The organism is Streptomyces sp. NBC_01525, from assembly GCF_045040405.1.
GTDB classification, from domain to species: Bacteria; Actinomycetota; Actinomycetes; order Streptomycetales; family Streptomycetaceae; genus Streptomyces; species Streptomyces benahoarensis.
The window spans coordinates 57672-115342 of the sequence record NZ_CP109397.1 but is presented as its reverse complement, the minus strand read 5'-3'; the positions used below and the strand labels follow the sequence as shown (position 1 = coordinate 115342).

At 69.5% G+C, this 57671-nt stretch carries 49 protein-coding genes and 5 pseudogenes (2 of these 54 cut by a window edge); 16 read left to right on the top strand and 38 right to left on the bottom strand.

Features of this window, described 5'->3' with window-relative positions; translation table 11 throughout:
* Window positions 1–112, top strand: partial view of a clavaminate synthase family protein gene (locus OG422_RS00470; protein WP_143940526.1) — the 3' end only. The gene continues 872 nt to the left of window position 1, outside the view; the window shows 112 of its 984 coding nt (coding positions 873–984); the start codon falls outside the window, past its left edge; it ends in the stop codon at window positions 110–112.
* Window positions 113–226: 114 nt separating this feature from the next.
* Here the strand turns inward: OG422_RS00470 and OG422_RS00465 are convergent, their stop codons facing one another.
* The 4 genes from OG422_RS00465 to OG422_RS00450 form a co-directional block, all read right to left on the bottom strand.
* A complete protein-coding gene (locus OG422_RS00465; protein WP_405738334.1) occupies window positions 227–823 on the bottom strand; it encodes a sensor domain-containing protein in 597 nt (198 codons plus the stop codon).
* A gap of 39 nt (window positions 824–862) precedes the next feature.
* Window positions 863–2221 (bottom strand): cation:proton antiporter, encoded by a 1359-nt coding sequence (locus OG422_RS00460; protein ID WP_405738332.1) that lies wholly within the window; start codon window positions 2219–2221, stop codon window positions 863–865.
* 5 nt (window positions 2222–2226) lie between these two features.
* On the bottom strand, window positions 2227–2835 hold the full coding sequence (locus OG422_RS00455; protein ID WP_251076470.1) for a flavin reductase family protein: 609 nt from the start codon (window positions 2833–2835) through the stop codon (window positions 2227–2229).
* A 130-nt stretch (window positions 2836–2965) separates the two neighbouring features.
* Window positions 2966–4516, bottom strand: a complete 1551-nt coding sequence (locus tag OG422_RS00450) for a tryptophan halogenase family protein (protein ID WP_405738328.1) — start codon at window positions 4514–4516, stop codon at window positions 2966–2968.
* A gap of 323 nt (window positions 4517–4839) precedes the next feature.
* Between OG422_RS00450 and OG422_RS00445 the strand changes: the two genes are divergently transcribed.
* Window positions 4840–5541, top strand: a complete 702-nt coding sequence (locus OG422_RS00445; protein WP_405738325.1) for a class I SAM-dependent methyltransferase — start codon at window positions 4840–4842, stop codon at window positions 5539–5541.
* A gap of 72 nt (window positions 5542–5613) precedes the next feature.
* On the opposite strand, the gene OG422_RS00440 is transcribed toward OG422_RS00445, so the two are convergent.
* The 9 genes from OG422_RS00440 to OG422_RS00400 form a co-directional block, all read right to left on the bottom strand.
* Window positions 5614–6792, bottom strand: coding sequence for a cytochrome P450 (locus tag OG422_RS00440; RefSeq protein ID WP_405738322.1), 1179 nt, complete (start codon window positions 6790–6792; stop codon window positions 5614–5616).
* A gap of 133 nt (window positions 6793–6925) precedes the next feature.
* Entirely contained in the window at window positions 6926–7801 is an 876-nt protein-coding gene (locus OG422_RS00435; protein WP_405738319.1) for an ABC transporter permease, read from the bottom strand.
* The gene (locus tag OG422_RS00430; protein WP_405738316.1) at window positions 7788–8540 is read right to left on the bottom strand and encodes an ABC transporter ATP-binding protein; all 753 of its coding nucleotides are present in this window, start codon (window positions 8538–8540) and stop codon (window positions 7788–7790) included. The genes OG422_RS00435 and OG422_RS00430 overlap by 14 nt, the downstream gene beginning before the upstream one ends.
* Window positions 8541–8544: 4 nt before the next feature.
* Window positions 8545–9816 carry a sulfate adenylyltransferase subunit 1 gene (locus OG422_RS00425; protein WP_405738313.1) on the bottom strand — a complete coding sequence of 424 codons (1272 nt, stop codon included), beginning with the start codon at window positions 9814–9816 and terminating at the stop codon, window positions 8545–8547.
* 2 nt (window positions 9817–9818) lie between these two features.
* On the bottom strand, window positions 9819–10733 hold the full coding sequence (cysD, locus tag OG422_RS00420; RefSeq protein ID WP_143940536.1) for a sulfate adenylyltransferase subunit CysD: 915 nt from the start codon (window positions 10731–10733) through the stop codon (window positions 9819–9821).
* A complete protein-coding gene (gene cysC, locus OG422_RS00415) occupies window positions 10730–11275 on the bottom strand; it encodes an adenylyl-sulfate kinase (RefSeq protein ID WP_405738310.1) in 546 nt (181 codons plus the stop codon). Before cysC ends, cysD begins: the two co-directional genes overlap by 4 nt.
* A gap of 63 nt (window positions 11276–11338) precedes the next feature.
* Window positions 11339–12040, bottom strand: coding sequence for a sulfotransferase family protein (locus OG422_RS00410; RefSeq protein WP_405738307.1), 702 nt, complete (start codon window positions 12038–12040; stop codon window positions 11339–11341).
* Between the two features lie 26 nt (window positions 12041–12066).
* On the bottom strand, window positions 12067–12978 hold the full coding sequence (locus OG422_RS00405) for a 3'(2'),5'-bisphosphate nucleotidase CysQ (RefSeq protein WP_405738304.1): 912 nt from the start codon (window positions 12976–12978) through the stop codon (window positions 12067–12069).
* Window positions 12979–13155: 177 nt separating this feature from the next.
* On the bottom strand, window positions 13156–16158 hold the full coding sequence (locus OG422_RS00400) for a BTAD domain-containing putative transcriptional regulator (RefSeq protein WP_405747586.1): 3003 nt from the start codon (window positions 16156–16158) through the stop codon (window positions 13156–13158).
* Window positions 16159–16845: 687 nt separating this feature from the next.
* On the opposite strand from OG422_RS00400, the gene OG422_RS00395 reads away from it, so the two are divergent.
* From OG422_RS00395 to OG422_RS00375, 5 genes are all read left to right on the top strand, one after another.
* A complete protein-coding gene (locus tag OG422_RS00395) occupies window positions 16846–17889 on the top strand; it encodes a sensor histidine kinase (protein ID WP_405738301.1) in 1044 nt (347 codons plus the stop codon).
* Window positions 17886–18545, top strand: coding sequence for a response regulator transcription factor (locus OG422_RS00390; RefSeq protein ID WP_143940540.1), 660 nt, complete (start codon window positions 17886–17888; stop codon window positions 18543–18545). The genes OG422_RS00395 and OG422_RS00390 overlap by 4 nt, the downstream gene beginning before the upstream one ends.
* Window positions 18546–18947: 402 nt before the next feature.
* Entirely contained in the window at window positions 18948–19769 is an 822-nt protein-coding gene (locus OG422_RS00385; protein WP_405738297.1) for an alpha/beta hydrolase, read from the top strand.
* On the top strand, window positions 19762–21066 hold the full coding sequence (locus tag OG422_RS00380; protein WP_405738294.1) for an acyltransferase: 1305 nt from the start codon (window positions 19762–19764) through the stop codon (window positions 21064–21066). The genes OG422_RS00385 and OG422_RS00380 overlap by 8 nt, the downstream gene beginning before the upstream one ends.
* Window positions 21067–21921: 855 nt before the next feature.
* Entirely contained in the window at window positions 21922–22362 is a 441-nt protein-coding gene (locus OG422_RS00375) for an SRPBCC family protein (RefSeq protein ID WP_405738291.1), read from the top strand.
* Between the two features lie 121 nt (window positions 22363–22483).
* On the opposite strand, the gene OG422_RS00370 is transcribed toward OG422_RS00375, so the two are convergent.
* The 4 genes and pseudogenes from OG422_RS00370 to OG422_RS00355 form a co-directional block, all read right to left on the bottom strand.
* Window positions 22484–22678, bottom strand: a complete 195-nt coding sequence (locus OG422_RS00370; RefSeq protein ID WP_251076504.1) for a hypothetical protein — start codon at window positions 22676–22678, stop codon at window positions 22484–22486.
* Between the two features lie 404 nt (window positions 22679–23082).
* Complete coding sequence (locus OG422_RS00365) at window positions 23083–23841, bottom strand: amidase family protein (RefSeq protein ID WP_405738288.1); 759 nt, start codon at window positions 23839–23841, stop codon at window positions 23083–23085.
* Window positions 23750–23983, bottom strand: a pseudogene (locus tag OG422_RS00360) (amidase family protein); the annotation flags it as partial. The pseudogene OG422_RS00360 and the gene OG422_RS00365, both read right to left, overlap by 92 nt.
* Window positions 23984–24032: 49 nt before the next feature.
* A complete protein-coding gene (locus OG422_RS00355) occupies window positions 24033–24725 on the bottom strand; it encodes a dioxygenase (protein ID WP_405738285.1) in 693 nt (230 codons plus the stop codon).
* A gap of 230 nt (window positions 24726–24955) precedes the next feature.
* Between OG422_RS00355 and OG422_RS00350 the strand changes: the two genes are divergently transcribed.
* Window positions 24956–25099, top strand: a complete 144-nt coding sequence (locus OG422_RS00350; protein WP_185993834.1) for a hypothetical protein — start codon at window positions 24956–24958, stop codon at window positions 25097–25099.
* Window positions 25100–25105: 6 nt separating this feature from the next.
* Here OG422_RS00350 and OG422_RS00345 read toward each other — a convergent pair whose 3' ends face one another.
* Window positions 25106–25876: an SDR family NAD(P)-dependent oxidoreductase gene (locus tag OG422_RS00345; protein WP_405738282.1), complete on the bottom strand. Its 771-nt coding sequence runs from the start codon at window positions 25874–25876 to the stop codon at window positions 25106–25108.
* 94 nt (window positions 25877–25970) lie between these two features.
* On the opposite strand from OG422_RS00345, the gene OG422_RS00340 reads away from it, so the two are divergent.
* Window positions 25971–26273, top strand: a complete 303-nt coding sequence (locus OG422_RS00340; RefSeq protein WP_405738279.1) for a hypothetical protein — start codon at window positions 25971–25973, stop codon at window positions 26271–26273.
* A 294-nt stretch (window positions 26274–26567) separates the two neighbouring features.
* On the opposite strand, the gene OG422_RS00335 is transcribed toward OG422_RS00340, so the two are convergent.
* Complete coding sequence (locus OG422_RS00335) at window positions 26568–27899, bottom strand: phosphoribosyltransferase family protein (protein ID WP_405738276.1); 1332 nt, start codon at window positions 27897–27899, stop codon at window positions 26568–26570.
* Between the two features lie 224 nt (window positions 27900–28123).
* Window positions 28124–29266 (bottom strand): site-2 protease family protein, encoded by a 1143-nt coding sequence (locus OG422_RS00330; RefSeq protein ID WP_405738273.1) that lies wholly within the window; start codon window positions 29264–29266, stop codon window positions 28124–28126.
* A gap of 351 nt (window positions 29267–29617) precedes the next feature.
* Between OG422_RS00330 and polX the strand changes: the two genes are divergently transcribed.
* The 3 genes and pseudogenes from polX (at window position 29618) to OG422_RS00315 (ending at window position 32527) form a co-directional block, all read left to right on the top strand.
* On the top strand, window positions 29618–31345 hold the full coding sequence (gene polX / locus OG422_RS00325) for a DNA polymerase/3'-5' exonuclease PolX (protein ID WP_405738270.1): 1728 nt from the start codon (window positions 29618–29620) through the stop codon (window positions 31343–31345).
* Between the two features lie 301 nt (window positions 31346–31646).
* Window positions 31647–31913: pseudogene (locus OG422_RS00320) on the top strand (short-chain dehydrogenase/reductase); the annotation flags it as partial.
* On the top strand, window positions 31913–32527 hold the full coding sequence (locus tag OG422_RS00315; RefSeq protein ID WP_405738267.1) for a TetR/AcrR family transcriptional regulator: 615 nt from the start codon (window positions 31913–31915) through the stop codon (window positions 32525–32527). The pseudogene OG422_RS00320 and the gene OG422_RS00315, both read left to right, overlap by 1 nt.
* Window positions 32528–32731: 204 nt before the next feature.
* Here the strand turns inward: OG422_RS00315 and OG422_RS00310 are convergent.
* The 8 genes and pseudogenes from OG422_RS00310 to OG422_RS00275 all read right to left on the bottom strand — a co-directional run.
* Window positions 32732–32905: pseudogene (locus tag OG422_RS00310) on the bottom strand (DNA cytosine methyltransferase); the annotation flags it as partial.
* The gene (locus OG422_RS00305) at window positions 32899–33072 is read right to left on the bottom strand and encodes a hypothetical protein (protein ID WP_405748072.1); all 174 of its coding nucleotides are present in this window, start codon (window positions 33070–33072) and stop codon (window positions 32899–32901) included. The pseudogene OG422_RS00310 and the gene OG422_RS00305, both read right to left, overlap by 7 nt.
* A gap of 295 nt (window positions 33073–33367) precedes the next feature.
* A complete protein-coding gene (locus OG422_RS00300; RefSeq protein WP_405738264.1) occupies window positions 33368–34252 on the bottom strand; it encodes a hypothetical protein in 885 nt (294 codons plus the stop codon).
* Between the two features lie 59 nt (window positions 34253–34311).
* Window positions 34312–35646: a Dyp-type peroxidase gene (locus OG422_RS00295; protein ID WP_405738261.1), complete on the bottom strand. Its 1335-nt coding sequence runs from the start codon at window positions 35644–35646 to the stop codon at window positions 34312–34314.
* A 19-nt stretch (window positions 35647–35665) separates the two neighbouring features.
* On the bottom strand, window positions 35666–36679 hold the full coding sequence (locus OG422_RS00290) for a hypothetical protein (protein WP_405738258.1): 1014 nt from the start codon (window positions 36677–36679) through the stop codon (window positions 35666–35668).
* Between the two features lie 44 nt (window positions 36680–36723).
* Window positions 36724–37257 (bottom strand): hypothetical protein, encoded by a 534-nt coding sequence (locus tag OG422_RS00285; protein ID WP_405738255.1) that lies wholly within the window; start codon window positions 37255–37257, stop codon window positions 36724–36726.
* A 372-nt stretch (window positions 37258–37629) separates the two neighbouring features.
* A protein-coding gene (locus tag OG422_RS00280) for an IS5 family transposase (protein WP_405738252.1) occupies window positions 37630–38437 on the bottom strand; the annotation gives its coding sequence in 2 pieces (ribosomal slippage) (window positions 37630–38112 and window positions 38114–38437; 807 coding nt in all).
* A gap of 155 nt (window positions 38438–38592) precedes the next feature.
* Window positions 38593–39573 (bottom strand): annotated as a pseudogene (locus OG422_RS00275) (IS1380 family transposase); the annotation flags it as partial.
* Window positions 39574–39879: 306 nt separating this feature from the next.
* Here OG422_RS00275 and OG422_RS00270 point away from each other — a divergent pair.
* Complete coding sequence (locus tag OG422_RS00270) at window positions 39880–40011, top strand: hypothetical protein (protein ID WP_405738249.1); 132 nt, start codon at window positions 39880–39882, stop codon at window positions 40009–40011.
* A 192-nt stretch (window positions 40012–40203) separates the two neighbouring features.
* On the opposite strand, the gene OG422_RS00265 is transcribed toward OG422_RS00270, so the two are convergent.
* The 9 genes and pseudogenes from OG422_RS00265 to OG422_RS00225 form a co-directional block, all read right to left on the bottom strand.
* Window positions 40204–42117: a collagenase gene (locus OG422_RS00265; RefSeq protein WP_405738246.1), complete on the bottom strand. Its 1914-nt coding sequence runs from the start codon at window positions 42115–42117 to the stop codon at window positions 40204–40206.
* Between the two features lie 371 nt (window positions 42118–42488).
* On the bottom strand, window positions 42489–43205 hold the full coding sequence (locus OG422_RS00260; protein WP_405747584.1) for a GntR family transcriptional regulator: 717 nt from the start codon (window positions 43203–43205) through the stop codon (window positions 42489–42491).
* Window positions 43206–43332: 127 nt separating this feature from the next.
* Window positions 43333–44337, bottom strand: coding sequence for a proline racemase family protein (locus OG422_RS00255; protein ID WP_405738243.1), 1005 nt, complete (start codon window positions 44335–44337; stop codon window positions 43333–43335).
* Between the two features lie 35 nt (window positions 44338–44372).
* Window positions 44373–45284, bottom strand: a complete 912-nt coding sequence (locus OG422_RS00250; protein ID WP_405738240.1) for a dihydrodipicolinate synthase family protein — start codon at window positions 45282–45284, stop codon at window positions 44373–44375.
* 109 nt (window positions 45285–45393) lie between these two features.
* On the bottom strand, window positions 45394–46851 hold the full coding sequence (locus OG422_RS00245; protein ID WP_405747582.1) for an FAD-dependent oxidoreductase: 1458 nt from the start codon (window positions 46849–46851) through the stop codon (window positions 45394–45396).
* An 88-nt stretch (window positions 46852–46939) separates the two neighbouring features.
* A complete protein-coding gene (locus tag OG422_RS00240; RefSeq protein WP_405738237.1) occupies window positions 46940–47233 on the bottom strand; it encodes a (2Fe-2S)-binding protein in 294 nt (97 codons plus the stop codon).
* Between the two features lie 115 nt (window positions 47234–47348).
* Window positions 47349–48542, bottom strand: a complete 1194-nt coding sequence (locus OG422_RS00235) for an NAD(P)/FAD-dependent oxidoreductase (RefSeq protein WP_405738234.1) — start codon at window positions 48540–48542, stop codon at window positions 47349–47351.
* A gap of 78 nt (window positions 48543–48620) precedes the next feature.
* On the bottom strand, window positions 48621–50009 hold the full coding sequence (locus OG422_RS00230) for an aminopeptidase P family protein (RefSeq protein ID WP_405738231.1): 1389 nt from the start codon (window positions 50007–50009) through the stop codon (window positions 48621–48623).
* Between the two features lie 563 nt (window positions 50010–50572).
* Window positions 50573–50698 (bottom strand): annotated as a pseudogene (locus tag OG422_RS00225) (IS5/IS1182 family transposase); the annotation flags it as partial.
* A 44-nt stretch (window positions 50699–50742) separates the two neighbouring features.
* On the opposite strand from OG422_RS00225, the gene OG422_RS00220 reads away from it, so the two are divergent.
* Window positions 50743–51759 (top strand): reverse transcriptase domain-containing protein, encoded by a 1017-nt coding sequence (locus OG422_RS00220; RefSeq protein ID WP_405747580.1) that lies wholly within the window; start codon window positions 50743–50745, stop codon window positions 51757–51759.
* Window positions 51760–51839: 80 nt separating this feature from the next.
* Here OG422_RS00220 and OG422_RS00215 read toward each other — a convergent pair whose 3' ends face one another.
* On the bottom strand, window positions 51840–52757 hold the full coding sequence (locus tag OG422_RS00215) for an aminoglycoside phosphotransferase family protein (RefSeq protein ID WP_405738228.1): 918 nt from the start codon (window positions 52755–52757) through the stop codon (window positions 51840–51842).
* Window positions 52758–53990: 1233 nt separating this feature from the next.
* Here OG422_RS00215 and OG422_RS00210 point away from each other — a divergent pair.
* Together OG422_RS00210 and OG422_RS00205 are read left to right on the top strand one after the other, a co-directional pair.
* Window positions 53991–55157, top strand: a complete 1167-nt coding sequence (locus tag OG422_RS00210) for an exonuclease SbcCD subunit D (protein ID WP_405738225.1) — start codon at window positions 53991–53993, stop codon at window positions 55155–55157.
* Window positions 55154–57671, top strand: partial view of an AAA family ATPase gene (locus OG422_RS00205; RefSeq protein ID WP_405738223.1) — the 5' portion only. The gene runs 590 nt beyond the window's last position; 2518 of the gene's 3108 nt are visible here — the first part of the coding sequence; the start codon lies at window positions 55154–55156; its stop codon lies off the right edge, out of view. Before OG422_RS00210 ends, OG422_RS00205 begins: the two co-directional genes overlap by 4 nt.

Sequence of the window (57671 nt, the reverse complement as noted above, 5' to 3'; positions counted from 1 at the left end):
CTTCACCCCCCGCTACGACGGCCGCGACCGCTGGCTGCAGCGCAGCTTCATCCTCACGGACCTGCGCCGCTCCCGTGGCTGCCGGGACGCGGACGGCTACGTGCTCGACTGACGCTGCGCACCGGCGCACCCATGAGACTGCCTCGACGGTTCTTCGACCGTCGAGGCAGTTTCCGTTGTGCCGTCTGCGGGAGCCGCGGGGCCGGCTCCACCGGCGGACCGATGGTCAGCCGGAACCCACGAGGCGGCGTGCGACGTATACCTGGAGCCGGTTCAGCCGGATGACGAGCCACGGCGCCCCGAAGAAGGTCACCACACCGGCCGCGAAGTGCAGCGACACCGCGCCGAGCGGAGAGGGTCCGCCCCATGCGGGATCGGGATAGGGCACCCACCCCCAGAAGGGGTAGCTCACGTTCCGTACAGAGACGATCACCCAGCCGATGACCACGGTGAACGAGGCGCTCCCCAGCAGCAGGTTGGCGAAGAAGAAGGCCGTCCCGCGCTTGAGACGGCCGTCGCGCTCAGCGCGGCCGACCTCCTCACCGAGCCAGACACGAGCCCTGAACCGCTCGAAGGACGGTCCGCAGAGGGCGACCACGGCGACGGCCGCCAGCAGGGCCAACGGGCCGACGCCGCCCCCGGCGCTGCCCCGTTGGCCCTTCATGACATGGAAGACTCCGGCGATCAGGGCGAGCCCCAAGGGCAGGAGGAGCGCGAATCCCAGGTGCTGCCAGGTCCGGCGTTGCAACGGCAGTCCCAGCAAGGTGCGCAGGCCGGGCAGGAGCCGCTGCGCGCCAGGCAGGGAGTGGCGAGAGTCGTCCATGGAGCCATCATGTCAGCCGGCGGTGCCCGGGCCTTGGACCTACGGGCCGACGGAGGCCCCCGATGCACCGGATGCGCCCGTCGTGGCGGAGGCGGCAGCGGCATGTGCCGTCTCACGCGGCCGCGGTGCGGGGCGGTCGGCTGAAGGGGCCCGCACGCCGAGGGCCTTGAGCAGCGGCCCGGTCATGGCGGTGGTGATCAGCGCCATCAGGACGAGTACGGTCAGGCCGGTCGTGCTGATGAGGTGGAATTGCCAGCCGATGCCCGCCACCACCAGTTCCGTCACGCCACGGCAGTTCATCAGCACGCCGAAGCGCAGCGACTCGTTGCGCGGAGTGCCGATGAGCCGGGCGGCGCCGCCCGCGCCGATGATCTTGCTCAGGATCGCCGCGAGAACGAGTCCCGCGAACGCCAGCCAGGTCCAGGGGTTCAGGCCGAGGGCGCTGACCGAGACGTGGAGTCCCACACCGGCGAAGAAGAGCGGCAGCAGTACGGCCAGGGTGAAGCCCTGGAGCTGCTGGTTCATCCAGGTCGTGACGGCGGAGTCGCGCGGTACGGCCGTACCGAACAGGAAAGCGCCGATCACGGGATGCAGCCCCAGAAGGTGGGTGAGGGCGGCGTACCCGATGGCGCCGACGAGCAGCAGGGGAAGCAGCCGCTCGGCACCGGGACGCTGCTCGGCCCTGCGCACGAGGGCCGCGAGGAGCGGGCGCACCACCAGCGCGGTGAGCGCGACCAGGGCCAGGGTCATGCCGATGGTGGCCGCGATGTGCAAGGTCCCGCCGGAACCGGTCACGGCGAGAATGACGGTGAGGGCCAGCCAGGCGACGCCGTCTCCCACGGCGGCGCCGGCCAGCGCGAGCGACCCCAGCGGTGAACGGTCCATGCGCAGATCGACCAGGATCCTGGCGAGTACCGGCAGGGCGGTCACCGACATGGTGAGCCCGATGAAGAACACGTAACCAGCCTGGGAAGGGGTGGAGCCCTTCAGCAGGGCGGGCGCCGCGGCCGCGACACCGACACCGACGAGGAACGGCAGGCCCATCCCGCCGAGTATGGTCGCGCCCACCGCCCTGTTCCCCAGACGGCCCGTCCGCTCCACATGCAGTTCGCACCCGAGCAGGAACATGAAGGTCACCAGGCCGAGTTGGGCCGCCATGTCGAGGGTGGAGACGACCTCGGAGGGCAACAGCCAGGCCTGGGCGGAGGGCCAGACCCATCCCAGCGCGGAGGGGCCGAGCAGCAGTCCGCCGAGGATCTCGCCGACCACCAGCGGCTGGCCGATGCGGCCGAGCAGAGCTCCCAGCAGATGGCTCAGCAGCACGATCACCGCGACGGCGAGCAGGAACCGCGCAATCGGATCGACCGCCGCACCGCCGCTCGCGGCGGCCAGTCGCACGGTGTTCAGCATGGCGAGCCCGGGAGGGACGAGGGCAGCGGCGTCACGGCGGGGACGGAGGGCGGCTGTGGTACTTCGCCGTCCGGCCAGACGGCGAATCGGCGCCCCCCGTACAGCAGTGGTGTGGCGGGCGTCTGCGTCACCCCGGTCACCATGCCCAGGACCATGGTGTGGTCGCCGACTTCGAGCACACGGGTCACCTGGCACTCGGCCGTGGCGAATGCGTCTTCCGCCAGCCGCGGCAGGCCCGCGTTCGGCGAGGGCTGCCAGACGACTTCGGCGAACCGGTCCGCCACCGGCTTGGCGAAGACCTCGGCGGCGTGCTGTCCCTGCTCGTGCAGCAGATTCACCGCGAACGCTCCGCAGTCCAGCAGCGCGCGAAGAGTCTCGCCCTGGGTCGTCAGGCACACCGCGAGTATGGGAGGACTGGCCGTGACGCTGGAGAGGGACGTACAGGTGAGGCCGTACGGGCAACCGTCGGGCCCGAGTGTGGTGACCACCGCGACCCCTGTGGCGAAGCCGCTCATCAACGAGCGGAATTCGCCGAGCGGCACCGGCGCACGGGGCGGTGTCTCCGACGGCAGCTCGGGGTGGGGGACAGGTCGGAATGGCACACGGGTAGCCATGCGCGGTCGCCCTTCAGGAGGGAACAGATGGGTGGTGGGGTGATGGGCAGCAGTGCCGATGCCCGTACCTGACGGTGGAATCGGTACGGGCATCGGAAACTGCGGCGGTGAGGTGCGCTCAGCGAGCCGAGTTGATCGAGGCGAGGTACTCGTAGCAGCTGGGCAGTGTCGCCACCTGGCGCTCCGCATCGGCCCTGAGCTTCGCCCACTCCGCGCGCGCTCCGGCGGGGTCGATATGGGCGAGCGTCGGGCGCGGCCGGGCGGGCTCATGGCCGAGCCCGAGCATCATCGTGATCCACGAGTACTGCTCGAAGCCGTGGTAGTAGGGGTAGATGGTCTCCTCGTCCAGGAGGTGCGAGGCCCCGATCTCCAGGCGGGCGGCGAGCGCGTCCGGGATGGGGCGGACCTTGGCTTCCTTCCAGTACGGCGTGTCATCGCGCTGTGCCGCGCGGTAGTGCAGGACCAGGAACTCCTTCACGCCGTCCAGGACGTGCGCGACCCGGTCGTTGTAGCTCTTGGCCAGCGTCTGGTCCCAGCGCTCGTCGGGAAAGTGCTTCACCAGCTGCTCGATGCCGTGCTGGATGAAGAAGATCCCGGTGGACTCCAGCGGCTCGACGAAGGCGCTGGACAGGCCGATGGCCACACAATTCTTCACCCAGGAACGGCGGTTGCGCCCGATGCGCATACGGATGTGGTTGGCCTCCAGGCCGTCCTGCCCGGGGGCGGCGAACTCGCGCAGGGTGCGCTCCGCCTCCTCCGGGGTGCAGAACTCGTCGGAGTACACGTAGCCGTTGCCGTTGCGTCCGAAGAGCGGGATGGTCCAGATCCAGCCCGCCTCCATCGCGGTCGCGGTGGTGTACGGCCGCATCCCGGTGGTGGCCTGGTCGGGCTGCGGTACGCGCAGTGCGACGGCGCGATTGTTCGGCAGCACGTCCTGGAAGGACTCGAAGGGCTCCTCCATGGTCTGGTTGATCAGCAGACCGCGGAAGCCGGTGCAGTCGATGAACAGGTCACCGGCGAGCTCACCGTGCTCGCGCGTGCTCACATGCGAGAGCCAGCCGCGCTCGTCGCGGCCCACCTCGACCACGTCGTCGACGATGTGCCGTACACCGCGGTCGGTCCCGTACTTCGTCAGGTACTGCGCCAGCAGACCGGCATCGAAGTGGTACGCGTAGGGGAACTGGGCGCGCTGCTCCTCAAGCGTCGAGCGCCCCAGCGAGCCGTCGAGGCCGCTCGCGAACAGTGAGCCGTCGAGCATGCGCGGGGAACGCTGCGCCTCGCACAGGGCCGGCGTGATGAAACAGGAGCGGTCGAAGGGCTGGCTGCGGTCGCCCTTGAGCAACCACCAGTCGGCGAGGGAGAAACCGTCGGAGGCCCCCAGCCGCTCGAACGGGTGGTAGAAGTGCTGGCCGGACTTTCGCCAGTTCTCGAACCGGATGCCCAGTTTGTACGAGCCGGCGCACTCCGGCATCCACTCGCGCTCGTCCAGGCCGAGATAGTCGAAGAAATGCCGGACGGTGCTGAACGTTGCCTCTCCGACGCCGATGCTGGAGACCCGGTCCGATTCCACCAGGGTCACGTTTATGCGGTCTCCGAATGCGGCCTTCAGGTACGAGGCGCTCATCCACCCCGCAGTGCCGCCGCCGACAATGACAACCGAGTTGATCACTCTGGAACTCCTGCGTCGAAGGATCTGGAACAACTGATCAGGGCGAGAGCCTATGTACACCTGTCGCCCCTGAGCGGGGCTGGCCGGATTGCCCGCAGTGAAGCTATCCCGGAGTCCTTTCCTCTCGTTATCTCGGCTTCACGGTTTCGATTCATGGCAGGCCCGGCAATGCTTCGGCCGAGTCGCCGACAATTCCGCGAAAGCGAGACGATATCGAGACGATACCGGGGTCGCATAGCCTGAACAACCGTGCATATCACCTGTCCGGGACGCGGTCCGTGCAGGTGATCAAAAAGTTTTTTTGCAAGGTCAATGGAGGGCCAATGGATGTCGTCTCGGTCGATTCTCTGAGCAAGCTCTATCAGAAATATGAGAACGATCTCCGAGCGGTACGTGACAGCCAGCGCGCCTTTCTGGAGCAGCGCGGGAAGTCCATGAAGGCGCAATTGGACGATCTCGAAGCCGAGATAACCTACCTGCTGCTGCGCGACCATCGGCCGGAGCGCGTGGTGGAGATCGGCACCTTTTACGGGTGGTCCACCATGTGGATCCTGAGCGCGCTGCGCGACAACGGCACCGGTCACCTGTACTCGTTCGACATCGTCGACAAGGTTGTCCGCAATGTTCCCGCCGAACTGTCCGCCGACCGGTGGACGTTCACGATGGGTGACGTTCGCGAGCACCTCGGCAAGATCCCGGACGACACCGACTATCTCTTCATCGATGCCGACCACGGTGCGCGATTCGCGCGCTGGTACACCGAGAACCTCTTCCCGGCCGTCCCCGCCGGAATTCCCACGAGCGTCCACGATGTGTACCACGGCCGCCGGCCGAAGCCGCTGAGCGAGGGGTCGGTCGTCATCAAGTGGCTGGCCGAACACCACGTTCCGTACTTCACGCCCTCGCTCGCCAAGGCCCCCGAGGTCATGGAGCAGCTCACCGAGGTCAAGCGTGATCTCGGGCTCGCGGAGCCGGTGCGGAACAGCACCGACAACCCCATGATTTTCTTCCATCTCCCTCGCTGAGCATCCCCCCGAAGGCGGGCAGTGCGACCGGCTCCGGTCACCTGCCCGCCTTGCTGTTTCGCTCCCCGCCCGTCAGGCCCGCCGGGCCACCACGGGCAGATTCTTGGCGCCGTACATCCCGCGCGCGTGGTAGGCGATGTCGGCATCACGGTCGACCCGCAGCTCGGTGAAGGTGTCCAGCAGGGCGTTGAGCGCCACCCGGGCCTCCAGCCTGGCGAGGGGCGCTCCGACGCAGAAGTGCCCGCCACGGCCGAACGCGACGTGCCGGTTGGGGGTGCGCCGGATCACGAACCGGCCCGCGTCCGGGAAGTGGGCATCGTCGTGGTTGGCGGAGATGACCCACGGCGTGACCATGCGGTTGGCGGGGATCAGCCGCCCGCCGACCTCGACGTCGGTCACCGTTACCCGGCTCACGGTCGTGAACGGCGACCGGAAGCGCAGCACTTCCTCGACCGCGGACGGAATGAGGGAGCGGTCGGCGCGGAGCTCGGCATATGTCTCCGGATTGTCGTCGAGGCACTGCACGGCATTGCCGATCAGTAGCGTCGTGGTGAGATGCCCGGTCAGGAAGAGAATGCCGGCGAACTTGACCACCTCGTCATCGGTGAGCCGTTCGCCTTCCACCTCCGCGGTCGCCAGCTTGCTGATCAGATCGTTCTTCGGGTCCCCCCGGCGCTGCCGGCAGTGTGCGAGCAGATATTCGTCCATCTCCCGGGTGGCCGCCTGGAAATTGGCCACGATATCCTTCTCGGACCTGGGTCTACTGAGATTCATGAACCGGTCGGCCCACTTGCGGAACAGGTCCCGGTCCGATGCCGGAATTCCCAGCAGTTCGCTGATGACGATCACCGGCAGTGGATAGGTGAGCGCATCGATCAGGTCGAACCGCTCGCTGCCGATCTCGGCAAGCAGCTCGTTCGTCACGGCCGTGATGCGCGTCTCCAGTTTGTCCACGGTTTGGGGCGTGAATGCCTGGTTGACCAGCCGGCGGAGCTTCCCGTGCTCCGGCGGGTCCATCGCGTTGATATGTCCCTCGGTCAGCGGCTTCACATGCGGCATGACGCGGCTGGTGTCGTTCGAAAATACCTTGGGGTCGGAAATCACCTGCTGCACGTCGTCATAGCGGAATACGTGGTAGGGGCCATTTCCCTCCTGCCATACCGGATTCTCGGCCCGCATGCCGGTCAGCCAGTCGAAAAGATTGTTGCTGCCGTCGGCATGCGGGACGGATATGGGATCCTGCTCGGTCATCGGGTCTCCGTTCTGTGTGCGTCGTTACCGAACTGCTTTTCGTCGCCGAACATGCGTGGGTGAGAACCGGGCGTACCGGGACTCGCTGCCGCAGGCGGGCCCCGGATGCCGTAGGACCGTCGGACGGGCTCGTTCAGACGAGCAGGCCGCGGTGGTACAGCACCCGTTTCTCCACAGGCCGGAACACCATGGCCTCGACCAGCACGCCGATGGCGAGGATCAGCGCCACCGACGCCATCACCAGGGCGAAACTGTCCGCCTGCTTCCCGGTGTCGAGGATCCGCCCGACACCGGGAAGTGGCGTCGAGGTGATCAGCTCGGCGGTCATCAGGGCCCGCCACCCGAAGGTCCAGCCCTGGCGCAGCGTCGCGATCAGTCCGGGCAGCGCGGCCGGCACCAGCACATGGCGGAACGCCCGCAGACCAGTGGCGCCCATGGCCCGACCGGCACGCCGCAGCAGCACGGGAACCTGGTCGAGCGCGCCGACCACGCCCAGGGAGAGGGACGGCACGGCACCCAGCAGGACGACCGAGTACACCGACCGCTCCGACTCCCCGAACGCCACCACCGCCAGCGGAACGAGGGCCGCTGCGGGCAGCGACTGGAATGCCGCGAGGACCGGCGTGAGGACGGTCCGTACCGCGCCGTACCGGTACACCAGCAGGCCGAGCGGGACACCCAGCAGCACCGCAGCGGCGAATCCGGTCACGGCCCGGCCCAGACTCTGCCCGAGAGCCGGCAGCAGGATGCCGTCCCGTAGCAGCTTGGCCAGTTCGTCCAGGACCGCGACGGGTGACGGCAGCCTCGGGAACAGGCCCGAGAGGGCGGCCAGTTGCCACACCGACAGGACGAAGACGGCCGCGAGAACCGGAGCCGTCGCCCTCTTCACGGACCGGCGGAACAGGGTGGGCACGGCCGGAGCGGCCGGGGAATCCAGCACGTCCGCACCTGACGAGAAGTCCGGCGGGACGTCCTCCCCGCGGACGGGGCTGAGGTCAGTCACGGGCATGTCGGCAGACCTCCTCACGCAGGTCTCGGGAGATCTCCAGGGCCAGGCCGAGGAGGTTGGCGTCCTCGGCACGGCGCGGGTGAGGGATGCCGATCCGCCACTCGCGGGCGATCCGGCCCGGCCGGGAGGACAGCAGTACCACACGGGTACCCAGCCGCACCGCCTCCCGAATGTCGTGCGTGACGAAGACGACGCTCGGCCGCCGGCGCTCCCAGACGCCGATCAGTACCTCGTGCAGCACATCCCTGGTCAACGCGTCGAGTGCCGTGAACGGTTCGTCCATCAGGAGGAGGTCGCTGCCCTGGGCCAGGGCGCGAGCGAGGGCGACACGCTGCCGCATGCCGCCCGACAACGTGTGCACCCGCTTGCCGTAGGCGTCCCCGAGCCGTACGAGTCCGAGGAGCCGCGCGGCCTCGGCGCGGCGCTCGGCCCTGTCGGCCGTCCCGGCCAGTTGCAGTGCGAGTTCGACGTTGCGACCGGCCGTCAGCCAGGGAAAGAGCGCATGGTCCTGGAACATCAGGGCCGGGCGCCCGGCGCCCGAGGACACCTGGCCGGACGACGGCCGGTCCAGACCGGCCAGCAAGTTCAGGAGGGTGGATTTCCCGCAGCCGGACGCGCCCAGCAGGCAGAGGAACTCGCCCGGCGCCACTTCCAGGTCGATGCCGTCAAGGACGAGCGCATCGCCGAAGGTCTTCGTCGCACCGGTCAGCCGCACGGCCGCAGTGGTGGCGGGGGACATCGGCTCAGTGGGCCATGCCGGCGCTGAGCGTGGCGCCGTCGGCCGGAGCGATCAGGAGGAAGGCGCCGGTGGGACGCGACCGGGCGTACGAGTCGAGCGCCAGCGGCTCTGCGGTACGCACCCGGACCGTGCCGATGTCGTTGGCGACCAGCTCGCCCGGCGCAGGGTGCCGGGCGAGGTCGTCGAGGGCCAGCCGGGACGGGATGTCCTTGACGATCGCCTTGACGGTGCGGGTGGTGTGCTTGAGCAGCACCCGGTCACCGGGCCTCAGCGGGCGGTCATGGAGGTGGCAGACGGTCGCCTCGATGTCCTGGGTGAGGGTGGGCGCGGCGGCGACCGGGGCGATCAGGTCGCCGCGGGAGACGTCGAGGTCGTCGGCGAGACGCACGGTCACCGACTGCGGTGCCCAGGCCGACTCCGCGGGCTCGCCGAGGATGTCGATGGCCGCGATGACGCTGGTGCGGCCGGAGGGCAGCACGGTGACCTCGTCACTGACGCGCAGCATCCCGGCGGTCAGCCGCCCCGCGTAGCCGCGGTAGTCGGGGTGTTCGGGCGTCTGCGGCCGGATGACGTACTGGACCGGGAAGCGGGCCGGCGCATCGGTGGGCGCGGCGACGACCGGGACGGTCTCCAGGTGCTCCAGCACCGTCGGGCCGGCGTACCAGTCCATGGTGGCGGACGGCGTGACGACGTTGTCGCCGGCCAGGGCGGAGATCGGGATGGCGGTGACCTCCGGGACGCCCAGTGAGGCGGCGTAGGCGGTGAACTCCTCGGCGATGGCGGCGAAGACCGGCTCGGCGTAGTCGACCAGGTCCATCTTGTTGACGGCCAGGACGACGTGCGGGACGCGCAGCAGGGCGGCGACCGCGGCGTGCCGGCGGGTCTGCTCGACCACGCCGTTGCGGGCGTCGACGAGGACCACGGCCAGTTCGGCGGTGGAGGCTCCGGTGACCATGTTGCGGGTGTACTGCACATGGCCGGGGGTGTCGGCCAGGATGAACCGGCGCCGCGGGGTGGCGAAGTAGCGGTAGGCGACATCGATGGTGATGCCCTGCTCGCGCTCCGCGCGCAGCCCGTCGGTCAGCAACGCCAGGTCCGGGGCGTCCTGACCGCGGCCCAGCGACGCCCGCTCCACCGCCTCCAGCTGGTCGGTCAGGACCGACTTGGAGTCGTGCAGCAGCCGGCCCACCAGGGTGGACTTGCCGTCGTCGACGGAACCCGCGGTGGCGAACCGCAGCAGCGAGGTCGCGCTCGTTTCGAGGTCGGCGGTCGGCATGGCTAGAAGTACCCCTCACGTTTGCGGTCTTCCATGGCTGTCTCGGACAGCTTGTCGTCGGCGCGGGTGGCGCCGCGCTCGGTGCGCCGACTGACGGTGATCTCGCTGATGACGGACTCGACGGTGACCGCGTCGGAGTCGACGGCGCCGGTGCAGGACATGTCGCCGACGGTGCGGTAGCGCACCCGCCGCTTCTCGACTCGTTCGTCCTCCTTCGGGCCGCCCCACTCGCCCGGCGCAAGCCACATGCCGTTGCGGGCGAAGACCTCGCGCTCGTGCGCGTAGTAGATCGTGGGCAGCTCGATGTGCTCGCGGGCGATGTACTGCCAGACGTCCAGCTCGGTCCAGTTGGAGATGGGGAAGACCCGGACGTGTTCGCCGGGCGCGTGCCGGCCGTTGTAAAGGTCCCAGAGCTCGGGCCGCTGCCGGCGCGGGTTCCAGCCGCCGAACTCGTCACGCAGGCTGAAGATCCGCTCCTTGGCGCGGGCCTTCTCCTCATCGCGGCGGCCACCGCCGAAGACCGCGTCGAAGCCGTGTTTCTCGATGGCGTCGTTGAGCGGGACGGTCTGTAGCGGGTTGCGGGTGCCGTCCGGGCGCTCGCGAAGCTCGCCACGGTCGATGAAGTCCTGCACCGAGGCGACGTGCAGCCGCAGCCCGTGCGCGGTCACCAGTCGGTCCCGGTGAGCCAGCACCTCGGGGAAGTTGTGCCCGGTGTCCACGTGCAGCAGGGAGAAAGGCACCGGCGCGGGCGCGAACGCCTTCAGCGCCAGGTGCAGCATGACGATGGAGTCCTTGCCGCCGGAGAAGAGGATCACCGGCCGCTCGAACTCGCCCGCCACCTCGCGGAAGATGTGCACCGCCTCCGATTCCAGCGCGTCCAGGTGGCTGAGGACGCGTGCCTGGGTCACCGCGGTCATATCAGTCCCTCCGCCGCCAGCAGCGTCTGCACGGCGTGCGCCGACTGCCCTGGGGACTGCAACTGCGTATCGAGGTACAAGTCCGGTTCCTTGGGTGGCTCATAGGGGGCGTCGACCCCGGTCAGCCCGGTAAGCCGGCCGGACGCCTGCTTCGCGTAGAGGCCCTTCACATCGCGCTCGGCGCACACCTCCATCGGGGTGGCCACATGGACTTCCACGTACCGCGTGCCCGAGCCCTCGTGACGCGCGCGGACAGCAGCGCGGCTGTCCGCGTACGGGGCGATGACAGGAACCAGCACCATGACGCCGTTACGCGCGAGCAGCTCGGCCACCAGGCCGACCCGCTGGACGTTGGTGTCGCGGTCCGCACGGGAGAAACCCAGACCGGCCGAGAGGAAGGTGCGGATCTCGTCCCCGTCCAGGACCTCCACCCGGTGGCCGGCGGAGCGCAGTCGCTTCGCCAGCGTGCCGGCGATGGTGGTCTTTCCCGAGCTCGGCAGCCCGGTCAGCCAGACCGTCGCGCCGGGGTGATGGCGATTCATTTCGGTTCCTTCGAGTGCGGCGCCCATGTGCCCGGTTCGTTCGTTGCGTCCGCTCGGGGGCGCTCAGCCCCTCGCGCCGGGCACGGAGAGCCCCATCCGCTCCGCGAACGCTCCCTCGAAGGTGCGGCGGAACGTACCGGAGTCGTTGACGTGGGGGAATGCCTCGGCCGGGACCGGCACGTCCAGGAACTCGCACAGCGGCCCCCAGCCCTCGGTGACCCGGTGGACCAGCAGACGGTCGGCCGGGACGACACGCTGGACCTCTTCGTTGTGCCGGAGGAACGTCTCGATGGCTCGCTCCTCGTCGGCCTGGTCCAGCCGGCCGCCCTGCCCGTCGTCCATGATCCGCGGCAGCAGTTCATTGCCCATGAAGCCGGCGAACTCCATGGCCTCGGGGGAGAGACCGTTCGGCGGCAGCGTGGGGCCTTCGGTGTCCTCGCCGGTAGCGAAGATGGTCTTCTTGACGCTCGCGTACCAGCTTTCCGGGTCCCGTACCGTCAGAACGACCTTGGCCTCGGGAAAGGTCTCGACGAGCTCGCGCCAGAATGCGCAGCCGGGCCAGTCGACCGAGGACTTGTAACCGTCGAAAACGCGGTCCCATTCGACCTTGTCGGCGCTCAACGCATGGCGCCACCGAGGAAGGTGATCGGCATGTCGAATCACTTCGAGCATGTGATAACAGGGGCCGAATCCCAGCTTTTCCAAGGCCAGCTGGAGGGAATTGGTGCCGGTTCGGCCGAACCCCACACCAATGACGTTGAGCATGTCAGTTCCTTTCGCATGGAAAAATATCAACGACCGGCATGCGACGTGAGCGCGTCCAGGGCGTCCCAGAGTTCTTCAGCGGCTGACGGCCGGCAGATCGCCAGGTCGGGCAACGAGGGATCGGGCTGGTTGTAACGGGGCGCCGACCCGTCCAGTCGCCGCACCCGCAGGCCGTGGGCCAGCGCCACGGCAACGGGGGCGGCTGAGTCCCATTCGTACTGACCGCCCGCATGCACATAGGCGGAGCCGGTGCCGCTCAGTACCGCCATGGCTTTGGCCCCCGCGGACCCCATGGGCTGGATCCGGGCGCTCAGCCGCTCGGCGAGGTCGCCGACCAGCGCAGGCGGGCGGCTCCGGCTCGCCAGGAGCGTCAGTTGTTCGGGATCGGGGCAAGGGGGAGCGGTCTGCCAGGTCGAGAACGTCTGACCGGCCGCGGGCAGGGCCACTGCGCCGGCGGCCAGCGAGCCCTCGATCCACAACGCGACGTGCACCGCCCAGTCGGTACGCCCCGCTTCGCCGAACTCACGGCTGCCGTCCAGCGGATCGATGATCCATACGCGCCGTGCGTCCAGCCGGGACCGGTCGTCCGCGGATTCCTCCGAAAGAACCGCGTCGCCGGGCCGATCCGCCGCGAGCCGGGCGAGCAGGAATTCATCGGATCGGCGGTCGCCCTCCGCGCTCGGATTCGTGTGACCGGGTTCCGATCGCAGAGCGAGCAGCAAAGCGCCGGCGGTCTCCGCGAGCCGGTGTGCCAACTGATGGTCTGCGGGGTCCTGCGTCGGAATGTAGACCGGGGCCCTGTCATCGGTCGGGCTCATGCCCGATGGCGGGACCGCATCGGCTTGCGAAGTGGACAACAGGATCTCCTGGGCGCAAGTGACGACTCCGTGGCGGAACGGTCGTTTCGACCAGATCTCGCTGATCAGGAAAGTAGCCAAACGACCTATTGTTTGGTTATCAAACAGTTTCAGGGAACCCGAACTCGCCGTTATTCACGAATAACGGCGAATGAAGCTTTCTGTAGTTCTTCTCGGTACGGCGAACACTCCTCAAGGCGTTCGGCCGCCTGCGAGCGGCACGAGCGCTCGCAGGCGGCCGGTCGGTGACAGCTGGTCTCACCTCTTGTGCAAACTCGCCGGTGCCCGCTGTCCGGGCACCGAAATACGGTGCCCCGGCCCGCTCTGTACGACGGGCTCGGAGTCCAGCGCGTCCAGCTCCAGCAGAGCCCGTTCCTGCCAGGGCGGGGAGCCTACGCTGGTGAAGATCTGCTGGGCGGCGAGCAGATGTGTCCGCGAAGCCGAGTACCGGCCCTGCCGGCGGCAGGATTCCCCGAGAGCCAGGTTGATCTGGCCCTCCACCAGCGGACTGTCGATCCGTCGGCTGATCTCCAGCGCCTCGTTCAGCACGGCATCGGCCTGCTGCGGGGCATTGGCGGCCAGGCTGGTCTCACCGACGCCGAGCAGGGCATAGGCGAGTCCGACCTGGTCGGACTTCTCCTTGACGATCCGTACGACCTCCAGGAAGGTCTCCTCCGCCAGCACCAGCTGCCCCTGCGCAAGATAGGCACGGGCCAGCCGATGAGATCCCTGCGCGAGGCCCCGTTCCCCGCCCGCACCGATCGACTGCGAGATGCGGATGGACTCCAGGGCGAGCCGGACCGCGGAGTCCGGCTGGCCGCGGTCGAGCGCGATCTGCGCCATGTTGTTCAGCGCATGGGCCTCCGAAGAATGGTCACCCACGGTACGGAACGTGGCCCGAGCCGTTTCCAGGCCTGTCATCGCGCTGTCCAGGTCACCCCGGATCCGGTCGGTTATCGCGATGTTCCGCCGGGTCAGCGCCTGGCCGTGTTCGTCGTCGGTCGCCTCGTAGAGCCGCAGCGCGTCGTGGAAGCGGTCGGCTGCCATGTCGATCCTGCGCAACCGCAGTTCGACCGCGCCCAAGTCGTGCAGCATGGCTGCCTGGCCGCGTGTGTTGCCGGCCTCGCGGGCGGCGGCCAGGGCGCGTTCGCAGCAGACCCGCCAGTTCTCGACGTAGTTGCGGGTCTCGAAGAGCGTCACCATGGACGCGGTCAGGTCCCAGGCAAGGTCGTCCATGCCCGCGCGAGCCGCCTGCTCGATCACCGCGAGGAGGTTGAGCCGCTCGGCCTCGAACCAGTCCAACGACACGGCGAGGAGATCGTCCAGGAACGCGGGATCGACCGTACGGCGCGGTACATCGCTGTGGATGACGGTGAAATCCCCGCCGTAATCCCGCCGGTGCGCCTCCTCGGTGATGGTCAGGAAGGTGCGGAAGACGCGGTCCAGGGCCGCCCGGTGTTCGTCGCACGGCGTTTCGTCATGAGCGCGCTCACGTGCGTAGAGACGCAGCAGATTCTGGAAGCGATAGCGCAGGCAGCCGGTCGCGTCGGTGCCGAGCGCCACGAGGAGCTGGGCATCGACGAGGTACTCGATGAGCCCTTCCGCGTCGAGTACGTCGGTGTCCAGCAGCGCCGCGCCGACCCAGGCAGTGAAGTCCGGGATGTCCAGGAGGCCGAGGAGACGGTAGAGGCGGGCTGCGTCGTCGGGCAGGTGCCGGTAGCTGAGCTCGAAGCTGACCCGTACCTGCGATTCGCCTTGGCTGAGTTCGTCCAGCCGCCGCCGTTCGTCGTCCAGCCGGTTGGCCAGATGCCGTACGGTCCAGTGCGGTTTGGAGGCGAGCCGGGCGGCTGCGATCCGCAGCGCCAGTGGCAGCTTGTCGCAGAGCTCGACCAGGCGCGCGGATTCGGCCGGCGCGGCGGAGATCCTGGCCGTGCCGACGATCTTCCCGAGCAGTTCCATCGCATCAGGGCCGGGGAGCGGGCCCAAGTGCACCCGGGCCTCCGCGGGCCAGGCCACCAGCCCTTCCAGCTGTTCACGGCTGGTGACGAGCACGCAGCTCTCACCGGCGCTCGGCAGCAGCGGCTGCATCTGTGCATACGTCCGCACGTTGTCCAGGACCAGCAACACGCGCCGGTCGGCGAGTATGTTGCGATAGAGGAAGCAGCGTTCCTCCAGCTCGGTGGGGATCTGCTGGCTCGACACACCGAGCGAGCGCAGAAAACGGCTCAGGACATCGCTGATGGGCAGCGTGTCGCCGCTCTCGTAACCCTGCAGATCCGCGAAGAGGCGTCCGTCCGGGAACTGGTCGCCGACGCGGTGGGCCCAGTGGAGGGCCAACCCCGTCTTGCCGACGCCGGCTGCCCCGGTGATCAGGCTCACGCTGACCGCCTGCCGTGTGCCCTCGCCCGCCACGAGGGTGCTCAGCGCGGCGAGTTCGTGCACCCTCCCGACGAATCCAGGGATGTCGGGCGGCAGGCTGGAGTGGACGGCCGTTGTCCGGGGTTGGTGTTTCGGGGCGACGAAGGAGATACGGGCGGCCGGGGTCAGCGCGGGATCGTCCCGCAGAATTGCATCGTGCAATTCCTGTAGATCCGGGCCCGGTTCCAGGCCGAGCTCCTCGACGAGCTGGCGGCGTGCGTCGCGGAAGGTCGCCATGGCATCGGCGCGGCGGCCGGAACGGTATTCCGCAAGCATGAGGTGGTAGCGCGTGCGCTCCCGCAGCGGTTGTTCGCGCACCACTGCGGCTAACTCCGGAATGGTCGCCTGGTGATTCCCGAGTTCCAACTGGACGGCTGTGTGGTCGTCGTAGGCATTGAGCCGCAGCTCCTCCAGCCGGCGTGCCTCCTCCTCGACCAGTTGGCCGGTCACTCCGTCAAGAGCGGGCCCCCGCCACAGATCCAGTGCGGACTGGTAGAACTGCGCAGCTTCATCGAGCCGCTGCTCTTTTGCGGCCTGTTGCGCCGCGCCTACCAGCTTGGTGAATTCCACCGAATCCACTTCGTGTCCTTCGGTGTTGAGCAAGTAACCGGGGTGGGCCGTGATGACGATGTCCTCGGCAACACCTTCAGCTTTGAACTTCTTGCGCAGGGCGGCTATGCAGATTGCCACCTGAGTGCGTGCAGTTGTTGGCGGCCTGCCATTCCAGACCACCTCGACCAACGTGTCCATCGGGACGATTCGGCCGGGGTTGAGGATCAAGAGTGAAAGGATCGTGCGCTGCCGCGCGCCGCCAACTGTCGTACTTCTTCCCCCTACGATCATGGACAGCGGGCCAAGGATCTTGAAGCTCAGCCGTTCTCTCATCATTCCTCCCCATCACTACGTCCCCCGAGGGGTGGTTATGGACCGAACAGTAGCCAGCAGCGAGAGGGTCGGATGTAGCGCGCATCAGAATCGTGACGAGTCGGGTACCCGTGCTCACCGAGAGGTGGGTTTCCGTAACGCTTGGTAGGGGTGAGGTTGAAGGGTGGGATGTCACGCAGGGGGCGGCCGGAACCACTGTCCGCGGGGGCGCTGCCTGCTGACTGTCTGTAAGGGGAGTGTGCGACGGGAGGGGCGCGCTGCCTCTCCTCCAGCCTCTGACGTCGCGCGCAGGGAACGTGCTTGCGGCACGGGGTGATCAGTTCCGGCCGTGGTAAGGTCACGCGAGTGGGGGAGCAAAAGAGTGCGGGGAAGAGGGCATCACCGCGCCTGGGCGAAGTCCAATACCGCCGTGCAATTCATCTCCTGGAATCGCTGTGGGTGATTCTCCGGGTTCTTTGTGACTTATCGAGAGGCCCCCGGCCCGATTTGCGCTCCCCACGAAAGCGACTGTGGCGCTGGCTCGCCGTTTCCGCTGCCGGGGTCGTTGCGGCGGCGCTCGCGGTGTCCGCCGGCAATCTGATGGCAGAGCGACTGCGATTACCTCTCGCCTTGTGCGCCACCCTCGCATGCGCGCAAACCCTCCCGATGGCGCTTTCTCTCGTTCGCCCCGTTGCCGCCTGGTGGCTTTCACTGGCGGCCACGATCGCCTACGCATGGACCGGTGCTTCGCTTGCCGGGCACAACACGGCGGGATTGCCCTGGCCCTGGACGGGGGCTGCACTGCTCGTCCATCTCGCCGTCACCCTCATCAACGCCTGGCAGTTCCCGCTACGGGCAGCAGCCGCGCAATGGGCGCTCAGCGTGCTCACCGGCCTTGCCCTCCAGACGTGGGCGACACCCCCGGGTGCGAACCACAACCTGCAGCTGTACGGAGCGGCTTCGGTGATCGGCCTGGCGCTGCTGACCGTCGTCCGGTCGAATGTGCGGGCCCGGCGGCAGCTGCGCAGGCAGGAAAGCCTGACCGCGCTCGAACGTTCCCGCCGAGCAGTCCTGGAAGAACGGGCGCGTATCGCGCGGGAACTTCACGATGTCGTTGCCCATCACATGTCGGTGGTGGCCGTTCGGGCGGAGGCGGCTCCGTACCGGGTGGCGGATCCGCCCCAGGAGCTCAGCGAGTGTTTCACCGAGATCCGGGAGAACGCGCTGGCAGCCCTGGCCGAGATGCGACATCTACTGGGCACGCTCAGGTCGGACGAGCAGGACCCGGACAGCCGCTACGTGCCGCAGCCCGGCCTGGACAACTTCGAGGAACTCCTGGAAAACGTCCGCTCGGCAGGACTGGAAATCGCTGCCGAGATCCGCGGTGTACGACGTGAACTGCCCAAGCGGGTCGAGCTGTCCGCCTTCCGGATAACCCAGGAGGCGCTGAGCAATGCGCTGCGGCATTCCCCGGGTTCCCAGGTCGAAGTCACCTTGACATATGGCCGGTCGGAGATCGAGGTGCACGTATCCAACGGTCCGCCGGCCGGTCCGGTGGAGCCCCGGCCGGGGTCCGGTCATGGCGTGCTGGGAATGCGGGAGCGGGTTTCCCTGCTCGGCGGTACTTTCCGGGCGACACATCGAGGGGACGGGGGGTACGAAGTGACAGCAGCGTTGCCCTTGCGTTCCGGTGGGAGCGAGGAAAGTTGACGATTCGTGTAGTGATCGCGGACGACCAGACGATGATCCGCGAAAGCTTCGCCATTCTCCTCAACGCGCAGCCGGACATCGACGTTGTCGGCGAGGCGGACAACGGTGAGGAGGGAGTCCGCCTGGTTCACGAATTGGACCCGGACATCGTCCTCATGGATATCAGGATGCCGCGGCTCAACGGCCTCCAGGCCACTCAGCAGATCACGGCGGGCGGCAGCGTCGCCAAGATCCTCGTACTGACCACGTTCGACCTGGACGAGTACGTGTACGAAGCGTTGCGCGCCGGCGCGAGTGGTTTCCTGCTCAAGACTTCCTCCGCGCACCAACTGGCCAACGCCATACGTACGGTGCACGAGGGCGGCGGGCTCATCGAACCGACCATCACCAAGCGGCTGATGGAGGAGTTCGCCCGGTTGCCCATCCCGCGCAGACCGCGGCAGGAGAACGTCGGCGACCTGACGCTCCGTGAGACCGAGGTGCTGTGCCTTATCGCGCGGGGACTGTCCAACGCCGAGCTCGCGAAGGAGCTGGTCATCGCCGAGCAGACCGCGAAGACGCACGTGGGCCGCATCCTGGTGAAGCTCGGCCTGCGGGACCGTACGCAGGCGGCGATATTCGCCTATGAAGCCGGCCTCGTCGTCGCAGGTGAGTGAGCGTGCCCGGAGGGCCCGCGCGCGTCGACGCGCTCTGCGCCGGGGACATCTGTCCGGGCTTCTCTGCCTTGAGGCCGACGCCCATGCCCCCCTTGGGTATGGGTGAGTTCCCCACTGTCATACCTGAGAGCTAGCTGCCAAGTGAGCTCTCTGGTGTGATCCCTTCCCGTGTCGGTGAAACCTAGCCTTCCTCTCAGTTCTTCGAACGACGAGGAAGGAAAAGAAGCTGTGCGAGCTGCCCGTCTCAGACGTGGATTGCTGATCTCCGCCGCTGCTGGCTGCCTTGTGTTCTCGGTCACCGCAGCAGCTCATTCCCACGCCACGCAGACTCCCGTAGCGCCCCGGCTACCCGCGCTCTCGGCGGACACACTGGAGGACCGTTACGCAGCGAACCGCCACTACATGGCCGAGGCGGAGCGGGCGGCACGGGACGTGGGGGACGGCGCTCGGGCGGACCGGCTGGGCGAACTGCGCTCCGTAGAGCGCAACTTCCTTTCCTTCTCGCCCGTTGGTGACGGCCAAGCCGTGGAGGTACTGGGAGATCTGGCCCATGCGGACCGGATAGCCGTGGTGGTTCCGGGCTCCGACACCACTATCGACACGTTCGACATGCTCGGCTCGCGTTACGGCTCGCTGGCCGGTGGCGCCCGCGGCCTCTATGCCGAGGCCAAGAAGCTGGACCCGAAGTCACGGGTTGCCGTAGTGGCCTGGTACGGCTACCGAGCGCCCCGGACCCAGAGCGTCGAAGTCCTCACCAAAGGCCGTGCGGAGGAGGGAGGGCAGCGGCTGGAAGGGCTGATCAGGCAGTTGCGGCAGGTGAACGCCGCGGCCCGGACCACCCTGCTCTGCCACTCCTACGGTTCCGTGGTGTGCGGAAGCGCCATGGGCACGATGGACCCCGGGACGGCGTCGGCGCTGTCGGACATCGTGGTCTTCGGCAGCCCCGGCATGGGGGTGCGTTCACGGTCCGAACTCGGCACCCACGTCCCGTTCTGGGCGGGCCGCGGCACCCGCGACTGGATCGCAGACGTGCCGCACGCCAGCGTGAGCGTCTTCGGCGTATCGGTCGGCTTCGGCGGCGACCCGACATCCACCCCTTTCGGCGCCAAGGTCCTTCCCGCGGGCTCCGCCCAGCACAGCGACTACCTGAAGCCCGGTGGCATCGCCGTACGGAACATCGCGCTGATCACGCTGGGCCGGGGAGCGGAGGTGTCCCGTGGCTGACCTCCGTATTCCTCCCGAGGAACAGACCGCCCGAGCCGGTGCGCCCGGTGCCCAGGCACTGACGGGCCGGCCGTGCGCGGGCCGTCGGCCATGGACTGCCAGGCTGCACGCGACGGTGCTGCGGATCGACGCGATGACCCCCGTCGGCCGAGACCGCGCCGTCGACGTGCTGCGTTCGCTGGCCACCCTGGGTGTGGTCCTCGGCCACTGGTTGGTCAGTGCCGTGGTGCTCCAGGCCGGCGGCCATCTGGCCAGCGACAGCCCCTTATCGCACATGCCCGGCCTCGCCCCGCTGTCGTGGGTGCTGCAACCGCTCGCGATCTTCTTCTTCGTCGGGGGCCGCGTCGGGTCTCACAGTTACGGCTCGGCCAGGGCGAATGGCATGGGGTACGGCACCTGGCTCGCCCAGCGGCTGCGCAGGCTGCTGCGCCCGACGCTCGCACTCGCCCTCACATGGGCGCTGGCGCTGGTCGGCCTGGCCACCGCGGGCATGGCGCCCGAGACGATGCACACCCTGACGCGGCTCTCCTTCTCGCCGTTGTGGTTCCTCGCGGTGTACGCGGCGTTGACCGCCCTGACACCGCTCGTCCAGAAGTGGGGAATCCGGGTAGCTGTGACGGCGGGCATGGTCGTGGCCGCCACGGACGGTGCCCGATTCATCTTCGGCGACACCGGCTGGGTCGAATCGCTCCGTGACATCAACATCATCGCGGGGTGGCTGGTGCCGTACTGCCTGGGCACGGCCTGGGTGTCGGGGGCGTTCACCCGCCGCCGGTCCGCCATCACGATGCTCGTCGGCGGCGCTGTGGCCACGGCCGCCCTGATGCTGGGGGGCGGCTACCCCGTGAGCATGGTGGGCGTCCCCGGTGACAGCATGTCGAACCTCAACCCGCCCACGCTGGCTGCGGTGACATTCGGGCTGGCCCAGTGCGGTGGAGCTCTGCTGCTGCGCCGACCCTTGCGCCGCCTGGTCGGGCAGCCGGTAGCGGACAAGTCCCACTCCGCTTACCGGACATCACCCCGGGCGACGCCCCGCCAGTTCCTCTGGGCGGCGGTTGCGCTGCTCAACCTCTCGACCATCACAGTCTTCCTGTGGCACCAGACGGCGATGCTCGTCACCACCGTTGTCTCTCTCGCACTCGGTCAGCGGTACTTCGCACTGCACACGAGCCCGGACACCCCGTTGTGGGTCGTTGCCCGCCTGGCCTGGACACCGGCGTTCGCGGCCGTGCTGGTCCTTTTGTGGGCGGCCTTCCGTGACTGGGACAGCGAAACCCTTAAGGGAGGCCAGCGTTGACCTTACTCGCAAAAGCGGACGAATGTGCGCCTCGGTGCCCCGCTTATTCGTGGAGTACGGGATCCACGCCTCTTTTCGAAGTCGAGACGATAAGAGGGTGATGGCATACTCTCATAATGTTTCTGCTGTAAGTTACGCTGGGCTCTTTAGTTACTCCACGGGGGGAATCACCGACCATGCAACGCAGGCTTGACAGAGCTGTCCGTACCTCCTCCGTGCCGCGGGTCGGAATGGCGGTTATTGCCATCGCCTCCTCGGCTGTCCAGCGGGGCGATGAAACGCATGGGGGTAGCTGTCGTGCGTCCTGTACGCAGGGCGCAGGGGCGACCTCCGCCTTCCTCAACGAAGACTGGGCCTGATCTCTCGCCGTTCCCTGCGTGCCCCGTAAGGCGAGTCCGTAAAAGACGTGGAAACTTATGCCATCGGACAACTGAATTCCATCCACGAGTGGACGTACAGCCGGGTTTCTCTCGGTTCATGACGCGCGCCAAGGATACGGTCGGCAATGTCCAGCCGCGCCTCAAGGGTGTTGTGTGGAACCCGCACGGGTTGGGGTGCAACGGGCACCATCCTCTGGGACCGATTGTTGATCCGGTCGGGTCCGTGACATGTCGTAGCGCAGTTCCTCGCACGCGGGCCAGGCCATTTCTCGTATCGCGCGGTCACGGCCCACTGTCTTTTGAGGCACTTCCGGTCGAGGCGAGGCAGGCGGATTTTCTGCAAGGTTGGGTGTCACTGAGGTTGAATTCTGCGGGCGACCGTGGAGATGCTTCGCGCCCGGGTCGCTGCCGGCGGCCGGGTGGGGGATTCTGGAGAGGTAAAGGGCGAGTCGTAGGGGAAGCTGTGAGGTGCCTGATGAGCACTCTCGAAGAGCACATCGACGTCGACGCTCCGCTCGAAACGGCCTGGGACTGCCTTCACCGCCCGGAGACCTATCCGCGGTTCCTGAACGGTGTACGGGATGCCCGGCCGGAGGGGGAGCGACGCACGCACCTGGACGTTGACACGGGAGGCCGGGCGCAGGGGTTCGAGGTCGAGATCGTCGACCGGGAGATGGAGAACGTGATGACGTGGCGGACGACGAGCGGTCCCGACCTGGCAGGGACCTTCTCGCTGCTGCCGATCGACCGGGCGCACACCCGGCTCCAGGCCCGGTTCGAGTACGACCCCGACACGATCAAGGAGACCTTCGGCGGGCCTCGGGGGTTTGCGCAGGCGACCGCGATCGAGCGCGGAGTACGGAGCGACCTTCAGCAGTTCAAGGAGCTGGCGGAGGCAGAGGGCAAGGGCCGGTAGACGGACAGCACTGTCCCCTCAAGGTCCGTCGCCGCGGACATCGGTTGAATAGCTCGCGGCGGCGTGGCTTGTGCAGGGCGCCTCCGGCTCGTACAGCGCGAGCAGGTGGTCGTCCCCACCGTCACCGCGCCGAGCCCACCAGCATGGGGTGGGCCGCGTCGAAGGCCCGGCCCACCGGCTTGTCCAGGAGACCGTCGGTGAGCATCCGTTCCGCGCCACCGCAGCTCTCCTCCCCGTGCCGGAAGACGAACTCCACGGTGCCCGCCACTTCTTCGCGCACCTCGCCGGCCAGGGCCGTGGACGCGCCCAGCAGCATCGCGGTGTGCGCGTCGTGGCCGCAGGCGTGGGCGGCCCCGGGGTCTTGCTGGCGGACTCCAAGCCGGTCTCCTCGGTCACCGGCAGCGTGTCGGTGTCGGCCCGTAACAGAACGGTGGGGCCAGGCCGGTTGCCGCGCAGCGTCGCGGTCACTGAACTGTGCGTACGGCCTTGGTCCATCCAGGTCCAGCCCGCCGGGGGCCTGGGGTGCTCCGGTCCGGACTCCGGGAGACCGGTGACGTGGCCTGGCACGGCACCACGGATGAATCCTTGCGGGAGGTACTCCGCCGCCTGACGGGCGGATATCCGGCCCGGCTCACCGGGGGCCGGGCCCTTGAAGTCCGCGTAGCGGCGCTCGTCCGCCCCTGCCCCGTCGCCAGGGGCGGACACCGGTGCACGCCCGGGTTACGGGCGCGGGCCGATGGGTGCGAGCACGCCGAAGTGACGCTCGATCACCTCGGCGGCCCCCAGGCACCGGTCCTCGCGGTACACCTGGCCGATGAGCTGGACGCCCTGCGGCATGCCGTCCGCGAATCCGGTGGGCACGCTCACCGCGGGCACGCCGACGAGGGAGGTCACGGTGCACAGGGCTCCCGCCAGCATCATCCGGGCGTGGCTCTCGGTGTCGGTGTCGTCGGGGAGCAGGTCGGCCCCGGGGACGGGCTGGGGACAGGTGGCTCCGAGGAGCAGCGGGTGGGTGTCCAGGAGCTTGGCCCAGTCACGCTGGATGGAGAGCCGGACGCCGGTCTGCCGGAGGAACTCGGCGAGGTCGGTGTGCGGGGTGCGCTCCATGAACAGGTCGAGGTGCTGGGCGCCCTTCTCGCTGAGCAGTCGCCTGATGCGGGGCCACTTCACGCCGAACGCGGTCATGATGAGCTTGCCGTAGCACTCCAGGGCCTCCGCCGGCCGGGGGAGCTGCACCTCCTCGACGGTGTAGCCCGCCTGTTGCAGTGCGGTGGCTGCCTCGTCGAGGGCTGCACGGATCTGGGGGTGAATGCCGGCTCCGGGCTCGCGGGTCCGAGGAGATCGCCAGGTCGGGCATGGTGGCGTGGCCGATCGGGATCGCTCCCGCGTCACGGAGCCAGCGCACCGGCGGGGAGTCTGCCTCGGCCACCTGATCGCGGAACTTCCGCACGCCGTGCGTGGTCGCCCACCCCGCCACATGGATGTGCTCCTTGGCGGTGAAGGGCACTCCGGCCAGCGGGCCGAGCCGCTCCCCTGCCGCGCGGCGCCGGTCGGTTGCGCGCGCGGCTTCGCGGGCGCTGTCCGCCATGAGCTGGGTGACGGCGTTGACGGCCGGATTCACCGCCGCGATGCGCTCCAGATGGCTTTCCACCACCTCGGCCGCCAAGGCCTCACCACGGGCGACGGCCGAGCCCAGTTCGGTCGCGTTCAGCTTCCGCAGTTCCGTGTTCTTCGCGTCGCCGGGCCGCTCGCTCCCCGCACGGCCCGTCGTTCGGCACCGGGTAGGACCGTGGGGCCACGGACCGGTACCAGAACCGCCCCTCGTTGTCGGTGGTCAGCAGGGCACGCATGGCCAGCTGACCATGCAGTTTGTCCTGCATCTGCACGTCGTAGGAGCCCTCCCCGTCGCTGTGCCAGGTGTCCACCCCGGCACCGGCCACGGGGGCGCCGTCCGAATCGAGTACCCGGCCGTTGAAGAACATCGGAGTCCCCGTGACCTCACCGGAGATGTCCGATCCGTTCTCTGCCGTCGGCCGGCCCTCGACGTAGAAGGGGCCCAGCAGCGTCGAATCCGTCGCCGACCCGCTGCCCGGATGGTGAACCAGGTCCAGCAGAACGCTCAGGCCCAGAATGTCGGACAGCAGGACGAACTCCTGCCGAGTCGGAGTGCAGGTCTTGCCCACACGCTCAAGGAAATCCATCGCCTTGAACCACTCGTCACCGGTCAGCCGCACCTCCCGTGTGAAGTCATGCAGGTGCTGCACCAGGCGGATGAACAGCTCCTTGACGCGCTCATCCTCCGTGCCTTCGAACGCCTTCTGCACCGCCTCGGTGACCGAGGCCGCCGTCAGATCGATGGGCATCGCATTTCTCCCGTCGGTTCGGGTCACACCGCGCCGGATCATCTTGCGGCGCCTGTGAATCTCGTCAAACGACCCGACACGACACGTACGGGAGGTTTCCCCTGTAGCGAGCGTCGACCTCCGTCGACTGGCGTAGGCCGCCGGGAAGGGAGCCTGGGGCTTGTAGGCGCCAGGGAGGTGCGAAGAGCCGGGGGCTGGAGGAAGGGGGAAGCAGCGGGCTGGGTCGTGCCATGGCCCAGCGGCTCGCGCCCCGCCGCGTCAACGCGCGCCTGGTGACGACGGCGGAGGTCGCGGGCGCCACCGAGTTCCCGCTCCGTCACACCGGCATCAACGCCGTGGATCTGTTCGTGGACTGCCGGTCGCGCGTGACCTGACGGCCGTCATGAGGTGGGGAAGAGGGGCCAGCCCGACATCAGGCCACCGTCGAGTGTGAGCGTCTGGCCGGTGAGGTAGCCGGCCTTGCCGGAGCCCAGGTACTGCACGGCCGCCGCGATCTCTTCGGGGGCGCCCGGACGGCCCATCGGCAGTACGGAGTTGACGGCATCGCGTACGGCGTCGCTGCCGGTGGTGCGCTCGTACATCGCGGTCCGTGTGTAGCCGGGGGCCACCGCGTTGACGCGAATGCCGTGCTTGGCGCCCTCCAGGGCCGCGGCCTTGGTGATGCCGACGACGGCATGTTTGCTGCCCACGTACAGGGCGTAGTCGGGGTAGCCCATCAGGCCGTAGATGGAGCTGACGTTGATGATGCTGCCTCCGCCGTCCTGTGCCTGCATGGCTCGGAACTCGTGCTTCAGGCTGAGGAGGGTGCCCTTGACGTTGGTGTCGAAGGTGCCCTCGTACGCCTCGTCGGTCACCTCGGTGACCGGGGTGAGTCTGCCCTCGGTACCGGCGTTGTTGAAGGCGACATCGAGGCGTCCGAAGTGTTCCACCGCGCGGTCGACCAGGTGGCGGACCTCGGCGTCATGGCGCACGTCCGCCATCACGAACAGGGTCCGGCCGCCGTTGCTCCGGAGTTCCTTGGCGAGTGCATCGCCTTCGTCCTGGTGGCGACCGCTGACCACCACGTCCGCGCCGTCGCGGGCGTAGGCGAGGGCGGTTGCGCGACCGATCCCGGTGAGCGCGCCGGTGATGAGAACGACGGGAGCAGGCATGACGTGGTCCTTCGGTAGGGCCCCGTGGGGGTGAGGGCCGACGGCGTTGAGGTGCTCACACTCAGCTCTTCATCCGGGAAGGCAGGGAGTGTGGGTGCTGGCCGCCACCGTGTCGGAGCGGCCGTCCGGCCAGGACCCGAGCGCGCATGCCTTCGGCGATGACGCCGGCCGACTCCCGGGCGTCATCGACGATGTGGTCGAGTTGAAGGTGCAGGTACCGGAAGTTGTGGCCGGCCACGCTCCCATGAGCCTGTTTTCCCTGGAGGTGCAGTTCGACGAGATCCACCACGATCTGTTGCCACGCTCGGGCCAACTGCGGCGAGGCCGTGAAGGAGGCGGCATCGGTCTGCGAACGGCGAGAACCCCAGGGAAAACGCCCATGCTTGTCTCCTTGTGAAAGCACCGCACGGCAGGCCCCTGGGACAGAAGCCCGTTCTCCTACGCGATCAAGCCTACGGAGGTCCCTCTCTGCCGCCACCGCACCTGATCCGCTCGGGCGGACATCCGAGATCATCGAGGGGTGCGCCGGGTCGGCGACGCGGGCTGGTGCCTGGCGCGCCGACAGTCCGTGCAGCTCGATCGGAGGCGAGCTCGCCTGTGCGGCCCCGCAGCAACGTGTCGTCACCACAGGCCCAGGCCCCCTGTCCGCCTCCGGCCTCGTCCCGCCTGTGACCGGAGCACGCGTTCAGCCTCAGGCCGCCGCATGGGGAACCGGGACCATATGGTCGGTGAACCAGTCACGGGCCAGATCGGTGACCTTCTCCAGGGCACCGGGTTCCTCGAAGAGGTGGGTGGCGCCGGGGACGACCGCGAGCCGGTTCTCGCAGCGCAACCGAGCTTGTGCCTCGCGATTGAGGTCGAGCACCAGTTGGTCGTGGCCCCCGACGATCAGCAGCGTGGGCGCCGTCACCGCCGGCAGCCGTGGCCCGGCCAGGTCGGGCCTGCCGCCCCGCGAGACGACCGCGGCGATCCGCGCACCCGGCTCGGCGGCCGCCCACAACGCGGCTGCCGCGCCGGTGCTGGCGCCGAAGTACCCGACAGCGAGCCCTTCGGTCTCCGGCTGTCCGCGCAACCAGCCGGTGGCGTCCGCCAGACGCCGGGCCAGCAATCCGGTGTCGAACACGTTGGCCCGGTCGCTCTCCTCCTCCTCGGTGAGCAGGTCGAACAGCAGGGTGCCCAGCCCGGCCCGATTCAGTCCGGCGGCCACGAACCGGTTGCGCGGGCTGTGCCGACTGCTGCCACTGCCGTGCGCGAACACCACGACCCCGCTCGCGCCCTCGGGCACCGTCAACTGCCCACGCAGCACCACCGCACCAGCCCGCACGTCCACCCCCCGATCCTCGGGCACGGCGTGACGCGACGCAGTCCGGCGGCTGCTCACCGTGCGTGCGGCCGACTCTTCCAGACAGGCGACAACCTCATCGTCGTCGACCTGGGAGAAGTCGTTGGTGTAGAACTGCCCGACCGCAAAGAAGTTCCGCGGGGTGTGCAGACATATCAGCTCGTCGGCCTCCCCACCGAGCCGTGCGGTCAAGCCGTGAGGTGCCACGGGGACGGCGAGCACGATCCGTGCAGCCCCGCGGGCGCGGGCGATCCGGCAGGCCGCGCGCGCCGTGGACCCCGTGGCCACCCCGTCATCGACCACCAGCACCGTACGGCCCTCCAGCCCGATCGGTTCCCGCCCGCCCCGGTACCGCTGGGCACGGCTCTCCAGTACCTCCCCCTCACGGGCCTCGACCTGAGCCAGCTCATCCGGCGTGATGTGCGCCGCGCGGATCACGTCATCGTTGATCACGCGTACGCCGCCCTCGCCGATCGCTCCCATTCCCAGCTCCGGCTGGAGGGGCACGCCCAGCTTCCGCACCAGGCAGACATCCAGTGGTACGCCCAGCGCATCGGCGACCTCTGCGGCAACCGGAACCCCTCCGCGGGGCAGGCCGAGCACCACCACCTCAGCCCCCTTGAGGTGCGCCAGCCGGGCGGCCAGCTGCCGGCCGGCGTCACGACGATCCATGAAGAACACGATCCGACCTCCTCGTCCCGGAGGAACGCGTGGGCGACGTGTGCGCCCCGTACCTCCATCCTCGCCCCTTCGCTGATGCTTGTGACACAGGCGAGCACGCGTGAGGCCGTGCTCGACGGGACCTGTCCGGGGTCCGATGGAGGTGCACCCGGATCGATCCTCCGGCGACCGGATCGGGGCAGACGGCCTGGCTGCCCGCCGCGGCCCGTCCGACGGTGCCACGGTCACAGACCGCCGCGCCGCCCGGAGGCGGTGTTCGTCAGCCATGTCACCGCGCGGCTGACGTCCGAGAGCGAGACGATTCCGACGAGCCTGCCATGATCCACGACCAGGACCCGGTGTTCGGCGCCCGGTTCCATGCGCGGCAGCAGATCCGCGAGCGGCGCGTCCGGCTCCACGACGGTGGTCTGCGACAGCGGCACCATCACCTCGCTCACCGTCACGGCATGGGCCTCGGTCTGTGGCACCTTTCTGGCGCTGTCGAGGGTCGCCAGCCCGACCGGGGCCCCGTCGTCGGTCACCGGGAACGCCGAATGCCGGAAGCGGTAGCGCGAACTGGTGAGGAAGCCGGCGACCGTGGTGTCGGCAGAAACCGTGAGAGGCTCGGGCGTCATGGCGTCCCGCACCGGGATACCGGCGAGCACGCCGCGCATCTGGGCCTGCCGTCCCTCGGCGGTGGCGGCCGCGATGAGGAACCAGCCGATCAGTGTCAGCCATAGACCGCCGAACGCGCCGGTCCTCATGAACGCGATCAGCCCGAGCACCACGAGCAGCCACCCGAAGACCCGCCCCGCCGCAGTCGCGCCGGCTGTCGCCCGCAGCCGGTCTCCCGTGCGCCACCACAGGAACGCGCGCAGCAGCCTGCCTCCGTCGAGAGGGGCGGCAGGCAGCGCGTTGAAGGCCGCGAGCAGCACATTGATGCCTGCCAGCCACGCCACCATCTCCACCACGATCCCGGACACGGACGCCAGGTCGAGCAGCCAGGCCCCGAGTGTGAACAGCCCTCCCAGAAGGAGGCTGACGAGCGGGCCGACGCCGGCGATCCTCAGCTCCGCCCCGGGGCTGGACGCCTCGCCCTTGAGCCGGGCCGCTCCGCCCAGCAGCCACAGGACGATGTCGTCCACCTCGATCCCGTTGTGCCGGGCCACGACGGCGTGCGCCAGCTCATGTGCGAGGAGGGAAGCGAAGAAGACCACGGCGGTGCACAGGCCGGCGGCCCAGTACACCGCCCAGGCACGCCCTGGATACGTCTCCGGAAGGCGGCCCTGTGACAGGCCGAGCGCGATGATGCCGAAGATGAGCAGGACGCTCCAGTGCACGCCGACCCGGACCCCGGCGATCCGTCCCAGAACGAACGTCGCCCGCACCGCTCTCTCCCCTGCTCAAGCCGTCACCTGGCACACAGCCGTCCCGCGCTGACCACCGCCCCACCTCGTACCGTCGGGACGAGGTGAGCGCACAGGTCCCGATCCCCATGGCCGTGCCGCGGGGCGGCGCGGAGGGCCACCGGCACCTGCGGGGACGACCTCCGGGGCACGGCCTCGATCCGGCCGGCTCATCGTGAGTGATACGCGGTGTGCGCACCACACCCTCGCGGATCGGGTGCACGCCTCAGACGTCGCCGCGCGGATCCTCCTGACTTCCAGTACACCCTCGGGCCCACGGCTTCGCGCGCTGGAACTGGCATGTCGAACAGGTCGGTTCCTAGACTGTGATACGTGGTCCGGACCAATGTGGAGGTCGAGGCGCTCCTTCAGGAGTACGCGGACCTCATCGCCATCACCGGAGGCGACGCGTTCAAAGCGCGGGCCTACGAAAAGGCCGCCCACGCGATCGGCGGTTACCCCGCCGATGTCTCCCACCTCGATGCCGCGGGCCTGAGGGAAATCCCGGGCGTGGGCAGGTCGATCGCCGAGAAGGTCATCGAGTATTTCCGCACCGGCAATGTCACGGTGGTGGAGGAGACGCGGGCACAGATTCCCGAAGGGGTACGGCAGCTCATCACCATCCCCACGCTCGGCCCCAAGAAGGCGATGGCACTCTACGAGGATCTGCACATCTCCTCGGTCGGCGCGCTGGCCGACGCCATCAAGGCGGAGAAACTGCGCGACCTGAAGGGCTTCGGGGAGAAGACCGAGGAGAACATCCTGCACGGCATCGCCCTCATGCAGCAGGCAGGAGAGCGGATCCTGCTGAGCACGGCCATGGAGCCCGCCGAGGACATCGTCACGGAACTCTCCCGGATCACCGGCTGCGAAAACTGCGCATACGCCGGATCGCTGCGCCGCATGAAGGAAACCATCGGCGACATCGACATCCTCGTCGCCGCCGAACGGTCAGCATCCTTCATGGACGCGCTCGCCGAACTGTCCTCCACCGCCGAGGTCATCGCACACGGCCGGAAGAAGACCTCGATCCGCACCACGAAGGGCCTCCAGGTCGACCTGCGCGTGGTGCGACCGGACTCGTGGGGCGCCGGCCTGCAGTACTTCACCGGCTCGAAGGCCCACAACATCCGCACCCGCACGATCGCCGTCCACCTGGGACTGAAGCTCTCCGAGTACGGCCTGTTCGAAACCGACGGCGGAAAGCGGGTCGCCTCCCAGTCCGAGGGCGAGGTGTATGACAGGCTCGGCCTGCCCTGGATCCCACCCACACTGCGCGAGGACCGAGGGGAGATCGAGGCCGGCCTGCGCGGCGAGCTGCCCGACGTGGTGACCGCACAGGACATCCGCGGTGACCTGCACACCCACACCGACCTCACCGACGGCCTCGCCCCGCTGGAGGAGATGGTGGCCGCGGCCGCCGAGCGCGGATACGCGTACTACGCGATCACCGACCACGCGCCGAACCTGTACATGCAGCGCATGACCGACGAGAAGATCCTCGCCCAGCGCGCACATGTGCGGTCACTGGACGGCCGGCGCCGCCGGATGCGGCTGCTGCACGGCACCGAGCTCAACATCGGCCCGGACGGGGAAGTGGACTGGCCCGGCGAGTTCCTCCAAGGCTTCGACATCTGCGTGGCCTCGGTGCACTCCCACTTCCACCTCAGCCGGGAGGCGATGACCCGGCGGATCGTACGTGCTTGCGAGAACCCCCACATCAACGTCATCGGCCACCCGACCACCCGTCTGATCGGCAAGCGCCAGGGCATCGACGCCGACCTCGACGAGGTGTTCGCCGCCTGCGCCCGCACAGGCACTGCGCTGGAGATCAACGCCCAGCCCGACCGCCTCGACCTGGGCGACGAGGACATCCTCCGGGCCAGGAGCCACGGAGCGAAGTTCGCCATCGACACCGATGCCCACTCGATTCCGCAGCTCACGTACCTCCGCTACGGAATCGGCATGGCACAACGCGGATGGCTCACCCCGGAAGAGGTGATCAACACGTGGCCACTGCGGCGGCTGCGCCGATTCCTGCGCAAAGACCGGGCGGACTGATACACCCATGCGTCCCCACAGGCATCGCACAGGGGAGGACCACTCCGAGGAGGCGAGCACCCTGAGCCGCGCCGCGTTGCGCCGCACCGGGTCGACACGCTGGGCGTGGGTGGCGGAAGCAACCAGTGAGGCGATGACGGTGGTGCCCATGGTCGGGCGCTCAGTGCCGGGAGGGTGGCTCGCCACTCCGCTCCCGGAGGCGTCGCCTCGGTACACAACGCCGGCACCGCCCTGGCCGCCATCGGCCTCGCCTTCGCCGACCGACCCGCCGTCCTCGGCGCACTCGCCGCCCTCCTCCCCCGCGCGGACCATCGACGACTACGACGAGCTGTTCACCCCCATCCGCGAAGCGCGGCAGAAGGCCAGCGGGAACCAGCTGGGCAATCCGGCCAAGGTCGGGGAAGTAGTCGTGCACATCACATCGGTCGAGCAGCCGCCGCCCCGCCTCGTCCTGGGCTCGGACGCGCTGCGACTGGTCACCGCCGCGCGCACGGCCGTGGACGAGGACATCCGCGCATGGGAGACGCTCTCCCGTACGACCGACTTCGCCGAGGGCGCTCAGCTCTGATGCCCGGCCACCACCCTGCGCGGAGCCGTCGCACCACCGAACGCAAGGGCGATGTCCGGGAGCGGGCCATCCTCGACACCTGCGAGGCTCTGCTGGCGCAAAAGGGCTACGACGCCATGACCGTCGGCGACATCGCCCAGGGCACCGGCATCACACGCGGCGCCCTGTACTTCTACTTCGGCTCCAAGCAGGAAGTGGTCGCGGCACTCGTGGCCCGGACCGTCGAGCACCTGTGGGAGCGGTCCCGGGCCACTGCGCAGACCGACGAGCCGCGCCAGGTCATCGCAGCAGCGATGCAGCGCACGGTCGAGCTGTGGAACGAGCACGGCCTGGTCATGCGCACGGCGATCGACCTGTCATTGACCGTGCCGGAGATCGGCGAGCTGTGGAACCACACAACTGACTTGTTCATCACGGCCGTCACCGCCGTCCTGGAACGAGCCGGCATCCAGGCCGGCGCCGCACCAGAACAGGCCTCAGCGATGGCACGCGCCCTGTGCTGGATGATCGAGCGGACCTTCTACCACGCTTCGCAAGAGTCCCGCGAGAAGCTGCAGGAGGCATCCGCGACCTGCGAACACATCTGGCTGACCAGCACCGGTCTGACCATCTGAGGCATCTGGCGTGGACAGTGAGGCGCGAGACCGAATCCGGGGACTCCGAGCCCCACTACCGTCCATGGCCTTTCACGAGCGGAAATCCCGCGAGGCACAAACCTCCTCCCCGCTCGATCACCAGCAGCTGATGTTCACAGCTCCCATGTAGGGGCCCTCCGGATCAGATTGCGAGACCTGGAAGATCACTTACGGGACAGCCCTCAGGAACGGCCGGACCGGGTACCTGGCCACGTCGGTTCGGATCGTCAACTGCCCTGCTGACACAGGGGTCTTGCAGGCCCACTCGTCCCATTCCAGCCCGACGACATGCGTGCCGAGTACGGTCAGTGCATGGCTCCATCCGCCGGGGCCGGCGAACAGATCAAGGATCAACAGGCCAGCCCGAAGTCGTCCTGCTGCGGCTGAACTTCACCACGACAGGCCCACGGTGAGCAGCCATCCACCACGCCCAGCTCCGCCTCCTGCGCAGCGGTGAGCTCGTCCTGGAGGGCGGCCCACTCGGCGGCGGTGACGTGATCGATCGGCGCCTGGTTCAGAGGCACGCGAGAGCGGTGCAGGTAAGCCTCGCCCAGAAGTCTGTTGCCTTCGGCGTTTGCGCGGGCATTGCCCCTGCGGACAGCGGCGTCGAATTCGGCCTTCCGCGTCCCACTGGCCGATCCACCATCCGGCGCGGGTGATCGCGCGAGCTTTCTCCTCAAGCTCCGCCCAGTCCGACTCGCCCCACGCGCCCTCGATGACCAGGGCGGTGTGCGCGGCGATCATCAGCTGCGCGACTCGGCCTGGTGGACCGAAAACGGGGAGGGCGGGCATCTCGCGCACGAATAGCGAATGCCCTGGTCAGCACGTGTTATCAGCTGTTGTGGGGCGGCTTCGGCGGCCACTGAGCACGGTGGCGATCGGGAGGGCTGCTGCCAGACCGCTGAGCAGGACCGCGGCAAGCGCGCCCAGGACGGCGGGCTGGTCGCCGAAGGCGATGCCGATCGCGGCCAGGGCGGGCCCCGCGTTGCGTACTGCGGCGACGCCGCCCATGGTGGTGCGGCGCACCGACGAACCTGTGGCCAGCAGTGTGCCGACGGCGAAGGCGGCGGCTGCGAGCACGAAGCCCGCGAGGAGGGTGAGTGAGCCGAGGAGTGCCACCACGTCACTCCAGTTGCCGAGCAGCATGCCCGCCAGCACGATCAGGAAGGTCACGTTCGACACCGCGGACGCCGCGGGGTGCCACGACCGTGCGGTGGGCGCGGCGTAGCGGCGCAGCAGCAGGCCGATGACGAACGGTACGAGTTGCAGGAGGGCCACGGCCCGCATCAGCGTCGCAACATCGAGGGAGATGCCCTTGCCGAGGTCGGCCGCGGTGAGGATGCCGTTGACGGTCGGGGCGAAGGTGAGGCTGCCGACGGTGGCGAGCAGCACCTGCATGGCCGCGCCCGCGACGACATCGCCGCTCTGCACCATGGCCAGCTTCGCCCCGAAGGGCCCGCCAGGGGACGAGGCGACCAGGACGAGCGCGATGAACGCTGCCGAGGGGAGGCTGAAGAGTGCACCGATGCCCCAGCCCAGCAGCGGGATGACGACCATGTTGGTGAGCAGCGCGAGCAACAGCAGCGGGACGTCGGTGAAGATGGCGCGCAGCGCCGGAACGGTGGCCCCGAGCCCGGCTGCGAACATCGTCGCCGCGATGAAGATCACGGTGACGGCGTTGAACAGCATGTGCAGGGTGTCCATGAGACGTTCCCCTCAGTCGGCGGAGCACCCGCGGTGCCGGCGCGCGCGTCGCCGCCCGGTCAGTCCCGGAGGTCGCCGAGCCAGCGCAGGGCGCTCAGGCCCGGCAGGAAGCAGTACTCGCCGCCGCGGGTGACGACGAACCGCGGCAGGGGCGCAAGGCGTCGTCGCACCGGCCGTCGGGGAATCGTGAAGCCGGTGACGCCGTCGTGGGATCCGGTGACGGGGTCTTTGGCGTTGCCTGCGCCGAAGAAGACGCCGTCGTTCATCCATTGCGACTGGACGAACTCGAACTGCCGCCCCAGGTGGGCTCCGATGAATGCGAACATCAGGCCGCGGTCGGCCCCGTCGTCCTCCAGAACTCCCTCGGGCAACGGCGGACCGTAGACGGCGCCGCGTCTGATCATGCGGTGCAGACGCACCTCTCCCGCCACCGAGGCGTCGCGGGGGTTGGCCCGACGGATGTGGCAGCCGCCGGGCGTGATGAATCCCGCCGGATCGTCGCGCTCGTACAGGAAGGTGTTGCGGCGGTGCGGGTCGGCACCGAGAGCGGGGTCGTCGTGCTGCGGACTGAGCGCCAGGGGAGCTCCGCTGCGCCAGCGTCCCATGATCTTGGCCGCGAGCAGTTCCTCGTCGTCGGGGCCGGTGGCGTGGTCTCGCAGATAACGCCGGAACGCGGCGACATCCTGGTGGAGTTTACGGAAGACCGCGTAGCTGCCGTTGCGCCCGAGCACCTCCGGCTGCGGGGTCTGGATACCGCCGATCTCGTCCCGGTAGCCGAGCACGAACTCCCCGGCCTTCAACGGCACCTCCAGCTGGTTCGACCCGGCGATGCCGCTTCCTTCGACGGCCGGATGGCTGACGCCGTCGCGATAGCCGAAGTGCTCGGTCTCGGTGGGCAGCGCGTGGCAGTCCTGCCGCCAGATCGCGGTCACACCGCGAAGGCGGTCGTACGCGGGGCGGGCCCGATCGAGGGCCGCCTCCAACTGCGGGGTGTCAGGCGCGACCGCCGCGACCACCACATGGACATCCGACGTGCCCAGCGGCGCTTCCCAATTCTCAGGGCTGCTCTCGCCGACATCTCCCAGCGCTGTGGCCCGGGCGGCCATCCCCTGCCGGAATTCCCAGGCGAAGGAGTCCAGTGATCCGCTCGGCACGCCCAGCGCCGCCAGGCCGTGACAGGTGACGGCGACACTGACCCACGTGTCTCCCAGGGGGCTGACCGCGTCGGCGGCAGAGGTCACCACCGCGCTCGCGCGTCGCATCAGTTCCCGACCGTGGGCCCGGTCATCGACGCGGAGCACAAGATATGTCGCCGCGTAGGGAGTCGGCCGCGGGCTGAGAACCCCGCGCTGGATGTCGTCGAGTTCCAAGGCGACTTGCGTGGGTTCGCTCACGGTCCACCTCCATGCGGCACTACTTCGAGACGAGGTTCCGCCAGAAGTTCCTGAGACTTTCGTCGCCTCCGAACAGCGAACTGAAGATCGTGGAGTCTGCCAGCAGCACATCGCCGGCCCGCTCACCGCTCGGCGGCATCCACAGGAACATGTTGAACTCGGTGTTGCCGGCGTCGGTGAACGGATGCGGCCTGGAGGTGTCGATCGGCTGCCTTGCCAGGACATGGATGGCATCCGGCTCGTCGGTCGTCACGGCGTAGTGCGGAAGATGCATGTGGAAGTTGAAGTTCGTCACCCCCTCCAGCCACCCTTTGACGTCCAGGTCCCCGACCGTGGACAGCGGGGCGATCTTGTTCTTCTCCCGCACCGCGGGGCGCAGGCCGTAGCGGTTCTCGACCGGCACCCCGAGGCCGTGCATCAAGCTCCGGACGTAGGTGGCGAACCGCTGTTGGCGGGGGACCAAGGGATCGCCGTGATGGCGGTACTCCACGTCCCGCGCGGCCAGATCATCCGATGCCCCGACGTCATGGTGGGGCCCCAGCACCAGACAGGCGTCCTCTCGGCCGAGGAATGCCCGCAGTGCCTCGACCTCCTCGGGCTGGGCCTCCTGCCTGGTGACCATGTGGTCGAGGCCGAACACGAACAGGGTGTCGGTGTCGGCCAGTACGCGCTCGTCGAGCGGGGTCCGAAATCCGGCCTGGTCGATGCGCTGATACACCGGGACGGGGTGCCCGGTGACCTCCTCGACGAACTCCTGGAACGGCACCCAGGCCCAGAAGAACAATTCCAGCGAGCCGGCGATGCCCTGCTGGAACTGCATGGGGTCGGACCACTTCGGGTCCTCGTAGGCAGGCCACGCCACCCGTCTGACCTCTGTCAGCGTGGAGAACCGGTTGTCCAGCTCAGCGGGATTCCTGCCCGCCTCGGCCGGATAGCTCCACGCGACGTAGATGCTCACCCGTCGCCGACCAGGGGTGCGTTCGCGCGGGATGTGGTTCTGGTTGTAGGTGCGTGCTGTCCTGACCTCGCTCATCTCGTCTCCGATCCGCAGTGGGACAAGCACACAGCGGTCCGCTTTCACTGCAGTTGGTCGAGCATGTCCGACAGGGCATCCTTGATCCGCAGAGCCTTCTTGATCTCGTCAGCGGTCACGTACGGGTACTCCCCGTATTCGATGAAGCTGGGACAGTGGTGTTCACGCACAAACCGGACGAACGCCTCAGGGTTGGTCCGCCAGTCCTCGGGGAACCCTTCAAGGTTCTCGAAGGTCGTGCTCACCCCCGCCTTACTGAAAAGCGCGACGGCGTCCTCGGTGTACTTGTCGAATTCCGTGTCGAAGATCCCCTGATACATGAAGCGCGTATCGTCGTCGAATAGCACCCAACGCAGGTAATGCAACTTCAATGGCGCGAGAATATATGGATCTTCCTCCAAAGCCTTGGCCAAGGCGTAGCCGTGCTCACGTATCGCGTCGGCTCGGCCCGGCTTGACCTTCGCGACGATGGTGAACCCATGACACGCCGGCGTCTTCGGAAAAACCGGGCCGTACTTCCCCTGCTCGAACTGGTCGGTCTCCTTGGGGATGACCGCCGCCTGCGGCTTGATCTCCATGTCCGCTCCTCCTGCCGCCTACCGGCCGGGAACAATTCCCTTACTGTCCCACGTATCACTTCCATCCGCCTCGTGAGCGGCAAGGAGCTGAAACACCTTGACCGGCCGGCGCGGGCGGCTGGTTCGCGGCTGGGCCGGAGTTCAGAGTCGAACGCCTTCCGCCCGCCTCGGTGTCCGCCCCCGTCCGGGGAGCCCTTTACCCTGGCTTGTGTCACCCTCGGAAGCTCGCTGAATCAACCAAGGTGTCTTGGGAAGAAGGTCTGAATGTCTGGCATCTTCCCGGTGATGACATATCGGGAAAGTTCGGCAGCATTGAAATGTAACTAAAAAGGGATCGAAAGACCACAAGGTGGCTTAGAGCTCGTAACACGATCATGAGCGGGCTTTCTTGAGACGTCTCCAGCAGATGAGGCTGCAGGCGAGGGAGACGAAGGCGTCGTGGAGTTCAGTGCGACGCTCCCGTCGGACAGTGAGGCGTTTGAAGTGGTGGAGCAGGGCGAAGGTCTGCTCGACGACGTAGCGGAGCTCGCCCATGCCCTTGATGTTCGGTGATCCCTTGCGGGAGATGACGGGCAGGATCCGCCGGTGACGCAGTTCGTCACGATGGACGTTGGAGTCGTAGCCCTTGTCGCCGAGCAGGGCTTCGGGCCTGCGGCGGGGCCGGCCGGGGCGGCCCGCGACGGGCGGGATGCCGTCGACCAGGGCGAGGATCTGGGTGACGTCATTGACGTTGGCCGCAGTAGCGATGACTTTGAGCGGGGTGCCGCGCCCGTCGCAGATCAGGTGATGTTTGCTGCCTGTCTTGCGCCGGTCGACCGGCGACGGACCGGTGTCGGCACCCCTTTTTCGCCCGGATGTGTGAACCATCCACACACGCCCGGGACCAGTCGAGTTCGCCGGCCGCGTTTAGCTCCGCGAGCAGGATCCGGTGCAGCCGGTCGAAGACGCCGGCCTTCTGCCACCGGTCCAGACGCCGCCAGCACGTCTGACCCGAGCCGAACCCCAGCTCCAACGGCAGGAGTTGCCAGGCTATGTCGTTGTAGAGGACGAACAGGATGCCCTGGAGGCAGAGTCGGTCCGACACCGGCCTCGGCCCCGGCGACCGCTCCGGCCAGGGCGGCAGCAGCGGCTCGATCAGCGCCCACAAGTCGTCATCCACGATCCACGGCCGAGTAGTCACACCATCACGAACGGCCGAATCCTCACACCGGTCACGGCCAACCAGGACGATTCAGCAAGATCGTGTTACGAGCTCTTAAGGTCGTGTCCTATGTGGTGAGTTTGAGGGGTCGTTTGTAGCAGCAGAGGGCTGCGGCGAGGCCGAGGAAGGCCAGTCCCGTCGGCGTCGGCGAGAGGCAACTGGGCCCCGGGATGCGGCCGTTCCTTGCGCACGATCAGCCGCATCCCCGTCGGCCAGCCGTCCAACACGTCCCCGGCGAGCTCGGCCACCCAGGCGCCGTCGCGGATCTCACCCCCGGGCTCGATGGCCGGCGTCCACGCAGTAACCGGGATTTTCAGGACGGCCTGGTGAACCTGCCCGGTGATGGTCATGCCGACCGAGTGCGACAGCCACCGCCCACGCGCCGCGAGCCAGGCCACGAACCCGCGGGTGCCGCCGCCGGAATCGGTACGGATCAGCGTCCGGTGCCCACGCCGGTGCTTCTTCGGCAGCTGAGCGAGCGCGAGCCGGGCGGTCTCGATGTGGTCGACGGCCGTGTTACTGCCCGCGTTCCCGGGCCGCAATAGCGCGGCGACCGGCTCGCCCGTCCCGCCGCTGCCGTGGTCGACGAACCCCATCAGCGGGTGGTGCCCGAAGCTCTTCTTCCAGGTCGCGGCCGCATCTTGCTTCTCGGAGTGCGCGATCACCAGCACACCGTCCAGGTCCACGACCACGAAGCCGCCCGCGTCCGGCGCCGCATCACCGGCCACCGTCCACACCCGTTCACGGACGCTCGCACGGGCCTGCCGGAGTGCGGCCAGGGCCCGCTTCTCGCCCGGCGCCAGTGTGCCGATGAGCCGGGACGCCGTCGGGTCCGAGGCCACCGGCCCGAACACGGCCGGTTCGGCCCGCAGCATCGCCATGTCGGCGAGGCAGTCCCCGCCCAACGCGACCGCGACGGCGAGATCCAGCAGGATCTTGCCCGGATCGTGCACCGCACGAGGCCGCCGCCACGGCGCGAGTGCTGCCGATATCGCCTGATCCAGACCGGACTTGCGGGCTGTCTCCAAGAGCAGCACGGCCCCCGCCTGCGAGACGACTCCGCGACCGCCGCCCTCGACACGCACGCGCGGAGAGGACCCGAGACGCTTCTTCACCTGAGAAGTGCTCCTTGAACTACGACGACCAGGACCCTCGAAAAGTCCTATCGTTGCAGGTCAGGAGCACTTCTTGCGTTCGCGATCAAGCCTTGGACAGCACACCTCGTGAAAGCGAGAGGCTAGACGTTTGTCGTGAGTGCAGAAGGGTTTGCTGCCTCGGGGCGGCTTGATGTGAGGTTGTGGGGCAAGAAATGGGGACTGACTGCCCTTACCCGGTGATCTGTCATCTGCTGGATATGGGCGCCGTCTTCGGTGTGCTCCGGGATGTGCTGCTCCACCCGCGGCTGCGCGAGCGGATCGTGGATGAACTGGGGCAAGGCGGTGGCGGACGATGAGGCGTACAGCGTTCCAAAGGGGGCCGGGCGACTCAAGGAGTTCCGCCACGAGCTGGGCACGCACGGGGCGTTGGTGTCTCTGCTGGCCGAACAGGGATGACCCGCGCTCAGGAATCAGACCAAGACCCTGGCTCATCGGGTGGCGCAACTGCTCGGTGGACATCACGGCTGTTTCGCCGGAGTGATGCCTGCGCGCATGGCCGCGCAGGCATCCAAGCCGTCGAACGGGGCGCGGGCGGCGACCCATCGGGGGACCGGCCGACAGGTCGGGTCGGCCGGTCCCGGGGTGGTGCTACGCGTGCGTGGTGCTGTCGCAGCTCCCCGCCGAGCACTTGGCCAGCCAGTCGGCGAAGTCGGCGTCGTAGCGGGTGCCGATGGTCTCCGTGAGCAAGGTGCGGGCGGCGGCCCAGTCACCCTTGCGGTAGTGGCCGAGCAGGGTGTCCACGTCTTGCGGGTGGGACTGGATCAGGTAGCGCACGGCCAGGTAGCCCCACGGGTAGGTGCGGGTGGTGTCGGTGTTCTCGTAGGTCGTGTCGAAGAGGGTGCTGAGCTTGTAGGTGCCTTTGCCCGCCTCGGTGATCGCGTTGTCGTAGGTGAGGCCGCGGTACGAGTAGGAGATGTACTCCGCGAAGCCCTCCACCCACATCACGGTCGGCGTCTTCATGTTCTCCTCGAAGTCGCCGTACATGTCGAAGCGACCGTCGAGGTAATGGGTGTACTCGTGGTTGAGGTTCCAGATCGCGAAATCCGGGCGTTCCCACTCCGCCTCGTAGGCGATGAAGCGCGGCAGGTTGCCCTCCTTGGCGGGGTCGCCCTCCAGGTACATGCCTCCGTTGTCGGTGGAGATGCCGTAGATGATCCCCGCATACGTCTGGTATTCGGCGCTGGAGTCGAAGACCACCACTTCGATGGTGCTGTTGTTGTCGTTGGCGACCGGGCCGTTGTCCTTGACCACGCTGTGGAAGTACGCGTCCTGCTTGAGAAGGCTGTCGCAGGTGGCCGTGAAGTCGGCGTCGGTCATCTGCTGCGCGACGATCCGCAGGGTCGGGCCGCAGGTGTGCTTGTCCTTGAGGACGGCGTCACGCACCCGGTTCTGCAGGTCGCAGGTGCCGTAGAGGGAGCAGTTGCCCTTGTCGTACGCGTCGGTCATCTCGGCCAGGCCGACCCACAGCGGCGCCGTGCGACCCGTGATCTCACTGCGGCCGAGCAGTTCCTTGACCAACGGGCTCGTCTGCTCCCGCAGTTCGGCGTGTTGCAGGAAGCGGCCCAGCTCGCGGCCCGCATTGGAGACCAGGTAGGACTTGTCGGTGCCGAGCAGGTCGTCGTGGGCGACGGCGAAGCCGCGCAGCACGGTCAGGACGCTCGGGTCGGCCTGCACGGCGGAGACGAACTCCGGCAGCCAGTGGCCGCGGAACAGCACGGTGTAGGAGTTGTTGACCGCCGAGACCATCCACCAAAAGGCGTTATACGACGAGTTGTAGTCCTTGAGGAGCCGTGTGAGGACCGTGAGGAAGCGGGCGTTCTCGCTGGAGCTGTCGATCAGCGTGACCGTCTCGGCCAGGGTCTCGCCGTTGGCCTCGCTGACGTCGAAGGCGTGGGGGGAGGCGAAGAAGGCGTCCAGGGCGCCTTGGATCGCGCTCTTCAGCGCGGAGCCGTAGGGGCCGACGTCCTCCGGGTTGCCGTACTGCACGTAGTAGCCGGCCCGCAGGTAGAGCACCATCTGGGTCATCGAACCGGTGTTGTCGCCCGGGTAGTCGGCGGAGGCGGCGCGCAGCGCGTTCGCCACCGTGACCATCTGCTCTTCGCGGAAGAGGGCCTTGGCGTCCTGACCGGCCACGCTGAACAGCGTGTTGATGCAGTCGGTTTCCGAGCCCTTGATCTGCTGGACGAGGGCGTCGCCGGTCTTCGACGTGAAGTCGGAGACCGCGCACGCCGCCTCGGTGTCCTTGCCCGACGCCTTGCGGGGCGCGGCCTTGACGGTGCTCAACGGGGGTCGATGCGAAGGGGACGTGGCCGGCTCGGCCGCGTGCGCGGCGTCGGGCCGATGCAGTTCGTCGGCTGTGGTGGGGGTGGCGGGCCGCGGCGCCAGGGCCGATCGCGGCTGGGGCGCCTTGGTCCGCGCGGCGCCCGTTCCCGCGGCCGCCCTGCCGGGGGCGGCGGCGAGCAGGGCGAGCCCCAGACAGAGCGTCAGGGCCGTCATCACCATGCGGGCGAGACTTCTTCGTGTGGAGGATCTGCCTGTCAACGGGGCCTCCGGGCCGTCGGGAGCCGTGCGGGGGCACGGCGGTGGGGGGTGGGCCGTGGCGACAGCCGCCTGAGTGTCATGCCCACGGCGGATGTGTGAAATGTACAATTGCACACTTCACATGGCTTGAGAACCCTGCTGCGTATGCACGTCATACGAGGCGGCGCATCGGCAAGGGTGTCGTCAAAGGGCTTTGGTACAGGGTCTGTTGGCAGGCGAGTGTGCCGCAGCGCCGACGGCGCGCGGAGCGGCAGGGTCGCCGGGCCGCAACGTCGTGGCGAGGCGTCACGGTGTCCCGCGCCGTCGTCCGGCGGTGACCGGGTGGTGCGGGCTCAGCGCGTGGCGCCGCGCCTCCGCTTCCCGGCGCCCTTGGCCGGTGTCTGGTCCTGCCCCTCGGCCCACAGGGTGCGTACGTGCCCCAGGTGGCGGGTCATGCACTTCTCGGCGCCCTTGGCGTCCCCGGCCAGCATCAGGTCGAGAAGCTCCAGGTGTTCTTCGGCCGACGGGAGCAGTTCGCCGCGCTCGTCCAGGGCGGTCAGGCCGTACAGGCGCGAGCGTTTGCGCAGATCGCCGACGGTTTCCACCAGGTGGTCGTTGCCTGACAGGGCGAGCAGCGAGAGGTGGAAACGGCGGTCGGCCTCCAGATAGCCGATGAGATCGTGTACACGGGCGGCGCGCACGATCTCATCGGCGACCGGGCGCAGCGCCTCCAGGTCCTCGTGGGCCGCACTGCGGGTGATCCGGCCGATCATGGGAACTTCGATCAGGGTCCGGATCTCCGTGTACTGGTCGAGGTCGCGCTCATCGACCTCGGTGACCCGGAAGCCCTTGTTGCGGACCGGCTCGACCATGCCCTCCCGCGTGAGATCGAGCATCGCCTCGCGCACCGGCGTCGCCGAGACCCCGAGGTCCTCGGCGAGGGCCGGTGCGGAGTAGACCTCGCCGGGCTTGAGTTCGCCGGAGATCAGTGCCGCGCGCAGGGCGTGGGCCACCTGGTCGCGCAGCCGCTCGCGCGTGGTGATGAGACCGTGCTGTGTCAAATGGCCCATGGCGGTGGTGTCCCTTCGTGCCTGCCCCCGCGCCTTCCCGGCCGAGCGGATCATCAGCGTAGAGTGTCACGTTGCTCACGTGGACGGGTGCATGGGCCGTGCGGAGCGGGGCCGGGCGGGGCGGTGTTCACAGGAGGAAGCCTCCGGGGAACGGGTCGTCGGGGTCGAGGAAGTACTGGGCGGTGCCCGTGATCCAGGCGCGTCCCGTGACGCGGGGAACCACCGCGGGAACCGCGCCCACCGTCGTCTCCTCGACCAGACGGCCGGTGAACCGCGTGCCGATGAAGGACTCGTTGACGAAGTCCTGGTGCAGGGGCAGTTCGCCGCGGGCGTGGAGCTGCGCCATGCGCGCGGAGGTGCCGGTGCCGCACGGTGAGCGGTCGAACCAGCCCGGGTGGATGGCCATCGCGTGCCGTGAGTGCCGTGCGTCGGAGCCGGGGGCCGCGAGATGGACGTGCTTGAGCCCGGCGATCTCGGGGCGTACGGGATGGACGGGCCGGTCCGGGGAGGCGTTGACGGCATCCATGACCGCAAGGCCCGCGGCGAGCAGATCGTCCCTGCGGTCACGGTCGAACGGCAGTCCCAGGGCGTCGAGTTCGACGAACGCGTAGAAGTTCCCGCCGAACGCGAGGTCGTATGTCACCGTCCCAAAGCCCGGCACCTCGACCTTGCGGTCCAGGGCGACGCAGAACGCGGGCACATTGGTGAAGGACGCCGATGCGGCGGCGCCGTCCTCGACGCGGACGTCGACGGGGACCAGCCCGGCCGGGGTGTCCAGGGTGACGCGGGTGACCGGCTCGGTCACCGGCACCATCCCGGTCTCGACGAGCACGGTGGCCACGCCGATGGTGCCGTGCCCGCACATGGGCAGGAGTCCGGAGACCTCGATGTACAGGACGCCGTAGTCGGCCTCGGCGCGCGTGGGCGGCTGGAGTATGGCGCCGCTCATGGCGGAGTGCCCGCGCGGTTCGTACATCAGCAGCGTGCGGAGGTGGTCCAGGTGCGCGAGGAAGTGCAGTCGGCGCTCGGCCATCGTGGCACCGGGGATCACCCCGACACCGCCGGTGATGACCCGGGTGGGCATGCCCTCGGTGTGGGAGTCGACGGCATGGAAGACATGGCGGGTACGCATCGTGGGGCCTTCCTTTCTGACCGGTGTCGGTGTCTTCAGCGGTGTCCGTCGGCGAGGGCCTTGCCGGTGGCGGACCGCACGGCCTGCTCGGCCGGTCCCGTCAGCGGCAGCCGAGGCGGGCGGGTCGGGCCGCCGCGGCGGCCCACGAGGTCCATGGACGCCTTGATGGCCTGCACGAACTCGGGCATGGAGTCCCATCGCAGCAGTGCGTGCAGGGACTTGTACAGCGGCAGGGCCCGTCCGAGGTCGCCTGCGGTCGCGGCGCGGAACAGTTCGACGCAGGAGACCGGAAAGACGTTCGGGTAGCCGGCGATCCAGCCGACCGCGCCCGCGAGGGCCAGTTCGAGCAGGACGTCGTCGGCCCCGATGAGGAGGTCCAGGCCCGGGGCGAGTTCGGCGAGTTCGTAGGCCCGGCGGACGTCGCCGCTGAACTCCTTGACGGCCGCGATGTGCCCGGCCGTGTGCAGCTCGGCGAGGAGCGAGGGGACGAGGTCGACCTTGGTGTCGATCGGGTTGTTGTACGCGACCACCGGCAGGCCCACCGAGGCCACCTCGGCGTAGTGGTCATGTACCGCGGCCGGCTCGGCGCGGTAGGCGTTCGGCGGCAGTAGCAGGACGCTCCCGCAGCCCGCTTCGGCCGCCTGCTCGGTCCAGCGGCGGGACTCGGCGGCGCCGTACGCGGCGACGCCGGGCATGACACGGGCACCGTCGCCGGCCGCCGCGACGGCGGTCGTCACCACCCGGGCACGCTCCTCGTCCGCGAGCGTCTGGTACTCGCCGAGCGAGCCGTTGGGAACGACGCCGTCACAGCCGTTCTCGAGCAGGAAGCGCACGTGATCGGCGTAGGCGTCGTGGTCGACGGAGAGGTCGTCGCGCAGGGGGAGCGCGGTGGCGACCATGATGCCGCGCCAGGGGCGGACGGCGCTCCAGGAGGTGCTGGTGTCCATGGGGGCTCCTACGGAATACGGGGGCGCGTGGGTGTGGAGGCCGGCGGCCACAGGGGCTCGGTGTGCGAGGGGACGGCAGCCCTGTCCGGGAGCCGTGCGGGCGCGGACGTCATGTCGGCTCGCCGGGGGTGGCGGGCGCAGGCGTCCCGGCGTTCTCCGCGGGGAGTCCGGCCAGCGCGGACAGGGTGACAGGGGTGATGAGCGGGCGGCGGTCGGGGGCCGGTCCCGCGCCGGGTGTTCCGGATACCCCGTGCTGTGCGGCCAGGCAGGCGACGGCCGTGGCGCAGATACGGCCCTGGCACCAGCCCATCCCGGCCCGGGTGAGGAGCTTGACCGTACGGGTGTCGTGGGCACCGAGGTCCGCGGTGGCCTCGCGGACGCGGTCCGCGGTGACCTCTTCGCACCGGCACACCTCGGTGTCGCCGGTGAGCCAGTCGGTCCAGCCGGGGCCAGGGGTGTGCACGGCGGCCATCGCGTCGGCGAAGGCCCTCATTCGGGCGATCCGACGGCGCAGTCCCGCGGTGCGCGCGGGCGGAGCCACCTCGCCGCGGAGTCGGGCTCCGGCCGTGAGACCGGCCAGTTCGCCCTCGGCCAGGGCCGACGCCGCACCGCCGATACCGCGGCTCTCGCCGGCCACCCAGACGGTGGGTACCGAGGTGGCCAGGTCGCGGTCGGTGGCCACCGCGTGGGTGCCGTCGGCGGTTCGGCGCACGGCGCACCCGAGTGCGGTGGCCAGGTCGATCTGCGGGACCAGGCCGTGGCCGACGGCCACCGCGTCGCAGGCGACGCGGCGGGCGGTGCCGGGAACGGGCCGCCACCACCGGTCCAGACGGGAGACCGTGACGGCTTCGACACGGTCCGTGCCGTGTGCCTCGGTGACCGCGCTGCGGGTGCGCAGCGGGACCCGGTGACGCAGCAGGGCACTGCCGTGGGCGACGGCCTCGGCAGCCTTGCCCGGGTTGACGGCCAGGGCGCCGAGGCGGCGGGCGTAGCCGAGGTATCCGGTGGCTTCGACGAGCGCCGGGACGTCGGCGCCCGCACCGGTGAGCGAGGTCGCGGTGGCGAGCAGCAGCGGACCGCTGCCGGCGACGACGATCCGCCGCCCGGGGAGGACGAGTCCCGACTTGAGCATGGCTTGGGCGCCCCCGGAGCTGATCACGCCCGGCAACGTCCAGCCGGGGAAGGGCAGATGGCGTTCGACGGCGCCTGCCGCGATGAGCAGTCCGCGGGCCGTCAGAAGCACCGGGGTGCGGTCCGTGCCGTCGGGGCCGGTGAGGGCGTGGACCGTCCACAGGTCGGCGCGGCCCGGGGCGCGTACCACGCTCCAGACGTGGTGCCGGGGGAGGTGGCTGACGGCCGGACAACGGCGGAGGCGTTCGCGGAGGTCGGCATACGCGGACCAGGCATGGTGCAGCACCTCGGGGCGGCGGGCGCCGAGGGCGGGCGCGGGGCTGCGGTAGAACTGTCCGCCGGTCAGCTCGGCCGAGTCCACCAGGGCGGTGCGCAGCCCGAGTTCGCCGGCGGCGACGGCTCCGGCCAGTCCCGCGGGTCCCGCGCCGATCACCACGAGGTCGTAGGTGCGCGGGGCGTCGCCGGGTCCGGCGTGCCGCGGGGCGTGTCCGGGGCGCTCACCGGAGGTGCCGTGGCGGTGCGCGTCAGGCGGCGAGGTCGGCACGGCCCGAACCCTCCTGGGTGGTGACGGCGTCGCCGGGGGCGGCCGGGAGCAGGCAGGCGCGGCGGTTCGGGGTGCCGTTGACGGTGGCCAGGCAGTCGTGGCACTGGCCGATGCCGCAGAAGGCGCCGCGTGGTCGGCCACGGCCGCGGGTGGTGCGCCAGGCCAGGATGCCCGCGGCCCACAGGGCGGCGGCGACGGACTGGCCGGGCAGGGCGGCGACGGGCCGGCCGTCGAAGGTGATCTCGAAGGCGGGGCCCGGGTCGGCTCCCACCACGTCGTGGGGCGTCGGGCGGCTTCGCGCCCCGCTCGCCGGACGGTTGCGCGTGCGGCTCGTGATGCGACGCGGCTTCATGTGGTCCGCCTTTCCTCGGGACGGTGCGTCGACGGGGTCATAGGACGGGGGCCGTGACGGAGTCGGGAAAACGGTCGGGCCGGAAGGGGCGCGGGTCCAGGGGCGGCACGGAACCCGTGAGCGCGGCAGCCGTCAGCACGCCGGTCACGGGTGCCAGGCCGATGCCCGCCCCCTCATGGCCGCACGCGTGCAGCAGACCCGGCACACGGGGGTCGGGGCCGATCGCCGGCAGGTGGTCGGGCAGATAGGGGCGGAAGCCCGCGTACGTGCGGATCGCCCGCACCCCGCCGAGCACCGGGAATAGCGCGGTCGCCTGGGCGGCGAGCCGGCGCAGGACCTCGGTGGAGAGCGCGCGGTCGAAGCCGACCCGCTCGCGGCTCGCACCGATCAGCACCGGCCCCGCCGGGGTGCCTTCCACCACCGCGGAGGTCTGCAGCGCCGCCGAACCGCTGGCGACGTCGGCGACGTAGTCGGCCGCGTACACCTTGTGGCGGACGATGCGCGGCAACGGCTCGGTCACCAGGATGAAGCCGCGCCGAGGGAGCACGGGCAGCCGCACGCCGGCGGCCCGGGCCACCTCCCCGCCCCACGTCCCCGCCGCGTTCACCACGTGCGGCGCGAGCAGACGGGCGCCGGACGCGGTGGCCACGCCGCGCACCGACCCGTCGGCGGCGGTGAGCACCGCCGTGACCTTCTCTCCGCAGCGCACCTCGGCACCCGATGCGCGCAGCAGGTGGGCGGCGGCCAGGGCGGGGTGGACCTGCGCGTCCTGGGGGTAGTGGATCCCGCCGGCCATCCCTTCGGCCAAGTGCGGCTCCAGCTCGTGGAGTTGCGCGCCGGAGACCTCGCGCGCGTCGACCCCGGCGTCGCTCTGCGCCGCGGCGAGGGTGCGCAGAGCCGCGAGGCGGGTCTCGTCGGAGGCGACGACGACGCCGCCCTTCGTCTCGTACTCGATGGCCGCCGGTAACTCCGCGGCCAGCTCGCGCCACAACCGGAACGAGTGCAGGGCGAGCGCCAGCTCAGGTCCCGGCTCCTTGTCGGAGACCAGGAGATTTCCCTCGCCGGAGCCGGTGGTGCCGCCCGCGACGGGGCCGCGGTCCAGAACGGTGACGGACAACCCTGCGCGGGCGGCGTAGTGGGCGCAGGCCGCGCCGACCACTCCGGCCCCGACGACGATCACGTCCGGGCTGCCGGAGGTGCGGGCGATACGCGAAGAGGTTGTCGTGGCCACACCAGTAATATTTCACATGGCACCAGGGCTGCCAAGACATCGGCGCGCTTCTTCCGGGGAGCGTGCGGATCTCCCTCCTCACTTCTCCAGAAGGGCGCCCATCCAGTCCTCGATCGCGTCCGGAGTCCGGGGCAGCGCCGAGGACATGAGCTGCGCCCCCTCGGCCGTGATGGCCAGGTCGTCCTCGATGCGTACGCCGATGCCGCGCAGTTCGGGCGGCAGCGTCTCGTCGTCCGGCTGGAAGTACAGACCGGGCTCCACGGTCAGGATGTGTCCCTCGGACAGCACGCCGTCCAAGTAGGTCTCGGCGCGCGCCTGCGCGCAGTCGTGCACATCCAGCCCCAGCATGTGGCCGCTGCTGCAGAGCGTGTAACGGCGGTACAGGTCGCCGTCGGGGGACTTGAGAACGCCCCACTCGGCCAGGCCCTCGGCGATGACCCGCATACCCGCCCGGTGGAAGTCGCGGAAGCTCGCCCCGGGGCGCAGGGCCGCGATGCCTGCCTCCTGTGCCGCCAGGACGAGTGCGTACACCTCGCGCTGAACGGGGGAGAACCGCCCGGAGAGCGGGACGGTGCGGGTGATGTCGGCGGTGTAAAGGGTGTCGGTCTCGACTCCCGCGTCGAGCAGGAGGAGTTGGCCGGCGTCGAGGGCGCCGTCGTTGCGGATCCAGTGCAGGACACAGGCGTGGGCCCCGGAAGCGGCGATGGTGTCGTAACCGGTGCCGTTGCCCTCCGCGCGAGCCCGGAGGTTGAACACGCCCTCGATCCAGCGCTCGCCGCGCGGGTGTGCGAGGGCCGCAGGCAGCGACCGGACCACGTCCTCGAAACCGGTGGTGGTGTGCTCGACGGCGAGTTGCAGTTGAGCCACCTCCCACGCGTCCTTGACCAGGCGTAGTTCACTGAGTGCCGCGCGCAGTTCGGGGTCGTCGGCGGCGTTGCGGCCGGGCGGCAGGGGGTCGGCGCCGTCGAGCGGGGCGCAGCGGATGCCGGTCATGCGCTCGGCCTCGTCGAGATCGGGGCGGCGCCCCACCCAGAACTCGCCGTGGCGGCGGTCGCGGTAGAACTCCTCGCTGCCGGCCGCACGGGGGGAACGGGGGCGGAGGTGCAGGACCGCCTCGTGCCCCGAAGGTCCGCTCGGCTCCAGGACGAGGGCGTGACCGGCCTGGTCCTCGCCGGTCAGCCCCGTGAGATGGGCGTACGCGCTGTGCGGACGGAACCGGTGATCGCAGTCGTTGGAACGGACGCTGAGATCGCCCGCCGGGACGATCAGCCGTTCGCCGGGGAAGCGGGCCGACAGGCGCTCCCGGCGCCCGGCCGTCAGGTCCGCCGCGGGGAGCCGCAGCTCTCCGGGGAGCGGACTCTCCGCCCATCTGGACGCCAGGAAGGCGGCCAGCTCCGGCGAGACGGCGAGGTCGTGGCTCGTGGTGTGGAGGCGTTCGGTGCCCGGGCGCGCGGGGGAGCCGGTCATGGGGTCTCCAGATGACGGGTGGGGCGAACGTCGGGATGGCTGCGTGTAGTTGGGGCCGGGGACTCGGCTAGTGCGATTTCACATTGCTATGTTACGTACCACCCTGGGAAAGCGACCCCGTCGATCCGCGGGTATCCCCGGCGGGCGTTCAACGGCACAGGCTGATGGGCAACTACGTGGACGCTGCGGCGTACGGGTCCGACGTGGGCACGGCGGGGGAGAACGTCCTCACCCGGACGGAGCGCGCCTCTGGGCCGGCCAAGCGACCGTACGACCTATGCCATGCCGGGATCTCGTTCTGGCCGTACTCCGGTGTGGCCCCGGCCGAATGCGCTCGCCGCGCGGTCCAGGGAATCGAGGTCCGCTTCCGTCGCTACGCCAAGTTCTTGGACGGCAACCGGGAGCAGGCCAACCGCCTCATCGAGCAGCCCCTGCAGGAGTGGGACCGCGTCAGCCAACGCGGGCCTCTGCGGGGTGAGCCAGGTCTTGGTCCGCTACTGGTCCGGAAGAGCTGGTCAGGAGCGGGATAGCTGCGGGAGGAACCCTGGCACTTACTGATCGTTTCAGAATGGGGGTTTGAGTCGTCTCAAGCAGATGATGCTGCAAGCGAGTGGGAGAAGCCCGAGGTGGAGGTCGGCGCGTATCTCGTAGCGGATGCGGAGTCGTTTGAACTGGTGTTGTGTCCTGAAACATGAAAAGGAGTTGGTTGTAGCCGCACGGAGACGGTGAGAGAATTCTTGGAATTCCTGCCGTTGCTGATCGTGTGGCTCAGACTGTGGTGGCCCGGCATCTGATGAGGCGGGTGGATCCCATTTTCCATCCGGACAGTTTCGGATACCGGCCCGGACGGTCAGCCTTGGACGCGTTGGGGAAGTGTCGGGAACGCTGCTGGAAACGGGACTGGGTGGTCGAGTTCGACATCGCCAAGTTCTTTGACAGCGTGCCCTGGGACCTCCTGGTCAAGGCGGTGGCAGCGCATACCGACGCCGTTTGGGTGAAGTTGTATGTTGATCGGTGGCTCCGCGCGCCGCTTCAACTGCCCGACGGCTCCCTGCTGGAGCGGGAGGCCGGGACACCCCAAGGGGCTCCGGTCTCTCCCGTCCTGGCGAACCTGTTCCTGCTCTACGCGTTCGACACCTGGATGGAACGGGAGTTTCCGACCGTCTGGTTCGAGCGGTATGCGGACGATGCGGTGCTGCACTGTGTCACAGAGCGTCAGGCCCGCGAGGTGCTGGCCGCGCTCACGGACAGGATGGCCGAGGTCGGACTGCAACTGCACCCGGCCAAGACCCGGATCGTGTACTGCCAGGACGGCGACCGTCAACGGGCCTTTGGGTACACGGCGTTCACGTTCTTCGGATACACCTTCCGTGCCAGGAAAAACCGGAGTCGGCACGGGAATCTGTTCCTGTCGTTCGATCCGGCGGTCAGCAAGGATGCCCTGAAGAAGATGGGGCGGGAGGTGAGGTCCTGGCACCTGCACACCCGCTCAGAACTGTCCTTCCACGAGCTCGCCCGCAGGATCAACCCTGTCGTGGCGGGATGGATCAACTACTACGGCCGCTTCCGGCCCTGGGAGTTACATCCCTTCCTGACGCGCATCAACACCTACCTGGTGCGCTGGATCCGCCAGAAGTACAAGCGGCTCGCGGCCAAGCGGAAGGCCATCGTGAAGATGCAGGAGATCGCCCAGCGATACCCCCGCATGTTTGCGCACTGGCGTTGCACCACCGCAGTCGTATCGATCTGATGATCAGGACGACAAGAGCCGTATGACGGGAGACTGTCACGTACGGATCTGTGAGAGCCGAGGGGTGAGAATCCCCTCGGCTACTCGGCGACTGTTGAGGTGAGGCGTTCCAGTGCGGTGTGGGCGGGTGGGCCCCAGGTGGGCTTGCCTCCGGGGCGGCCGTGGACGCCGGCGTCTCCGATGTGGATGCAGGCGAGGGCGCGCAGCACCGCCCAGCCGCGGGCTCGGCGTAGGGTCGCGGCGTCCGGGCTCGGCTGGTAGGTCTCGTGGAAGAGGTCGGCGGCGCCGTCCGGCAGCAGGATCCAGGCGGCGGCGAGGTCGAAGGCCGGGTCGCCGGCGAAGAGGTCGCCGAAGTCGATCACGCCGGAGAAGGTGCCGTTCGTGGTCAGGACGTTGGCCGGATGCAGGTCGCCGTGCAGCCAGAGTCTTGGGCCTGCCCAGCCCGGCGCGGCAGCGGCGTCTTCCCAGACCGCGCGGACGGCGTCCGGGTGGCGAATCAGCCCCAGTTCGGTGGCCGAGGAGAGCCCTTGGGTGAAGTGTTTGGCGGTGTCGGTCAGCGGGCCGCCGCGGTCTCGGCCTGCGGGCGCCCCGTCGGGGGCGGGGCGGTGGAGGGCGGTCAGGAAGGCGGCCAAGGCGACGGCCGCCTCCGCGGCGCGCGTAGCGGGGGCGCGGTCGGCGGGCTCGCCCGGTACCCAGGTGGTGACGAGCCAGGGCCGCGGAAACCGTGCGGAGGGCTCACCAAGGCGCTGCGGGACGGGGATCTGCAGAGGAAGGCGCGGGGCGAGGGTGGGCAGCCAGGCATGTTCCTTACGCAGCAGCGCGTCCGCGGACTGCGTCGCCCAGGGCAATCGGACGGCAAGGTCGTCGCCGAGCCGCCACACCTGGTTGTCCCAGCCGAGTGCTCCGAGCTTCAGGGGGCGCTCCGCCAGGTCGGGGTGCTGCTCGCGCAGCAGATCCCGGATCAAGTCCTCGGTGATGTCCGTCTCGGTGGCTGTCATGTGGAGCAACGGTAGTCGGGGAGGGCCTGCCGGGGCTTCGGGTGAATCCGAGTCAAGTTCCGGCGTCGAACGCACTTCGAACCTGCTCGGCTTTCTCGCAGCAACAGAGCGATGTGCTACGAGCCCCACGTCGTGGTCCACGCGCTTGGGAACGGTCAACGGTCAGTTCGCGACCGCGTTCACACCCTCGCCGTCCAGGCCATCGACCTCGGTCCGCGTCGCGGCGCTCCGGCTCTCGCAGAAGTGCGTCGAATACGCCCGGAACCTCCAGGACCCCAGAGCCGTCCGGTACCAGTGAGCTGGTCTACGGACCACTGCAGCGCGGCAGGTCACACCTCACCTGGAGCGAGGCACTCGACCTGGCCGGGAGCGTGATCGACCGCGTGGGCCTGTTCGTCCACCTGACCGCGCCCCCGCCCGTTATTCGCCAGCGGCTCCTCGCCCGGAAGGTCGAGAAGAACGAACGGCGTACGTACAGGCGCAACGAATACGGAGCGCAGATCAGGACGAGCGGCGGCTGAACGCTGCTCTCGTGGCTCACCGTGAGGGTTCTCCCATGGCGTCCCATGGCACGAGCCATGGGACGTCCCCGCCGTCTTGGCCGACGGGGTGCGCAACGTCTTCGATTCCTCGCTGCCGACACATTCCTTTCGTCTCTGTAGACCCGAGACAGGAGGACTCCTTTCCTGGGCCGAGGGTAGGCGTTCACCCACGGCGGACAGGAAAGGACTTCAAAAGACTGGAAACCCCCGCTGGGGTCATGTCAACGGACAACGTCCCGGCAATCACCAGGTCAGATGGTGCTGTGCCCTGCGGTTTCGCCTGCGCAAGTACGGTGCGGGCAAGGGCGGTTACCTGCTCCATGCTCGTCATGGCGGCCATGTTCTGGATTCGAAATTCGAATTATCGGATCGAGTTCCAGCGTGCAGTTATTGAGGCGGGATTCGCAGACGAGTCGTGGACAATCCATACACTGCGGCACTTCTTTGCCAGCAGTGTCATCGGTGGGAGGTGTCCTTGCTGGAGGTCTCCCGATGGCTGGGGCACGCCACGATTCAGATCATCGCTGGCATCTACGGTCACTCGACTCCGGACGCGGGTGCGAAAATGAGGTCCGTGATGGACGGGTGCTTGCCACGAGCAACGTGACTCGTGCTGACTCGTAGACTCGTGCTGACCCGGTGCTGAGCCGAAGCCGATGGAGAGGCAGAACATGCAGGTCGGAGCGATGTTGTGAGACTTCTGCACACCTCCGACTGGCACCTGGGGCGCTCCTTCCACCGCGTGAGCCTGCTCACCGCGCAGCACGCCTACCTCGATCATCTCGTCGAGACCGTCACCGCCCGGGACGTCGACGCCGTCCTCGTCGCCGGTGATGTGTACGACCGGGCGGTGCCGCCGCTCGCCGCCGTCGAGCTGTTCGACTCCGCCCTGCACCGCCTCGCCGCCGCGGGCGTCCCCACGATCATGATCTCGGGCAACCACGACTCCGCCCGCCGCCTGGGCGTCGGCGCCGGACTGATGGAGCGCGGCGGCGTCCACCTGCGCACCGACCCGGAGCGGTGCGGCGAACCGGTCCTGATCGACGACGCCGACGGCCCGGTCGCCTTCTACGGCCTGCCCTACCTCGAACCGGCCCTCGTCCGCGACCGCCTCGGCGCCGGGCGGGCGGCCCACACGGAGGTGCTGGGCGCCGCGATGGACCGCGTCCGCGCCGACCTCGCCGCCCGCCCCGCCGGAACGCGCTCCGTCGTCCTGGCGCACGCCTTCGTGACCGGCGGCGAGGTGAGCGACAGCGAGCGGGACCTGGCGGTCGGCGGCGTCGCATCGGTGCCCGCCGCGGTCTTCGACGGCGTCGACTACGTGGCCCTGGGACATCTGCACGGCTGCCAGACGCTCTCCGAACGGGTCCGGTACTCGGGCTCCCCGCTCGCGTACTCCTTCTCCGAGGCGGCGCACCGCAAATCGTCCTGGCTGATCGACCTCGGCGCGGACGGCGAGGTGACGGCGGAGCGCGTCGACGCCCCCGTCCCGCGTCCGCTGGCCCGCCTGCGGGGCCGCCTGGAGGCGCTGCTGGCGGATCCGGCGCTGGAGCGGCACGCGGAGCACTGGGTAGAGGCGACACTCACCGACCCGGTGCGCCCGCCGGAGCCGATGGCCCGCCTGACGGAGCGCTTCCCGCACACCCTCGCCCTCGCCTTCGACCCGGACGAGGGCCCGGTCGTCACCTTCGCCTCGTACGCCCAGCGGGTGCGGGGCCGCGACGACCAGGAGGTCGCCGAGGACTTCGTGGAGCATGTGCGCGAAGGCCGGGCGGCGGACGACGGGGAGCGGGCGGTGCTGCGCGCCGCGTTCGAAGAGGTACGGCTGCACGAAGCGACGGAAGAGGTGGCGCCGTGAGGCTGCACCGGTTGTCGGTCACGGCGTTCGGTCCGTTCGGCGGCGCGCAGACCGTCGACTTCGACCGGCTGTCGCGGGACGGCCTGTTCCTGCTGCACGGCCCCACCGGCGCGGGCAAGACCTCCGTCCTGGACGCGGTGTGCTTCGCGCTGTACGGCTCGGTGCCCGGCGTCCGGCAGGCCGGGCAGGCGCTGCGCAGCGATCTCGCCGACCCGTGGACGCCGACGGAGGTGGTGCTCGAACTGACCGTCGCCGGACGCCGGTTGGAGATCACCCGGCTGCCCGAGCAGACGCGCCCGAAGAAGCGCGGTACGGGCACGACGCGGGAGAAGGCACAGAGCCGGCTGCGGGAGTACGCGCCCGGGCCCGGCGAGGGCGGCCGGTGGAAGGCGCTGAGCCGGTCGCACCAGGAGATCGGCGAGGAGATCGGCGGGCTGCTCGGCCTGAACAAGGAGCAGTTCTGCCAGGTCGTGCTGTTGCCGCAGGGCGACTTCGCGCGGTTCCTGCGGGCCGACGCGGAGTCCCGGGCACGGCTGCTGGGCCGGCTCTTCGACACCCGCCGCTTCGCCGCCGTCGAGGAGCGGCTCGCGGCCCGGCGGAAGGCGGCGGCCGAGCGGGTCCGCGGCGGCGACGAACGACTGCTGGCGCTCGCGCACCGCGCGGCGGAGGCGGCCGGGGAGTGCCCGGATCTCGCGGCGCTGCCCGCGCTGCCGGCCGGTTCCGCGGCAGGCATCATCCCGGCCGCGCGGAAGCCGGGCGCCGCGGGCCGCCGCCCGGCTGCGGAGACGGTTCCGGACGCCCCGGGCGTGGGCGAGCCCGGGTTCGCCGCCTCCGTCCTCGTACGGATGGCCGTGGCGCGGGTCGCGGCACGGGAGCGGCTGGCCGTGGCCACCTGCGCGGAGCGGTCCGCCGGGGAGGCGGAGCGGGCGGCCGCCCTGGCGTGGGAGGAGGCGCAGGAGCGCGACCGGGTACGGCGTCGCCTCGCCGAGGCCCGGGACCGTGCCGCCCGCCTGGCGGGGACGGCCGCGACGGACGCCCGGGACCGTGAGCGGCTGGCGGCGGCGGGCCGGGCCGCCGAGGTGGCGCCGACGCTGGCGTGGTGCGCGACGGCCCGCCGGGAGGCCGAGGCCGCCGACGCCACGGAGCGCGCCCGCCGCGCCGAGCTGCCCGCCTCCCTCGCCGGTGCGGAGCCGGACCACCTCGCCGCACGGGAACACGCGGAGCGCGAACAGCTCGGCGCACTGGCCGCGGCCCGGCGCGCGGAGGAGCGTGTCGCCGCGCTGGCCGCCGAACGGGAGGCATCGGAGCGCGAGGGCGCCGCCGACGAGGACGCCGTGGCGGAGTGCGCGGAATGGCTCGACGGATGGGACGCGCGGCGCCGCGCCCTTCAGGAACGGGTGGAGAGCGCCCAGGAGGCCGTGGGGCGCGCGGAGGCGCTGGAGGCGGCGGTGGCCACGGCGCGGGAGCGCGCGGCGGCGTCCCGGCGCCGGGACGAGCTGGCGGCCCGCCTGGAGCGGCTGCGCGGTGAGTCCCTGGCCGCACGGGAGCGGTCCGCCGCGGCACATGAGCGGTGGCTGGAGCTGAAGGACCGGCGGCTGCGGGGCGTCGCCGCCGAGCTGGCCGCCGCACTGCGCGACGGCGCGCCGTGCGCGGTCTGCGGCGCGACGGCACACCCGGATCCCGCACAGCCGGGGGAGGGGCACGTCGGCCGCGCCGAGGAGGAGGCGGCGCTCGCCGCGTACCAGGAGCGGGAGGACGCGTACCGGGCGGCGGAGGGCCGGGTGCGGGAGGTCCACGGCGAACTGTCCGCCGCCACCGCCGCGGCCGGGGACGCCCCGGCCGCCGAACGCGCCGCCCGCGCCGAGGAGTTGGCCGCCGAGTACGCCGAGGTGCGGACGGTGGCGGCCGGGGTGCGGGCCGCGCGGGAGGCGCTGACGGCCGCGGAACGCGAGGCGGAGCGGCGGCGCACGGAGCGGCAGGACGCCGAGCGCCGCATCGCGGCCCGCCTCTCCCGGCGGGAGGCGCTGGAGGCGGAGCGGGCCGCGCTCCGCGAGGAGGTGGCGCGGGCCCGCGGGGAGTGCGCGAGCGTCGCGGAGCGGGCCCGGCGCGGCGAGCGGCGGGCGGCGATGCTGGCCGCCGTGGTGGACGCGGCGGGCGCCGCCCGCACGGCGGACCGGCGGCTGCGGGAGGCCGAGGAGGCGCGGGCCGAGGCCGTCGCATCGGCGGGGTTCGCGGACGTGGCGGAGGCGGTGGCCGCGCAGCTGCCGGATGCGGTACGGCGGGAGCTGGCCGAACGGGTCGCCCACCGGGAGGCAGAAGCGGCGGCGGCGGAACGCGAGCTGGCCGACGCCGAAGCGGCAGCCGCCGTGGCGACGGGCGCGGAGGTGGACCCGGCCGCCGCGCGCCGCTCCGTGGAGGCCGCCGGGCGGCGGCTGCGCGAGGCGGCCGCGGTCCGCACGGGAGCACAGGAGCGCTGCGCGGCGCTGGACCGGCTGTCGCACCGGGCGACCGCGG

What these genes read in the sequence shown, in the direction of transcription:
- OG422_RS00465 (WP_405738334.1), bottom strand. Translation starts at nt 823, where the DNA reads ATGGACGACTCTCGCCACTCCCTGCCTGGCGCGCAGCGGCTCCTGCCC.
- OG422_RS00445 (WP_405738325.1), top strand. Translation starts at nt 4,840, where the DNA reads ATGGATGTCGTCTCGGTCGATTCTCTGAGCAAGCTCTATCAGAAATAT.
- OG422_RS00440 (WP_405738322.1), bottom strand. Translation starts at nt 6,792, where the DNA reads ATGACCGAGCAGGATCCCATATCCGTCCCGCATGCCGACGGCAGCAAC.
- OG422_RS00435 (WP_405738319.1), bottom strand. Translation starts at nt 7,801, where the DNA reads ATGCCCGTGACTGACCTCAGCCCCGTCCGCGGGGAGGACGTCCCGCCG.
- OG422_RS00430 (WP_405738316.1), bottom strand. Translation starts at nt 8,540, where the DNA reads ATGTCCCCCGCCACCACTGCGGCCGTGCGGCTGACCGGTGCGACGAAG.
- OG422_RS00425 (WP_405738313.1), bottom strand. Translation starts at nt 9,816, where the DNA reads ATGCCGACCGCCGACCTCGAAACGAGCGCGACCTCGCTGCTGCGGTTC.
- cysD (WP_143940536.1), bottom strand. Translation starts at nt 10,733, where the DNA reads ATGACCGCGGTGACCCAGGCACGCGTCCTCAGCCACCTGGACGCGCTG.
- cysC (WP_405738310.1), bottom strand. Translation starts at nt 11,275, where the DNA reads ATGAATCGCCATCACCCCGGCGCGACGGTCTGGCTGACCGGGCTGCCG.
- OG422_RS00410 (WP_405738307.1), bottom strand. Translation starts at nt 12,040, where the DNA reads ATGCTCAACGTCATTGGTGTGGGGTTCGGCCGAACCGGCACCAATTCC.
- OG422_RS00400 (WP_405747586.1), bottom strand. Translation starts at nt 16,158, where the DNA reads ATGATCGTAGGGGGAAGAAGTACGACAGTTGGCGGCGCGCGGCAGCGC.
- OG422_RS00395 (WP_405738301.1), top strand. Translation starts at nt 16,846, where the DNA reads ATGGCGCTTTCTCTCGTTCGCCCCGTTGCCGCCTGGTGGCTTTCACTG.
- OG422_RS00385 (WP_405738297.1), top strand. Translation starts at nt 18,948, where the DNA reads ATGGCCGAGGCGGAGCGGGCGGCACGGGACGTGGGGGACGGCGCTCGG.
- OG422_RS00375 (WP_405738291.1), top strand. Translation starts at nt 21,922, where the DNA reads ATGAGCACTCTCGAAGAGCACATCGACGTCGACGCTCCGCTCGAAACG.
- OG422_RS00370 (WP_251076504.1), bottom strand. Translation starts at nt 22,678, where the DNA reads ATGCTGCTGGGCGCGTCCACGGCCCTGGCCGGCGAGGTGCGCGAAGAA.
- OG422_RS00365 (WP_405738288.1), bottom strand. Translation starts at nt 23,841, where the DNA reads ATGTGGCGGGGTGGGCGACCACGCACGGCGTGCGGAAGTTCCGCGATC.
- OG422_RS00355 (WP_405738285.1), bottom strand. Translation starts at nt 24,725, where the DNA reads ATGCCCATCGATCTGACGGCGGCCTCGGTCACCGAGGCGGTGCAGAAG.
- OG422_RS00350 (WP_185993834.1), top strand. Translation starts at nt 24,956, where the DNA reads ATGGCCCAGCGGCTCGCGCCCCGCCGCGTCAACGCGCGCCTGGTGACG.
- OG422_RS00345 (WP_405738282.1), bottom strand. Translation starts at nt 25,876, where the DNA reads ATGCCTGCTCCCGTCGTTCTCATCACCGGCGCGCTCACCGGGATCGGT.
- OG422_RS00315 (WP_405738267.1), top strand. Translation starts at nt 31,913, where the DNA reads ATGCCCGGCCACCACCCTGCGCGGAGCCGTCGCACCACCGAACGCAAG.
- OG422_RS00300 (WP_405738264.1), bottom strand. Translation starts at nt 34,252, where the DNA reads ATGGACACCCTGCACATGCTGTTCAACGCCGTCACCGTGATCTTCATC.
- OG422_RS00290 (WP_405738258.1), bottom strand. Translation starts at nt 36,679, where the DNA reads ATGAGCGAGGTCAGGACAGCACGCACCTACAACCAGAACCACATCCCG.
- OG422_RS00285 (WP_405738255.1), bottom strand. Translation starts at nt 37,257, where the DNA reads ATGGAGATCAAGCCGCAGGCGGCGGTCATCCCCAAGGAGACCGACCAG.
- OG422_RS00270 (WP_405738249.1), top strand. Translation starts at nt 39,880, where the DNA reads ATGAACTGGGGCAAGGCGGTGGCGGACGATGAGGCGTACAGCGTTCCA.
- OG422_RS00265 (WP_405738246.1), bottom strand. Translation starts at nt 42,117, where the DNA reads ATGGTGATGACGGCCCTGACGCTCTGTCTGGGGCTCGCCCTGCTCGCC.
- OG422_RS00260 (WP_405747584.1), bottom strand. Translation starts at nt 43,205, where the DNA reads ATGGGCCATTTGACACAGCACGGTCTCATCACCACGCGCGAGCGGCTG.
- OG422_RS00255 (WP_405738243.1), bottom strand. Translation starts at nt 44,337, where the DNA reads ATGCGTACCCGCCATGTCTTCCATGCCGTCGACTCCCACACCGAGGGC.
- OG422_RS00250 (WP_405738240.1), bottom strand. Translation starts at nt 45,284, where the DNA reads ATGGACACCAGCACCTCCTGGAGCGCCGTCCGCCCCTGGCGCGGCATC.
- OG422_RS00230 (WP_405738231.1), bottom strand. Translation starts at nt 50,009, where the DNA reads ATGACCGGCTCCCCCGCGCGCCCGGGCACCGAACGCCTCCACACCACG.
- OG422_RS00215 (WP_405738228.1), bottom strand. Translation starts at nt 52,757, where the DNA reads ATGACAGCCACCGAGACGGACATCACCGAGGACTTGATCCGGGATCTG.